Below are 56,658 nucleotides of genomic sequence, written 5' to 3' on the forward strand. Positions count from 1 at the left end.
TTTTCTAAAACAGATTAAAAGCCGCAGCCAACCGTTATCTGGATACTAGCGCCATCAACACGATGTACCACCAAAACGGCGGGTGAACGGATATGAATACCAAACCAATTATCGATGCGGTGATAGCCCGCCTCCAACAGCAATTACCGGCGCGTCGGATCGCGTCCTGTCCAGAAAATATTCTGATCGGACCAGATTTCCTGACACAAGGAGATGTGTTGGTGGGATATCGCGGCTCCGAGTTTTCTGTACCAGAAGACGTGGATTCTCTGGTTCAGACGCAACTACCCCAACTGATGGTTGCTGTGCTGCTACCAGATCTGGATGGCGAAAACGGTGTGCTGGCCACACTCGATACCATTCGTCAGGCATTGGGAGGATACCGATTGCCTGACTGTCATCGCGGTATCCGGTTAATTCGTGACCGTTACGTTGGTTACATCAAAGGACGCTGGCATTACGCCATTGATTGCACCACAGAGACCCTTTTTATCGAAGACCGCGAGCAGACGGATGGTCCGCTGCTTACCACGGTTAATTATGAGGAGAAAGACGCATGAAATACCGCTATACCGGCCCCGCCAGCGGCGTCACGCTGGCAGATGGTCAGGAAATTCTGCTTTGGCCCGCTCAGGTGACTGAACTGCCGGCAGATCATGAGTACGTGAAAACGCTGATTGCGCTGGGCTATTTGCTGCCAGTCGCTGGTCAGGTTCTGGCTGATAGCGCAACGGAGGTGACCCTTGGCCGCTAATTATTTACACGGTGTAGAAACGATTGAAGTTGAAACCGGTGCTCGTCCGGTGAAAACCGTCAAATCTGCGGTAATTGGGTTGATTGGTACGGCACCACAGGGTGCGGTAAATGACGTCACGCTGTGCCTGTCCGAAAAAGACGCGGCGCAGTTTGGCAGCCAGTTCGGCGGGTATACCATCCCGCAGGCGCTGGATGCGATTTACGATCATGGCGCAGGTACGGTTCTGGTTATCAACGTGCTAGATTCGGCGAAACATAAGTCCGCAGTGAGCGCAGAAAAAGTCGCCTTTGACAAAACGACCGGTACGGCGCAACTGGCGAACCGCGTGGTTACCAAACTGGTGCTGACGGCGGCAGAAGGCGGTCAGCCGTTTGTCGAAGGTCAGGACTATACGCTGGATGCACAAACTGGCGTACTGAAAAATCTGGGTAAAAACATCGATGTTACCGCTGTGGTCAGCGCGTCTTACGACTTTGCTGATGTCACGAAAGTGACTGCCGCTGACATCATCGGCAGCATCAACGCCGCAGGCAAACGCACCGGTATGAAGCTGCTGAACGATACCTATAACCTGTATGGCTTCTTTGCCAAAATTCTGATTTCGCCGGTGTTCTGTACGCAAAACAGCGTAACGACCGAGCTGATCGCGCTGGCGGACAAACTGGGTGCGATTGCCTACATCGATGCACCAATCGGTACCACCTTTGCGCAGGCGCTGAGCGGCCGTGGTCCGGAAGGCACGATCAACTTCAACACCAGCTCTGAGCGCGCTCGCCTGTGTTACCCGCACGTAAAAGTGTACGACGCGGAAACCAACAGTGAACGTCTGGAGCCGCTGTCGGCGCGTGCCGCCGGTCTGCGTGCCAAAGTCGATCTGGAGAAAGGTTTCTGGTGGTCGTCTTCCAATCAGGAAATTAAAGGGATCACCGGCGTAGAACGCCAACTGTCCGCGATGATTGACGATCCGCAGAGTGAAGTGAACCTGCTGAATGAACAGGGCATCAGTACCATCTTCAACAGCTACGGTTCCGGCCTGCGTTTGTGGGGCAATCGCACCGCTGCCTGGCCAACCGTGACGCACATGAAGAATTTCGAAAACGTGCGTCGTACCGGCGATGTGATTAACGAATCCATCCGTTACTTCAGCCAGCAGTATATCGACATGCCGATCAATCAGGCGCTGATCGATGCGCTGGTGGAATCGGTCAATGCCTACGGTCGCAAGCTGATCGGTGACGGCGCACTGCTGGGCTTCAAATGCTGGTTCGATGCTGCACGCAATGAGCAAACCGAGCTGGCGGCAGGGCACCTGTTGCTTAACTACAAATTCACTCCGCCGCCACCGCTTGAGCGTCTGACCTTTGAGACGGAGATCACCTCGGAATACCTGGTAACGCTGGAGGGCACTAACTGATGGCCGGGAAAATTGAAGTAAACCGTATTACCAATGCCAACATCTATATCAACGGTACCAACCTGCTGGGGCGTGCGCAGGAAATCAAACTGCCGGATATCTCCATGATCATGCAGGAGCACAAGGCGCTGGGCATGGTCGGCAAGATCGAACTGCCTGCGGGTTTCGACAAGCTGGAAGGCGAGATCAAGTGGAACTCCTTCTACCGTGAAGCGATGCTGGCGGCGGCGAACCCTTACCAGTCGCTGGCGCTGCAGTGTCGCTCCAGCGTGGAACGTTATGGCTCTCAAGGCCGTATCGAAGAAGTGCCGCTGGTGACGCACATGACCATCATGTTCAAAAAGAATCCGCTGGGCACGTTCAAGCAGCACGAAAACCCGGATTTTAGCAGCGCGTTCAGCTGTACCTACATCAAGCAGGTGATGAACGGTGAAGACCTGCTGGAGCTGGATTACCTGTCCAACATCTTCATGGTGGGCGGTGTGGATCAACTGAACAGCTACCGCGCCAATATCGGCGGTTAATTTGGTATTCATTGACTAAGTGAGGGAAGAAAGGGGCTTCGGCCCCTTTCTTATACCTGCCGCTTTCGTTTTCTAATTCACTTTAAAATCGTTATTCCTCGCCGCACGCGATACTGCTCCCGACATTTACTAAGGAGCTGTTATGCACACTGAAACCTATTCTCTGCAATTCCCTTACACCACTTCTGCCGGCCAACGCGTGGAGTCCATTTCGCTCAAGCGTCTGAAAGTCAAAGACATCAAAGCGGTGAAAAAAATCAGCGATGACCCAAGCAACTGGGACGACGCGCTGCTGTCACGCATGACTGGTCTGGTGCCGGAAGACATCGATGAGATGGACGCACAGGACTACATGGCGCTGCAAAAACGATTTCAGCAGCTACTTGGGTTGGATAACGCAGCCGGCTCTGCTGTGGAAAGCGCAGGCCCTGCTGGCGAGGTGGTTTCGCTTTCAGCCGAGTGAGATTGATGCGCTGGAACTGGACGACTTTGAACACTGGCTGGATGAAGCCAGCGAACAGATAAAACGTGAGAACGGTGAGGAAGACTGATTACTGACAGGATTAATTAGGCCACCATCCACCCAACTCGGCCAGCGACAGGACGCTGGCCGTTTTCCTCCCTCACCACCTGTCTTCTTCCCCCGCTTATCACTCGTCCTTTTCCTCGTTTTATCCCCTGTTTGTGATGGGGAAACCAAACTGGAGCGGCGCAAGCCGCCGTCTCCGATCCGCCCCTCAAGGGGTTTTTCTGAATGAGAGTGAACCGTGGATATGCTTTTAAACGGTGTCATGCTGGGCAGGGCGTTTGGCGCCAGGCTGGATGACACAAAAAAATCGCTGCAGCCACTTAGCGATAAACTCAAACAAGCCGAGGAGTGGCAGCGTCTGTTTAATCAGTCGCTAGAGCGCTTTGGCAATGTCAGTTTGCGCAGCACACAGGTGACATCCCGACTGAGCCAGTCACTAAGTAAATTGGTAACCAATCAGGAACGGCTGGAGAGTATCCAGTCACGTCAAGAAACACTACATAGCCGTCGGGGTGAACTCGCCGATGACTTTAAGACTAAGCGTGAGCAGTTTGGTTTTGTCATGAAGCCGATTGTGGCGTCGGTCACACACTATGCCTCGTTTGAGGCGCAGTTGCGTGACATCAGCGTTGCTCATGGGATATCGGGTGAGCAAGAAAAGTTGATGGGGCAGAAACTGCGTCAATCTTCTCAACAGGTGAACCAAAAGCCAGATGCATTGCTCGGTAGTGCCGGGCAACTGCTTGCTTACGGCATGTCACCGGATCAGGCAACGGATGTTGCGGCAGTTTTAGGGAAAACGTCAACGGCCTCTGGCGCGGCGCTGTCCGATCTTACGGCACTTTCGGCCACATTAGATGACGTGTTTAACCTGAAAGGTGCTAAGGCGCTGGAGGAATCCTTCTCCCGCATGCTGGCGGGCACGAAACAGGGTTTCTCCATGGCGTCGATGACGCAATACGCGACTGCGCTAGCTCCAGGGTTTACGGCGATGGGGGCGACGGGCAATCAGGCGTTGAGTCAGTTGGTTTCCAGCCTGAGTGCGACAAAAGGCGCGGATACAGAAGCGAATACGGCTGCCCGGCTGGAGAGTTTCATGAATTCGGTGGGGCGAACTGACATTGCCGACAGCTACTACAACGCGGGCGTAGATTATAACGCGTCACTAAAAAGCTACATGAAAGGTGGGTATTCACAGTACGACGCTGCGGTTCAGATTAGTAACCGATTCATCGACAGCAAAGGCAGTCAATTCCAGCAACTATGGGATAAGGCCAGTAAAGCGGGCAACGTAGACGCACAGCAAAGTTTAATGCAGCGCTACGGATTGCAGGAGGTGTTCCGTACGCCAGAAGCAGTCAATCATGCGATGTCGATGAAGCAGAACTGGCAGAGCTATCAAGCGAACCAACAGCGAATGAACAGCCCAGCAGCCACGCAAACGCTGGATCTCGACTTCGCCCGGCAGAATGACACATTGACTGGGCGCTGGAATCAAATGACAACGTCAATGATGAACATTGTACTCAATGTGGGGGAAGCCCTGGCACCAGTATTGGTTTCCTTGAGCGACATACTGATTCCTATTCTGGATCAACTGGTGACCTGGACGGCGGCGAACCCTGAGCTGGTTCGTAGGATCGTGATGGCCGTCGCCGGTTTCTTCGCATTCAGAATGGCATTGAGCGGTGCGAAGCTGGGGATTACCACACTGCTATCGCCTTTACTGAGCGTTTGGGAAGGTATTTTGCAGGTTCAGCGTGGCTGGCAACTGTTCAATGCGGGATTAAGAATGACCGGAGTGTTGCAAGGCATTGGGGGGATTTTGAGCCGGCTGGTTGGTGGAGTTGGAGCATTCGGACGTATGCTGCTGATGAATCCGATTGGCTTGGCAGTAACGGCAATTGTGGGGGCTGTTTACCTGATTTACCGATATTGGGAACCGATTAGCGCATTCTTTAAAAACCTCTGGTCGCAAGTCAGTCAGGCTTTTAATGCGGGATGGGAGGCGCTCAGCAATGCGGTATCTGGAGGCGTAGTAGGGATTACCGCTTTACTGCTCGACTGGTCGCCATTTGGCGTGCTGTATTCCATCTTCGCCGATGCTGTCAGCGAATTGGGCATTCAACTTCCCGGTAGTTTAAGTGAACTCGGTGGCGTGATTATTGATGCATTGGTTAAGGGGCTGATCAGTTATTTCCCCGAGCTAAAAAACGTCCTGAAAACGATCGACGAATTTATTCCCGATAGCGTTAAAAACTTTCTGGGTATCGGCTCGAAAACCGTCTCTATCGAAGCTAGCGGCCAACCTGTGGCTGCCAATGTTATGGGGCCACCCGTTCTGCAACCCACGTCGGTATTAGCATTGTCGTTAGAACAAACACCGCCTATTGAACCACCTAAGGCTGAGAGCACTGCGTCAACCCCGCAACAGCGTGTCGCACTGACATCAACTGTCGGTGGAGCAAAAGGTAAGTTAGTCAGCGCAGCCCCTTCCGAGCGTGTTCAGGTTGCTTTCTCACCCACCATTTATCTCAACGGCCAGAAGGCAGCGCCAACGCCTGAAATGACGAAGACGCTGACGCTTAGCATGAATGAACTGGAAAATATGTTGAACAAGCTGCTCACTCAGCGTGAGCGCAGGGGGTACGCCTGATGTTTGCAGTATTAGGAAATATTGAATTTGAAGTGACTGCCTACTGGGACGGCTTTAATACGTCATTCGGCGCAGATTATGCCGAGCATGGCCGCATTGAAGGTAAACCCGGTCTGCAGTTCATTGGTGCGAAACTGGACGAGATTACGATTAGTCTGGTGTTTCACAAGCAGTACTGCACGCCAGATGTGGAGCTGAAACGGTTGACGGAGGCGATGCGGGCGCATCAGGCGATGGCGTTAGTCTTCGGCAATGGAGATTATCGCGGCTGGTTTGTGATTACGGCACTGACCTCGACCAGCGAACATACCGACGCGAAGGGCAACGTATTGGCCATGAATGCTTCGCTAACGCTGCGAGAATACATTGGCGATCCGAAAAATCCGCTCAAGCCGCCTGCGATAGAGACGCCTGTCCCTAATGTTAGCGCCATCACTAAAGCAGTCGATAAAGTGAGCAATTTTGCAGCTTCACTACGCACGGCTGTCACGTATGCCAAGAAGGCTCAATCAGCCGTTAAGGCGGTGAAAACCACCGTTCAGATTGTAAAACGGATGAAGAAGAATCCCGAAACCGCGCTGTTGCAAATTCCCGGATTGCTAACGCAAGTCGGGAATGTATTGACGCCGTTAAGTGAGGTGGAACCGGCGTTTAAAAAAGCGGCAGAGGCTATTTCTGATGCAGCGGTTCAGGCAGAGAAGATGATGCCTGAAATTACAGCGGTTAATAAAGCGGCGAATGAAATGCTGAAACAGGTCAAGCAAGTTGCCACCTTGTTGCAGGGCGTCGACAGCAAAAACGTTATCGAGAGGCTGGAAGCCATCAGTAAACATGTAGATGCCGCGAGCGACACATTTAAAGGCGCTGAACCTGCGCTGAGCAAACTGACGGCGGAAATCGTGAAGAGGGTTGAAGCATATGCACCTTGAACATATCACTACACAAGGCGAACGCTGGGATACCTTGTCCTACCTGTATTACGGCGATCCGCTCGGCTATCCGCGGATTATTGCGGCTAACCCGCATGTCCCCATCGTGCCGCTGTTGCCATCGGGTTTGGTGGTGCTGATTCCGATTATTGAACAGGCTGAGGCCAGTAAAATGGAGGACACACCACCATGGCTGCGTTAACGGAAGAATTAACCCTGCTCTCTCCTGCAGTGTCGGAAGTACTGCAACCGGCGTTTACACTGTGGTATCAGCAAAAAGACATCACCAATGATATCGCGCCGTATGTCACCAGTGTGACGTATACCGACAGTATCAAGAATGAATCGGATTCGATTGAGGTCAGGCTCGATGATACCGATGGCCGCTGGATAGATAAATGGTATCCCGGTACGGGCGATACATTATCGCTCAAGCTCGGCTATCTCGGTGAAATGCTGTTTGACTGCGGCACTTTCTCGATTGATGAAATTGAGGTGAGCTCACCGCCGAGCGAAGTGATGATTCGCGGCGTTGCGACATCGGTCAATCGTGCATTGAGGACCAAATCAAACCGCGGTTTTGAAGATACAACGTTAGCCGCGATTGCGACACGCATCGCGAAAAAGCATCAGTTGATGCTGGTAGGGAAGATTCAAATCATCAAGATCGATCGTGTTACGCAATATGCGGAAACCGATGTCGCTTTTCTAAAGCGGCTCGCCAGTGAATATGGCTATGTCGTGAAAGTGGTCAGCGACCAGCTGATTTTTTCCCATCTGGCGGCGCTGCGCAATCAGGCGTCTGTTCGGCAAATTAAGCCAACGGACGTCGCGCGTTTTTCACTGAGCGATACGATCAGCCACGTCTATAAAAATGCTAAGACGAAATATCAGAAAGGGAGTGAAAAGAAACTGATGGTCTATGAAGCCAACGGTGGCGCGAACAACGAAATGAAGTCTGCCGGTGCTGAGACCAGTGCGGATACGTTGAAAGTTAACGTTCGCGCGGCGGATGCTTCTGGAGCGAGGATGAAAACGGATGCCGCGTTGGATGCGCACAACGAAAAGCAACAAAAGGGGTCGATGACGCTGATGGGCAGCCCGCAGTTGGCGGCGGGAAATAAAGTGGAACTGGTGTCGTTCGGCCAACTTTCTGGCCATTGGTTGATCGAATCGGCTCGCCATGTTCTGGAACGTAGCAGTGGCTACATCACGGAGATTGGGTTGATTCGCGGGCCGACTACGGCGGGCAAGCGGAAATCGGATGGCGGAAAAACGCTGGTGACTTACCACCCGGATGGCAGCCAGACAACGCAGAAGGTTAAGAGCAAAAAGGATATAGGCTTATGAGTTTATCTCGTCGAATTGGCACGATAAGCGCGGTGGATGAGGCTCGCGTGATGGTGCGCGTTCGTCTACCAGAGTGCGACAATTTGCGTACGGCCTGGCTGCCGGTATTACAGCGCAATACGCAAAATAATAAGGATTATTGGTTGCCGGATATTGGCGAACAGGTCGAGGTTCTGCTGGATGGAAACGGCGAGGATGGCCTGGTGCTAGGGGCGATTTATTCTGCCACTGATGTGCCAACGCTGGCAGATAAGGACAAAAGGGCGATAACGTTCGCTGACGGCGCGCATATTGAATACGATCGCCGGACGCATACGTTAACGATCAACGGCAGCGTGCAACATATTGCGATTAGCAGCGGTACTGACGTGGTAGTTAACGCTCAGCGCGTCACTATTAATGCACCAGAAACGACGGTGACGGGCAAGCTACTGGTGCATGGGCAACTCACCTACGAGAGCGGGATGTCCGGTTCCGGCGGTGCCAGCCTCAGTGGCGATGTCAGTATCTCCGGCAACGTCAGCGCCAGCGGCAGCGTCATGGATGCTGGCGGCAACTCCAATCACCACTCGCACTAGCACGTTCTCTAAACCGCTTTACTATTCCTTCCTCCCACCGGGGGCGACAATAGCCCCCTATGAAAACTCAATCTGTTTTTTGGCAACCGGCGCTGCAACGTTCTGGCGACATCGTCGAAGGAACGGCAGATATCATGCAGGCGATTCACATCATCCTGCGGACACCCTGCGGCAGCGACCCACATCGGCCTGACTTTGGTAGCAATCTACATCTGTATCTCGATTATCCGATCGATCGTGCGATCCCGCATGTCGTCAGGGAATCGGTAGACGCGATCAAACGATGGGAACCTCGCTGCCAGCTACTGGCGGTTAAACCTTCTGTGAATGGGGCTCACCTGACGCTGCACGTTAGCTGGAAAACCGCTAACGGCGCGACACAGACCACGGAGTTGTTATGGCGCTGACAGAACCCAATTTTATTGAACGCGATGCGGCAAATATTACCGCCGAAATGATCGCGAAATATGAAGCTGATTCGGGGAAAACACTCTATCCGGCACAGGCCGAACGCCTGCTGATTAACCTCTTTGCCTACCGGGAAACTTTATTGCGTAGTGCGGTCCAGGAAGCCGCCAAGCAGAACCTGGTTGCGTTTGCTCGTGCACCGATGCTGGATTATCTGGCAGAACTGGTCGGCGTCTACCGTTTGGCGGCGCAACCAGCGCGCGCAGAGCTTCGTTTTACTCCTGAAATACCGTTAGTCAGCGATCTGCTGATTCCTTCGGGCACTCGCGTTAGCGCGTCAGACAGCGTGATTTTCACCACCGACAGCGACGCGCTGCTGAGAATGAACGGTAGTGGTGTTACCGTGTTGGCGACCTGTACCGAAAGTGGCGATGTGGGTAATGACTGGCTGCCCGCCCAGATCAGTACGCTGCTGGATGAGATTGGCGACAGTGATTTAAGCGTCGTCAATATCACCAAGAGCAGCGGCGGTTCCGCCGAGGAAGATGACGATCGTCTGCGTGAACGTGTTCAACTGGCGCCGGAATCGTTCAGTACGGCGGGATCGAAACTGGCGTATCGCTTCCATGCGATGCGGGCACACCAAAACATTGTCGATGTGGCGGTTATGTCGCCAGAACCAGGCGAAGTCGTGCTGTATCCGTTGCTCAGCACTGGCCTGCCGGACAGCAGCATACTTTCGCTGGTGGAAAGTTTTTGCTCTGACGAACAGGTGCGTCCACTGACGGATTTTGTTTCCGCCAAATCGCCTAAACAGATGGATTACGCCATTAACGCCAAATTGACGCTGTTTAACGGCGAACAGGCTGGCGTCGTTCAGGCTGCGGCGGAGAAAGCGGTGCAGGCCTGGGTTGAAACCCGTACCGCTACGCTGGGGCGCGACATTGTTCCAAGCCAGATTATTGCCACGCTTTCTATTCCCGGCGTGTATCAGGTGGAACTGACTTCGCCGTCATTGATAGTGCTTGATGACAGTGAATGGGCGAACTGTACGGGCATCAATGTCAGCGTCGTCGGGGTGTCGAATGGCTGATTCACTACAACTGCTACCACCGCCGTTGGCGGCTGACGCCAGCTTTCGTTCGCTGGCGGAATTGGCCGACCGTTTTGATGGCATCGATCTGAATGCTTTGCTGGTTTATCTGATCGATATCACTGACGGCAGCGTGTTGCCCTGGCTGGCAGAACAGTTCTCGTTGTTTGGCGACGGCTGGGAACTGGCGGAATCGGATGACTCTAAACGTGCGCTGATCAAGGCTGCTATCGATCTGCATCGCAGTAAAGGTACGCCCTGGAGCATTAAAGAGATCATCCGTCGCTTCGGCTTCGGCGAGAGCACGTTGATCGAGAACATCGGCCGCCTGAGCTACGACGGTGAAACCACTTATAACAACCTTTATGTACACGGTGATAAAGCGGCGTGGGCCGTCTATCGCGTGCTGCTAAAACAACCGATTACCAACGATCAGGCCAGAATGCTGCGTAATGCTATTGGGATGTTTGCCCCTGCGCGGTGCCATCTGGCCAGTATCGAATATTGGGAAGTGCCTATCCGCTATAACCGGACGGCAATATACGACAGTAACTACAATCATGGGAGCGCTTGAACATGGCGAATTTGTCAGAGAACCCACAATGGGTTGACGGCATTTACCAAATCGAAACGTCAGATCCGGTCGTAGGTGGACCGGATGGTGTTTCAAACCGACAGGCTAAAGAACTGGCCAGTCGTACCAGCTATTTGAAAAAAGAGCAGGAAAAAACAGGTAGCGATCTGGCGATACACGTCGCTGCTGCCGATCCGCATACACAATATGCGCCAAAGGCGAACCCAACCTTCACCGGCATGCCTAAAGCGCCAACACCTGCAACCGACAGCAATAGCCAGCAGGTTGCTACGACGGCATTTGTTAAGTCCGTTGTTGCAACACTCATTAATGGTGCGCCTGCGGCATTGGACACATTGCAGGAATTGGCGAAATCATTGGGTAATGATCCCAATTTCTCGGCAACGGTGTTGAATGCTATCGCTGATGTAAAAGCAGAGGCTACGAATAAGCTGAATGCTCACAATATAGCGGCTGATCCACATACGCAATATGCACCAAAAGCGAGCCCAGTACTGACGGGTAAGCCGACGGCCCCAACGGCTGCGCAAGCATCTAATGATACGCAGATAGCGACAACGGCATTTGTTAAAGCGGCTGTTGCCGCATTGGTGAATGGTTCACCTGCGGCGCTGGATACGTTGCAGGAATTGGCCAATGCGTTGGGGAATGATCCACAATTCTCAACGACGGTATTGAATGCATTAGCTGGAAAGCTGGCAAAAAATCAGAGCGGTGCAGATATTGCAGATAAGAATCTGTTTGTTAAAAACGTTGGAGCGGCACGAGCTTTTAATGGTGCGATAAACATTGGTGGAGATAGTGGCGCGTGGAAAACATCTGACTTTATTGCGTGGTTGAAAAGCCAAGGTGCGTTTAATCATCCATCTTGGGTATGCAAAGGTACTTGGAGTTACGCAAATAATAAGATTATTACCGATACGGGCGTCGGTAATATTCAGTTGGCTGGCGCGGTCATTGAAGTGTTTGGTCTGGAAAGTGCGATGACCATTCGCATTACCACGCCTTCTACAGTGACTGCTGCCGGAGCGCTACCCAATGCGCAGTTTACCTATATTAATCATGGTGATGGTTATTTTCCAGGCTGGCGAAGGGATTATAACACGCGGAATCTGCCTACAGCGGTGGATGTGGGTGCACTACCTGCCAGTGGTACCGCTCAGGCTGCGATAAAATTAGCAACACCTCGTACTATCAACGGCGTGCCGTTTGACGGGACTGCGAATATTGCGCTAACTCCTGCAAACCTCGGTTTGGGTGAGGCGGCAAAACGAGGTGTGGGAACAGCAGCAACGAACGTACCGGATATTTCAACAGCGGATAGCCGCTATATGATCAAAGAAGCTGGTGTGAATTACGTTCGACAAGGCGTAACAGGGGTTATTTCTAAAGGTGAAGATCTTGCATGGAACAAGCCGACTGGGGCTTATTTAAAATCTAATGAAGGGGACTCATCTCTTATTTGGCACATTGGTTTAAATACCGGTTCTGCATCGGCAGCTCAATTTCATTTCAACTATGCAAATGGAGGATTGAGGTATCGAAGTTCTCGTGATTCTCAAGGCTTTGAAAAACCGTGGGCACGTATTTATAGCGATCAAGATAAGCCCAGTGCTGCTGATGTTGGGGCATTATCTGCTAACGGCACAGCTGTAGCTGCAACTAAGCTTGCGGTAGCGAGAAAAATTAATGGCGTGGTTTTTGACGGCACTGCTGATATTAACATTGCTTCCAGATGGAATAAGGTGGCAAGTGGGTCGGTAAGTTACCCTCTTGTTAATTCACAAACAAAATCTTTTGTTGGGACAATTGATACTGGTGTTGCAACGACATCATGGGTGCACGATTCAAAAAAATATGCTGTGGTACTTTCATCGAAAGGTGTTGAAGTTAGAACGAATAATCCAGCCAACTGTAGTTGGGGGGCAAGTGGAGAGCTTCGGTCTATAACCAGATTTAATGGTCATTCAACAATACTTATTGATGTCTTTACTTACGGACAAAATCTACAGTCAGGTGCTATTTCTACATGGGAATTATGGGAGATCATTTCATGAGCAATGAAGAAGAAAATATTGAGAATATTTTTATTTACTCTGAAAGTGAAAAATTATTTTACATAGGTGGAAATCCTGTTTTTTATCCTGAGGATGTAATAACCGTATCGGAGAAGGAGATGTTAGATATTGTTGAGAGAAACCATAATAAAGAAGAAAAATAGAAAATAAACTTCCACAAGAAATAAGACCAAACTTATATTTTCATTATTTTATTAATGGCATGTCAGGAAAAATTTTTCTTGGCGAACTAATGTCAACTCGACTGAGCTGCAAGCGGTGTTTTTTCCACGTTTTCAGCTCATTTTTTCTTTTTCAGTTGCCAAAGTTAGGGCGTAGCGTGCGTGATTTGATTGAACTGGTATCCGCATTGCAGGCGAAAGGAATTCATTTCCGCAGCCTGACAGACAGCATTGACACCTCGACGCCCGCTGGTCGCTTTTTCTTTCATGTAATGAGCGCGTTGGCGGAAATGGAGCGTGAGCTAATTGTTGAGCGCAAACGACTGATGACGCCAGATGTGCTTTGTCGTGCCGAAGCGATGTTGGCGACAGGGGCTACGCGCTTTCAGGTGGCAAATGTCGTCGGCGTATCGGAAAAAACCATCTATAAGTATTTCCCCGTGGGGGAGAAAGACAGTGTTCCTGTCATTGATTAAAAAGTGGGGTGATAGCAATTTCCTCTGCGCCAGAGTGACCAGAACCTCACCAAACATGTTATTTTCATTGATAAGTTCTTTACTGTGTCGCCGTAAATGAGAGGCCAGCATGGATTACACCAAAATTATCAAAGAAGTTGGGCGCGGGAAAAATCATGCGCGTGATATCGATCAGGCAACGGCTTATGAACTGTATAGCGCAATGCTGCGCGGTGACGTGCCAGATTTGGAGCTCGGTGGGCTGCTGGTTGCATTTCGCATCAAAGGAGAGTCCGAGGCCGAAATGCTGGGCTTTTACCAGGCGATGGACGAGCATGTGCTACGCTTGAATCCGCCTGCGGGCTTTCCTATGCCTATCGTTGTCCCTAGCTATAACGGTGCGCGGAGGCAGGCTAGCCTGACGCCGCTGCTGGTGCTACTGCTGGCAAAACTGGGTTTTCCAGTGGTCGTGCATGGCGTGAGTGACGATCCGACTCGTGTTACCAGCGCGGAGATTTTACGTCATCTTGGCATGACGATTGCGGAGAACGCCGGGCAGGCTCAACAGGAGCTTGATAAGGGGAGTCCGGTATTTATTCCCGTCTCTGTGCTGTGTCCAGCTATCGATCGCCAGCTACAGTTACGCTGGCGTATGGGGGTGCGTAACAGTAGCCATACGCTAGCCAAGGTGGCGACGCCGTTTGGGGAAAGCGAGGCGCTGCGCGTTGCTAGCGTTTCCCACCCTGAATATGTTTCCCGCGTGGGGACATTTTTTAACGATATCAACGGGCGCGCACTTCTGATGCACGGCACGGAAGGGGAGGTTTATGCCAATCCGCAGCGTTGCCCGGAAATCCATTTTATTCATCAGCAACATACTAAAGTGTTGCAACTGCGTCAGGAGATCAGCGTCGCGCCCGATGCTCTGCCTATTGCGAAGGATGCTGCAACCACGGCGCGCTGGACAGTGCAATGCCTAACGGGCGAAATTGCCATCCCACAGGCGATTCGTCTGCAACTGGCGTGCTGTTTGGTTGCTGCTGGCGAAGCAGCGACCATGGAACAAGCGGTCGCAACGATTAAGAAACGCCTTGGCTGATCGGTTTGCCGGAGCGGAATCGGGCGCGAATTACCGCGCCACTTCACGCAGCCTGGCGGCTGTCATTTGGAGAGAGAAGGAATAGCATGCAACAGGTAGCGGACTATTTTAACGCCTTGAATCGCGACTATCTTGCGGTTCATCAGGCGAAAGAAGAGCTGTTTTGGCAACTGTATATGGGAACGGGCAACGATGAGGTGTCTGAGCATTTCTCCGCCGCAGAAAGTGCGTATAAGCGCTTTATTTCACAGCCGCAGCGTCTGGCTGAATTGAGAGTTCATCTTGCCACGTTGGAAAATAGCCCGCGCGATGAACAACAGCAGGCGTTGTTACACGGTTTACAAGGTTGGTATCGGTTTTTCGACTGTAACGTGATTGAAGATCCGCAGACTCAGGCGTTGATGGACGAGATTATTGCCGCTGAAAGTGTGTTATACGCCAAGCGCAAATCCTATGAGATGACGCATCTGGATGCCAAGGGTGAGCGCGTGCCAGCCTCGCTTGGGGAACTGCTGACCAATCAGGCGACCAATGATACGGAAGCCTATCGTCACAGTTCTCAGCAGGCGCTGCGTTCCCTCGAACAGTGGCTGTTGCAGAACGGTTTCCCTGAGCTGGTTTCACTGCGTAACCGCTTCGCCCGTCAGATGGGCTACCGGAACTATTTTGACTATAAGGTCAATAAGACAGAGCGGATGACGCCGGAGCAACTGTTTGCCATCCTCGATCCTTTTGAAGAGCAGACTCGCGAAGCGAATGCCCGTAGCCTAAAGAATCTGGCGGGTGAAAAGGGTGAGGATGCGCTGCAACCGTGGAATATTCGCTATGCCAGCTCAGGGGATGTAACGCGCCAACTCGATCCTTATTTCCCTTTCTCTGCGTCACTGGAACGTTGGATCAACAGCTTTAAACGCTTGAACATCGGGTTTAATGGGGCGGAAATGCAGCTTGATTTGCTGGTGCGTAAAGGCAAATACGAGAATGGCTTTATGCACGGTCCGGTGCCGCCATTTGTGCAGGACGGAAAATGGACTCCTGCACGGATTAATTTCACTAGTTTGGCAAAGCCAGATCAAATCGGTAGCGGCGCCAGCGGTATTAATACGTTGTTCCATGAAGGCGGACATGCCGCGCATTTTGCCAATATTAAGCAAAATGCCCCCTGTTTTTCACAGGAGTTTCCACCAACGTCGATGGCCTACGCTGAAACACAGTCCATGTTCTGCGACAGCCTGTTGGGTGATGCCGACTGGCTAAAACGCTATGCAAAGAATGCGCAGGGAGAGACGATTCCTGACGAGTTGATCCGTGCGGATATCAGCACACAGCAACCGATGCGCGCCTTCAATGAGCGACACATTCTGTTGGTGCCGTATTTTGAGTGGCAGCTCTATTCGTGGGATGACGAGGCGCGTACGCCGGAAGCGATGACCAAACTGGCACGCGACACCGAACTGCGTATTCTGGGTATCAACTGTAGCCCGCGGCCGACGTTAGCGATCCCGCATTTGTTGTCTATGGAGTCAGCGTGCTCTTACCAAGGCTATCTGCTGGCGCTGATGGCGGTAGAACAGACGCGGAACTACTTCCTGCAACGCGACGGCTATTTGACGGACAACTCCGCTATCGGGCCGGATTTGGCGCAGCACTATTGGTTGCCGGGTAATAGCGTGAGCCATGATGATACGCTGCGTAGCCTGACGGGTGAGGGGTTTAATCCCGCTTATCTGGCGCAGGCCTGCAATCTGACGGTCGATGAAGCCTGGCAACAGGCGCAGGGGACGATGGCGCAGGCCGCTCGTCGTCCTCAGCCAGCCGCAGATTTCGATCTGTCTGCCTGTATTCGAGTCGTCGATGGTAGCCGTGTGCTGGCGGATAACGTACAGGGCGACGAGAAGATGTGTCAGGATTTTGCTGCGTTTATTGAACGGGAATATCCGCGTTTACAGGGATAAGGCTGAAAAGAAGCAAGGGGGCGAAAGCCCCCTTGTTGATCAAGATACGTGTTGCAGGAATTCACGCAGTCGGTCGCTGGGCGGATTCGTAATCAATGTTTCCGGGTCGCCATCTTCTGCGATACGGCCTTTATCAATAAAGATCAGGCGTGAAGCCACCTTATGAGCAAAGCCCACTTCATGGGTGACGATCACCATCGTCATGCCTTCCTCGGCCAGATCTTTCATTACGGTCAGCACTTCATGACGCAACTCTGGATCGAGTGCAGACGTCGGCTCATCAAACAGCATCAGTTTCGGTTTGACGGCCAGCGCACGGGCGATTGCCACACGCTGCTGTTGTCCACCGGAAAGCTCGGAAGGGTAGTGATGCGCGCGTTCTGATAGACCTACTTTCGCCAGTAATTCCAGCGCCAGTTTCTCAGCCTCAGCTTTACTTGCGCCACGCACTCGGATCGGACCGAACGCGACATTTTCCAACGCGGTAAGATGCGGGAACAGATAAAACTGCTGGAACACCATCCCGGCTTCCTGACGGATCAAACGCTCATCAACGCGAGGATCGTTCACTTTAAGGCCGTCAACAATCAATTCACCGCTGGTAATCTCTTCCAGCTTATTGATACAGCGCAGCAGCGTGGATTTACCCGAACCCGAGGGCCCGATGATAACCACAACTTCACCCTGATTGATGGTGAGATCGATATCGTGTAAGACCTGTGTCTTGCCAAAGTGTTTGGATACGTTTTTAAATTCAATCATATAATCTTAAGTCTTCTTTCCAGACGACGCAGAATAAAGCTGAGGACCAGCGTGATACACAGGTAAATAATGGCAACCGCAGTCCAGATTTCCAGCGCCCGGAAGTTGCCCGCGATGATTTCCTGGCCTGAACGCGTGAGTTCAGCCACGCCAATAACAATAAACAGTGACGTGTCTTTAATGCTGATAATCCACTGATTACCGAGCGGCGGCAGCATACGGCGTAGCGCGAGTGGGGCAATGACATGCCGTAACGTTGCGCGGCGAGACAGCCCAAGCGCTAAACCCGCTTCACGGAAGCCGTTATGAATTGATAATACCGAACCGCGGGTAATTTCTGCGATATACGCACCGGAGTTAATCATGATGGTCACTACGGCGGCGGCGAAAGGGTCAATTCGCACGGACGTGAAGATCATCGGTAAGGCGAAGTAAATAAACATCACCTGTACAACAATCGGGGTACCGCGGATTATTTCAATAAAAACGAGCGAAATGCGGCTGGAAAACCAGCCGCCGTAGGCGCGGGCAAAACCCGCGACCACGCCAATCACCAGGCCGCCAAGCAGACCCAGAACAGAAATCAACAGCGTCATTTTTGCCCCTTCCATCAGGAGGGGCAGAGAAGGCCAAATGGCACTCCAGTCAAACTGCATGGAATATCTCCAGATTAAATCGGCAATTACTTAGGTTCTACGCCAAACCACTTCTTGTAGATCTCAGCATAAGTGCCGTTTTCACGCAGTGTTTTCAGGGCGCCGTTCACTTTTTCACGCAGCTCGTTGCTGCCTTTCGGGAACGCGATGCCGTATTGTTGGGCTTTAATCGAATCACCTACCGCTTTAAACTGGCCGTTGCCTGCGGTTTTGATGAAGTAGAGAATGTTTGGCGTATCGTGCAGCACAGCGTCAGCACGGTTGGTGCCCAATTCCATATAAGCGTTGTCGATGTTAGGGAACTGACGCAGATCTTTGGTTTTGATATTGGCTTTTGCGTAATCAACGGAACCTGTGCCGCTCTTCACCGCAACCACTTTACCGGCCAAGTCCTGCTCACCTTTGATATCGTTGTTGTCCGCTTTAACCATCACCAGCAGGCCGCTGTTGTAATAACCGTCAGAGAAATCGATTGCTTTTTGACGCTCTTCGGTAATGGTAATGCCTGCGAGCGCCAGATCGATGTTACGCGTTTGCAGAGCAGGAATAATACCGCCGAAGTCCATTGGCTTCAGGGTGTACTTCAGGTTGAGCTGTTTAGCGATAGCATCCCAGAGGTCAATGTCAAAACCGACGTATTTGTCGCCTTGTTTGAATTCAAAGGGGACGAAAGCGGTGTCTGTTGCGACAATCAATTCTTTCTCAGCGGCATAGCTGGATACGCTCATCATCAGCGTCAATGCAGCCAAAGAGGCCTTAAGTAGTGATTTCATCAAATCCTTCCTATTTAGCAGTTGTGGGAGCTTTTTGTTTTACAGGCGTTTTAAGCATAGTACGAAAGTGGCACCCGTTAGAACATTAGGTCAATTATCATGCGTTGTGCTTAACCTGTTGTTTTTATTTTATTACCTTGCAGGCGGTGAAATTTTCATCTCCGATTCGCTTGGGCAAGGCGCTGTTATGATTAACTGATTTATACGAGGGAAACAACCGTTGATTGGCGTTCTGGTCAATTAATGGAGGCAAAAGCTAATTTTTTGAGCGTCTTAACGGATAAAATGCGTAGTTTGTGCGGATTACATGACAAAAGAGGGAGCTAGAATAGATTGAGCTGGCAGTAAAAAGGCTGCCTTAGCAGCCTTGAGAACGTTTGCGGGACGATAGCGCAAATTATTCAATATTTGATTCAATAAACCACAGAAACTGATCCAGATCGCGTGATGCAGCGGTCAGAATGTCCGCAGAGGCCTCATCTTCCGTTTTACCAATAGCACGACGAACATTGTTCGCGACAATGGCATAACGCTCGGCCAGCGCTTTTAGATGATCCTGAACGCTATGGATATTAGTCGGGTAGCTCTTCAGCGAAGTTTGTTTACCGACAATTTGCACAGTACCCAATGCGACACCGCCTATCTGCACGACGCGTTCGGCGATGGTATCCTGATGGTCAATAATTGAGGTGCGGAAGCCGTCCAGCATTTCATGAACGGCGATAAAGTTTGCACCGCGCATGTTCCAGTGTGCCTGTTTGGTAATCAACGACAGGTCGATAAAATCAACAACCAGTTGGTTTAACAGTGCGATCGTCGAGGTTTTCACGCTATCGTCCAAATCATTGCGAGTGTAAAGCAGTTCGGACGGTGCTGATTTCACGAGTTTGGCGGTAGACATAATAGTTATCCTCTCTTTAATTATTCATAGTCTTACTGTTTAACGTGATTAATTATAACAGCGATAAAAATTAATATTGAAAAGAATTGCCTATCAAATGAATAGCCATAGCATAGCGATACTATGGTTATTTGTAGTCAGGATTTATCTGATACCAATAATGTGTAAATGGCGAGGGATGGAAATATTTTATATTGTCCTTGCAACACAATTGCATATATTGATAAATATCATTACTTCTGAAGTGAAAATAGTTATTATTCTATTTTTTTTCTTAAGGCATATAATGTGTTATTAAAGGCGTCATGAAAAATGAGAATCAATCTTATTGGTACTAGCGGAAGTGGAAAATCTACGCTCGCTCGTCGTTTGTCTGAGCAGTTGGATGTACCCTACGTTGAAATGGATGCGTTGTTTTGGTTGAGCAACTGGCAAGGAAGAACAGATGCCGACTTTTTTCAACGGCTTGAAAGCGCACTGGCGCCAGACAGCTGGGTACTGGATGGCAACTATAACCGAACGCGAGATATTAAATGGCGCAATGTTGATGCCGTGATTTGGGTCGATTACGGTTTTACCCGCACGCTTTTTCAAGCGGTGCGGCGTGCTTATCTTCGGGCATGGCGCAAAGAGGAGCTCTGGGGCGGAACGGGCAATAAAGAGTCCTTTATTCGCAGTTTCTTTAGCCGGGATTCGATTATCCTCTGGACAATAAAAACCTATTCAAGAAACCGAAAACGCTATCTGGCGGATTTAGCTGACCCTCGCTATCGCCATATCCGTTTTATTGTTCTGCGTTCACCTCAGGAATGTGAGACGTTTCTGCAACATTTTCCCAAGGAAATAAGTACGCATTCTGTTTAAGCTTTCTCTGCTTTTCGTACCTCTGCTGATTTTATTGTCAACGTTGCGCCTAGTGATGCGATGATAATAAATATCAGCGCCATCCACTGTATCAATGAGAGATGTTCGCCGAGGAAGAGTATCCCAGATAAGGCGGCAATCGCGGGCTCCATACTCATTAGAGTGCTGAACGTTCTGGCGGGTAGGCGCGTTAACGCCACCATTTCCAGAGAATAGGGCAGCGCAGTGGACAGAATAGCGACGGCAATGCCGAGTGGGAGTATCGTGAGCGAAAACAGTGTGCTTTCCGCATAATAGGCACCGATAGGGCAAAAGATAAGTGCAGCAATACAGGAGCCAATAGCGACAGTGCCCGGCCCGTGATTTGCCCCTGCTTTTTGCCCAAATAGGATATAGAACGCCCAGCAGGCGCCTGCACCGATGGCGTAGGCGGCACCTGTTAAATCAACATTTCCGATATTGTGACCCAGCGGTAATAAAAACCACAGCCCTGCAACGGCAAGACAGACCCATAGAAAATCAATCGGCCGGCGTGATGCTAACATAGCAACGGCAAGTGGGCCGGTGAACTCCAGCGCGACAGCAATGCCAAGCGGCACCGTTTGCAACGAGAGATAAAATAGAAAATTCATACCGCCCAGCGTAATGCCATAAATCAACAGCGGCAGACGGTTACTACTGAAGCGCATACGCCATGGTTTAAAAATGATGCACAGAATGATCGTCCCAATTCCCAGACGTAACGCCGTGACGCCAGTGGCACCGATGAGCGGAAACAGATTTTTGGCCAGAGCGGCTCCGCTTTGGATCGATAACATCGAGATAATGATGAGCAATACAGGGATGAATGATGATGAACGATGGGGAAATAAGGTCATTCTTTTGGCCTTAAAAGCAGGTATAACATTCTGTTGCTATCATATCCAATTGTAAACAATTTGTCTGGTATGAATTGACTTTTATTGACCTTTATTTACGCATCATTTAACTGGTTTTTTTTCATTCAATACAATTAGCATACAAACTGAGCGGGAAATTAAGAATTGTCTGTTTTACTAGCCTGTGGTGAATTTATTTTTAATCTAACTGTCACAATGAAAAGTTCAATATAATTAGTGTGATAGCTTCTGTTTGACAATATTTGTTACATCTAAAGCCTAATTGATAAATATTTATAGGGCGGCAAGCACCGCACTTCTTTGTTATATTTACTGCGTTAGTTAGTCTTTCATAAAATGAATTTGAGGCTGTAAATATGAAAAAAATCGCGTGTCTTTCCGCTCTGGCTTGTGTATTAGCCGTTGGCGCAGGTTCTGCATTTGCTGGTCAAAGTACCGTAACTGCTGGTTATGCTCAAGGTGATGCTCAGGGCGTACAAAATAAAGTTAAAGGCTTTAACCTGAAATATCGTTATGAGCAAGATAATAACCCACTGGGCGTTATTAGCTCATTCACCTACCTGGAAAAAAATGGTAGCGATGGCAGTGACTACAACAAAGGCCAATACATGGGCTTCACTGCTGGTCCTGCTTATCGTCTGAATGACTGGGCAAGCCTGTACGGTGTTGTTGGTTTGAGCCACGGCAAAGTAACGAATAACGCTACTAACGGCCTGGGCAATAGCAGCAATGACGATTACGGCTTCACCTACGGTGCTGGTGTTCAGTTCAACCCAATCCAAGACGTTGCTCTGGATGTTGGCTACGAACAAAGCCGTATCCGCAATGTTGACGTTGGTGCTTGGGCTGTTGGCGTAGGTTACCGCTTCTAATCTAACCCTGTAGGGTTTTTACCCTCAGTGTTGGTGTTAGCTGTGTCAAAAGAATCCGCTCTTTTTAGGGCGGATTTTTTTATGATTTTTGTTTAAACCCGTGCGAGTTTTGTCAGTAGCTTTCCTACCGATCACTATTCACTTGCCCATATTGATCGCATGTAGTGCTCATCTGTTAGATGATTTTATCTTGACGTTAAGATTCTTTGTGTGAAGATAATGATCATCAGTCAGCAGTGATTTATTCAATCTATTGAGGTTATACATGGTAGTGACATCGACAGCCCGCGCGCGGGCTTTTCTTTTCTTCACAATTATCCTGTTGGGATTGAATTTACGCCCTGTTCTGGCAGGGATTGGCCCGTTGCTGAATCAGATTCAGGCTGCAACGGGTCTGGATGACAGCATGGCCGGGATGTTAACTACGCTCCCGGTGTTCGCTATGGGCTGGTGCGCGTTGTATGGCGGGCAATTACAGGCGCGTCTCGGCGAGTATAGAGGGATTACGCTGGGTATCGTGGTCATTGCCCTGGCGTGTAGCGCTCGCTGGTGGCTCAATAGTGGTATCGCTCTGTTGGTTAGTGCTGCGTGTGCTGGAATCGGGATTGCCTTAATTCAGGCGCTGGTGCCGTCGTTTATCAAGCTCCATTTCGGTCGTCATAGCAGCCTTCTTATGGGTTTTTATACCACGGCGATTATGACCGGTGCGGCATTTGCGGCGTCATCGGTTTCTCCACTGGCAAATGCGTGGGGTTGGCAAAGTGCGTTGGCCTGCTGGGGTGTTGTTGCGCTGGTTGCGACGGTGGCCTGGAAATGTATTCCTAAAGCGTATACCACGAAGCAGGATGCCGTGAGCGTTTTAGCCACGCACCGAAGCGGAATGGACTGGCTGCTGATGGTATTCTTCGGTATTGGGACGGGAGCGTATACTTTGGTGCTGGCGTGGCTGCCGCCGTATTACATGCAACTAGGAGTCAATGCGACGCAAAGTGGCCTGATGTTAGGCGGATTAACGATGACGGAAGTGATTTCCGGTCTGCTGGTATCAACGTTTATTAATCGTTTTCCCGATCGACGTAAGCTACTGCTCCCTATTTTGGCTGTAATGCTGGTGGGGATGGTCGGGTTGATTGTCGCCCCGCTGACGCTCACGTACCCCATCATTATCATGTTGGGGATTGGGATTGGTGCGCTTTTCCCACTGTCACTCATCGTGGCATTGGATCAGGTGACGGAACCGCATAAAACCGGTTCACTGATGGGGTTTGTGCAGGGCGGTGGCTATATCCTCGCCAGTTTAATGCCGCTGCTCGCCGGGTTTATACGTCAGCATACGGCGGGTCTGGAACAAGCCTGGATGATTATGACGGTTGGTGTGGTCATACTGATTATCATGGCGACCCGCTTTGCTCCGCTTAAAAACTCAGGTCGCTAAGTACGTTACTTTGTTGTACGCGAGCGGATTTCCCCGCTCGCTGTCATGAGTCTGCCGGGGAGCGATAGCGCCATAGCCAGCGGCCACTCATTAGCCGGCGATAATAGAAGAACCCACGTACAATCCAGTCAAAGAACATCCCCATCCACACGCCGATCACGCCAAAGCCGAGCATTACGCCGAGTATATATCCCGCGATGACTCGACATCCCCACATGCCTGCCATTGCTACCCACATGGTGTAGCTGGCATCTTTTGCGCCTTTTAGCCCGGCAGGTAATACCCACGATGCCGCCCAGATTGGCATAAACAGCGCGTTGAGCCACAGGAGGTGTTTTGCCACTTCGATCACTTCCGGCTCATTGGTATAAAACGACGCCAAGAAGCTGGCGCTGGGGACCGACAGTACGGCAAGAACACATAGCCCAATATTGGATAACCAGAAAATATGTTTTAGCTGGCGGGTAGACTGCATGATCTGGCCTTTTCCCAGCCGCGTACCAACGATGATCGTGGCAGCGGCGCCGAGCGAATTACCGGGCAGGTTAATCAACGTCGAGATGGAGAAAGCAATAAAGTTTCCGGCAATGACTTCGGTTCCCATGCCTGCTACAAAGCGCTGTGTGATCAATTTGCCGATGTTAAACATCACGGATTCGATGCTGGCTGGAATCCCGATACTGAGCACTTCATAGAGAATCGACACGGTAAAAGGTGCAAAATAAGACCTGAAGGGAATGCGCAACGCACCGTTAAAGCCGTGCATCAGCGTCAGAATCACGAGTATCGCCCCGATATAGCGTGAAATGGTAATCCCGATGCCTGCACCGATAAAACCGAGGCCATCCCAGGAGAATGCGCCGTAAATCAGCAGACTACTGATGGCAATATTAAGAATATTCATCCCAATATTAATGACCATCGGCAACTTGGTATTGCCCGCGCCACGGAGCGCGCCGCAGCCGACTAGCGCGACAGCGACGGCGGGATATCCCCACACTGTCCAGCGAAGGAACGTGAGGGCCAGTGCTTTAACCTGTTCATCGGCTTGCCCAGCAATCAAGTCGATAATCGTGGAACCGGCGAATTCAACCAGCGCGACCAACAGAAATGATGAAAGAACCAGCAATGACATCGATTGGCGAGCGGCTGAGCGTGCTTGCTTTCTATTGCGCTGTCCCAGGCTGAAAGCGACAACAACGGCGGTCCCCAACGCGACGGCGGTAAAGAAGGCGATGATGACCATATTGAAGCTGTCAGCCAGACCGACGGCCGCCATGGCTTCTTTCCCCAGCCAACTGACCAGGAACGTACTGAAAACCCCCATCAACACGACGCAGAGACCTTCAATAAAAATGGGGAAGGCGAGCGGTGAAATTTCTCTCCAGAAGAGAACGCGGTTGGAGTAACGCTTTTTATACCAGTCTGTATCTTTTAATTTTTTCATGAAACGGTCTTGGAGATATCTCAAGTTTCCCAGTCAGCAAGGTAAACAAAGCCATAGAATGGCTCGCAAATAGCACCATTTTTGTACGGCGCATTTCTCTATTTTGTGCGATCGCGGCAGCATGGCTGTTTTTAAAATAGCGTTTCTATTTACAGAGTATCAGCCGCCAAATCGATGTCCAGCCTGGATTGCTTTCCCAGCATGGAAAGTTGTTGCACGTGCCCATTATTTAATTTAGAGTTTACTTAATTAGTTTTATCTAAACTAAAGGTGAGACGCAGATCATCAGCGATATCGCCTTCCTTGTCGGCTTAACGCCACGTTGAACGGTTGCATTATGACGGGTTTCAGCAGCTCAAAAGAGGATCACGATCATGCCAACGCCACTTGCTATCTCACCCATCCAGGCCCGCAAATTGTTAGATGAAGGGGCGATACTCATTGATATTCGCCAGCCGGAAGAGTACGCCCGCGAGCACATCGCACAGGCGAGGTTACATCCGCTGAATTCCTCTACCGGGGATGTTCTTCCTGATAATGACAGAGAAGGAAGGGTTGTTATTTTCCATTGTTTGTCTGGAATGCGTTCAGAACAGAATGCTGAGATTCTTATGCAGTCCGTGTTCCCGGCGACGGCTTTTTTACTCAATGGTGGAATGACTGCATGGAAAAAGGCGGGTTTTCCAACAGAAATCAATGATAAACAGCCGATTGAACTCATGAGGCAGGTTCAAATCGCCGCTGGCGTACTGATTCTGAGTGGTGTATTACTGGGTTACAGCGTAAACAGTGCTTTCTTTCTGCTCTCTGGATTTGTGGGGGCGGGGTTGCTGTTTGCAGGAGTTACTGGCTTTTGCGGTATGGCAAAGTTGTTAATGAAAATGCCGTGGAACCGAGCAGCCAAACGCTGATTTGCCGGGATAGTAAGCGGAGTGTTAACTAACGACGTTAAAGAATAGGGGCAGTAATATGGATATGAAGAACATTCCGTTTGGTACAACTGATTGGTCACAAATAGAACCGACTGAGCATAAGGGAGAGTCGGGGATCGCATATTGGCGGACACAGCATTTTGATAATATCCGCGTCCGTATTGTCGAATACACGCCCGGCTATCTGGCCGATCACTGGTGCTCAAAAGGACATGTCCTGCTTTGCCTTGAAGGCGAACTTCATACGGAATTAGATGATGGTCGTGTTTTTGTTCTCAAACCTGGAATGAGCTATCAGGTCGCAGATAACGCGGAAGCGCATCGTTCCTACACCGAAACTGGCGCTAAGCTGTTCGTTGTGGATTGATGTCATGGGCTACGTGGTGCTGCGCAGAGAGATTGTGCTGTTGTTTCATCATTCAATCGAACTAGCATGATGCACAACGTGGCGAAATAATTCAGTGGACTGACTCGTGGAGTGCTTTGATTGCTGGCGGAATTTGTGAAAGAACGGCATATCACGGCGTACTGAAGTCAGTTAGCGATGCCGAAATCTTGCTTATGAATAATGGAGCAGGATTTCGGCACAGGAACAGTCTTAATTATTTCACATTTTGAGCTGTTTCACCGTGGCATCTACATCTATCTCATCTTCCGAGAAGATTAACGTCGTTCCCTGGAAAGTGGTGATCGCCAGTTTTTTTAGCGAGCGCATTTCACCAGGTTTAGCGCTTGATTTCGGTCTGATGCTATTCATCAGTACTCCCACAGACAGCACCACATTGTCTTTATCAATACGGGTATCGGCAGGCACTTCTTCGCTGTAAACCACGAAAGACTTAAGCGACGTGAGCTTTAAACGCTCGCCCGCGATATAGATGTATTTACTTTCCGGCACAACTTTCACAGCATACGCTGATAGGCCCTTGTTATTCGTGGTGGGCTCGAAGGTCACCGCCGCATCTTTTTTAATCAGATCAGGGTTGGCGACTTTAATCACATGAAAATAACGGTTATCACCGTTTTCATCTTTGATAAATCCAAAACCTTTATCTTTAAACCAGGTTGTGATCGTTCCGTTCATCGCCATTGCCGCCTACTTAATCGTTTATCTACTCAATTTTTACAGCGCGCAGTGTAAAACACATTTCCTGCGCAGACTACGCCTTTGATTTAAGTCTGGACGATAAATTTCTGATAGGCGAGGGGATGGTGACGATATAAGCGATGGAGAGTAAAACGCTGCATTCAACAGTGGCGGAAACGCTAACCGTGCTGGTGACTAGCTAGGATAACCCTGCGCTTTTCATTGGCTGACGAAACATAACATCTGAATGAAAAGCCCTGAGGGACTTTCCATTCCTAAGTATTTGTAAGACGTTGATTACCACATTAAATCATCGGGCACTTTAAAATCGGCATAGGGATCTTCTTCGTCTTGTTCTTCCTGACTAAGCGCACTATTCAATACAATGCTGTCTGCATCTCGTTGCATAATTTTATCGGCTACAATCGCGGGGATAATAGCGTATTCACTTTCACCACTGCTATCGAGAACCAAACGTGCGATGGCGAGACGACCGCTAATCAACTGAGCTTGAGTCAGCTTATCCACATCTATTTTTTTAATTAAATTATTATCTGTGAAATTAAAGCCAATATCGCCTTTTGACATGATGATTCTATTCATTTCAATAAGCTGCTTAACCTGAGCTTTATACTCTTTAGATAACGTCGCTTGTTTTTGTTGTTCGCTTAGCTGTTTATCACGCTCAAGTTGTGCTTTTTTATTTTCTTCTACAGCCTCTCTTGCCTCACGAGCCTGAACTCGTGATTTTTTAGCTGTTCTTTGGACTTTGGCCATTTTTTTGCTGGTGACTAATCCAGCTTTTAGCATCTGCTCTTGTAAGGTGAGTTTTGTCATCTTCGTTTCTAAACCAGTTGAATAATGAGTGGGATTATACCTGTAATTTTTGAGGCTGTACCAGATGGCAGGAACTGATGAGCGTATTGCTTGAGTTTGGTGGGGGCTATCAGCGGTTGGCGTGAACTGACTTCAGGATGGGATACAACATTCAGCGTTGGGCACTATCCGTCCGTGAGCAGTGCCTGGATTTTGGGGGCTACAGGTAAGATACGATCAGAACATCGCTACGTTGTACTCTTTTAAAAACTACTCATTGCCCCATTGATTCAGAAACATCGCTATCTCATCAATACGTCGCCCGTCGATGCCAGCTTCACTGGCCATCTCTCTCTGAGCATCCTCGCTGATTTCTTCGTTATTCATTAAGCGGGTGATCAGCAACTGGAAATAGCGTGCCAGAGATTCACGTTCTGACTCGCTCACTGGCTCCGCAGATTCTGTCGAATATTCATCCGCGATGTCATAATATTTAAGTGGTATTTCATTGTTCATCAGTAGTCCTCGGGGTTAACGCCTATGCCATTTGCGGTCAGCATTGTCTGGTCTTGATAATATCATTCTTATTCCATGAGAGTAATTCCAGTGGCGCGAATTGCCTACTGTCGCCAGCCAAAGAAAAGAATGCCCAGTAGTTACTGTTCTACCGTATTGGTGTTGCCAACGGGCTGCTTCATGTGTAGTGGTTTAATGAATTTGGCCACCTGATAAGAGGTGATATTCTTCATCTCATAACAACACAGGTGACACAATGAGAAGACGTTTCAGCCCCGAATTTAAGCGTGAATCTGCTCAGTTGGTTCTCGACCAAAATTACACTGTTATTGACGCCGCCAATGCCATGAATGTTGGCCTGTCGACTATGACGCGCTGGGTCAGACAGTTACGAGAAGAACGGCAAGGTAAATCACCAAAAGCGTCACCCATTACACCTGAACAGATTGAGATACGTGAGTTAAAGAAAAAACTACAACGTATTGAAATGGAAAACGAAATATTAAAAAAGGCTACCGCGCTCTTGATGTCAGACTCCCTGAACAATTCTCGTTAATCGGGAAACTCAAGACGCGTTATCCCGTGGCAACACTTTGTCATGTGTTCGGGGTTCATCGCAGCAGTTACAAATACTGGAAAGCACGACCAATCGAACCGGATGCCCACCGGATACATTGTCGCAGTCTGGTTCAGGAACTGCACTGCGCCAGCCATGGCTCCGCAGGAGCAAGAAGTATCGCAACCATGGCTACACTTAAGGGCTTCCGAATGGGACGCTGGCTGGCTCGTCAGTTGATGAAAGAGTTGGGACTTGTCAGTTGCCAGCAACCCGCGCACAGGTATAAGCGAGGAGGTCAGGAGCATGTTGCCGTCCCAAATTATCTTGATCGTCAGTTCGCAGTGACAGAACCCAATCAGGTATGGTGCGGCGATGTGACCTATATCTGGACAGGCAAGCGTTGGGCTTACCTTGCTGTTGTTCTCGATCTGTTTGCCAGAAAGCCGGTGGGTTGGGCAATGTCATTCTCACCCGACAGTAAGCTCACGTCTAAGGCACTCGATATGGCTTGGGAAACCCGAGACAAACCTGCGGGTGTCATGTTCCATAGTGATCAGGGTAGTCATTATACAAGCAGGCAGTTCCGGCAGTTGCTGTGGCGCTATCGGATCAAACAGAGCATGAGCCGACGCGGGAACTGCTGGGATAACAGTCCGATGGAACGGTTCTTTAGAAGCCTGAAAAATGAGTGGATACCCGTAATGGGCTATATGAACTTCAGCGAAGCCGCTCACGCTATCACGGACTACATCGTGGGATATTACAGCTCACTCAGGCCGCATGACTATAACGGTGGGTTGCCCCCAAACGAATCGGAAAACCGATACTGGAAAAACTCTAACACGGTGGCCAGTTTTTGTTGACCACTACATCTCAAGCCTGCCAGCGGCATGAGTGGGCTCTAACGCTCCAATAAATCGTTGAGCCGTGATGTTAGCAATAGGCATAGAGCCAATGTGTGGGAACACATACTTGCTCATGGATCGCCAGATATCGTTCAACGTATGTGTTGCCAAACCTGCTGATTCTTTAGTTTTAAACCATTCGGCAGCAACTTTTTCAAATGTGTTTTCTGTAGCATTTTTTTTCCGTGATTGCTCTGCTTGCTTATGCTCCTGCGGATCAACGTCTTTGCTAAGAAGCAGTCGTGCATCTTCGCGGAGCTTACGCGCTTCGGCAAGAGATACCGAAGGGTAAGAGCCAAGGCTAATCATTGCACGTTTGCGAGTGAAGGGTTTGTAGTAGCGAAAACGCCAGAGTTTTGAACCGCTCGGAGTGACCTGTAATTCTAAACCGTCTCCATCGTAGAGGGTGATGGCACGGTCAGTTGCCTTGGCGCTTTTGACCTCAGTATTGTTCAGGGGCTTTGTCTGACGTGCCATATCGCTCTCCAATCAAATCCGCAAAGCTGTTTAGGCATAGAGTTTAGGCTACATGTTGCGTCGTATGCCTATATCTATGCCTAAAAAGTGTGGATTATCAAATGCTTATCAACCTACTGGACTTCAGTAGACAAAACGTTGGGGGAAATTTGGTCGGCACGAGAGGATTTGAACCTCCGACCCCCGACACCCCATGACGGTGCGCTACCAGGCTGCGCTACGTGCCGATGCTATGGGCATTTATACTACATTTTCCTGACTTTATTGCAATAGTCAGATGGAACGACTGCTTTAGATTTAAGCAGTTAGTTAGCAATAAAGCGCCTTTCGTTCGTTAGTACCTGCAAGAGCAGAGCAAGCTGCGGTTTTTCATCATTCAGCCGATTTCCCGCCATGTCGTAAGCCCGGTAGTTGCCGTTGCTTTCCAACACGATGATCTGTTCCGGCGTCGTGATCAGTAGCGTGCCGCCGTTGCCGTTAATCAACCACGGATAGCGTCGTTGGGCAGAAAATAGGTCTTCGCCTTGTGAATAATCATCCGTGTTGTTTTTAACATGGAGTAGACGCTGCATGAGCGTAGTCATGACGTCTTTGTTGTCCGTCATTTTCGTAATGGTCTGCGCAGGCGTATTCGGCCAGTGAACAATAAGCGGCGTTTGCCATTGTGTACGTGCGAAACGGGTTGCGTTGCTGGTATTGGCATTCTGGTTTTGTGCGGTTGTCACGATGATGACGGTGTTATCCAGAATGTTCTTTTCCTGCAAAGTGCGAATGATTTGACCAATCTGACGGTCAACATCCTGAATATTTATCCGGTTGCTTGGATCTACATCTTTGCTGGAAGCGTGTTGTGGGACGCTGCTCAACTCAACATAAGAGAACCACGGTGCTGGATTATTATCGAGATTGAGCCATTCTTGCCATTGCGTGATGATGGCGTCGCCACTTTGTTGCTGTGGCGCGGGCAAGGAGAAATCAGAAAGCAGCGCTTGGCGATAGAGCGGGCTGTTGAAGCCGTTCGATGAAAATAGCCCAAACTGATAGCCCTGCTGGCTTAATGCAGCGATTAACGCGGAAGGTTTCCGAGCACTCAGGACGCCATCCATATAGGTCGTTGAAAGGCCGTAAAATAGATTAAACAAGGCGGCATCTGGTTGAGAACCTGAATCATAATGATCGCTGAAGCGCACATTTTCTGAGGCGAAACGCGACAGGTTCGGCATACGGCTTTGTATCGCGTCAGGCTGCGTATCGTCGATCATCACCATCAGCAGGTTATAGCCACTGCCGCTATCGCGGAAGGTGATGCTATTGAGTGGATACTCGACCGTTATCGCCTCAGGATTACCCTGCTGTGACAGTCGACGCTGGTATTCCTGCGCATCCAACAGGCCATGTTTTTCCAGAAACCGTCGTGCCGTCATCGGATAAGATAGCGGTAGATTGGCGCGCTGCATGGTAATCGGGCGATAGAAATTTGCGTCGGCCCAGATATACATCAGGTGCGACGCGAAGAACGCCGAGATGAAAACGCCCGCCAGCGGCTTGCCAAAATGACGGCGATTCAGACTGCGTAATTTTTGCCAACACCAGGTGCCAAATAGCATCTCTGCCATGAAGATCAATGGAATGCCGATAAACATCCACTGCCAGTCGCGTGCAATTTCCCCCTGTCCTGGGTTGACGACGAGTTCCCAAACGGTGCTGTTAAGATGCAGATGAAAACGGGTAAAAACCTCAACATCGACTAACAGTATTGTTAGCCCAGCCGTTGCCAGCGCCGCAGACAGGAACCGCAGCAGGCGCTGCGACATCACAATAAACGTGAGCGGGAAGATGATCAGCAGATAGGCGGCAAAGACGATAAAACTAAAATGACCGAGCCAGCTAACCAGCGCATAAATTCGGCCGAACAGGGAGATCGGCCAATCGGCAACAAACAGGTAGCGGCTACCCAGCCCCAAGGTGAGCAAAATGTTGAATAAGGCGAACCAGTGTCCCCAACTGATCATCTGGGAGACTTTTTCGCGGTAGCGCTGACGGTTGGTTACCATACGTTGGTCAAAACTTAGTGAGCTTTATCGGCTTTTTTAATCGAAGCCTGTAGGGCTTCAGCGAAAGAACGCGCCAGAACCTGACGTTGCGCTGGCGCGATGCTGGTGTTAATCAGGTTCGTCACCATGTTACCGAGCACCATCAAAGCAAGATCGGTCGGGGCGTGGTGCTTTTCCAGAACATTGACCATCTCAGAGAGCAGTTGTTCAACGTGTTCGTCACTATAACGGGATGATTGTGGCATAAAATGGCGTATCTCAAGCAGGTAAAGTCGCTTATCTTACCGTATAGGCTTATGCTTTTCCGCACTTTTATCATTAATGCATTTTTATCACTGACGTGATTCCACCAATAACAACGAGTGTAGACGCTTAGCGCGTACAGATGTGACGGCAGCTTTATGTATTGCGGCCTGCTCGTATCAATGTTTGAATACGCGCCTTGCTAAAAGGAGAGTTTATCATGAGTCTGGATATCGCCCAGATTGCCCTGCATCAACTAATTAAACGCGACGAACAAACGCTGGAAATGGTGTTGCGTGATTCCCTGCTGTCGACTAACGCGGCAGTCGAAGAAATGATGGCGGAACTGCATCGTGTTTACAGCGCCAAGAGTAAGGCCTACGGGCTGTTTAATGAGCAGAGCGAGCTGGCGGATGCGCTTCGCGCTTGTCGCAAAGGGGATGAGGACTTTTTGAGCTTCTCACGCGCTGCGACAGGGCGGTTGCGTGACGAACTGGCGAAGTATCCGTTTGCTGAAGGCGGTATCGTGCTGTTCTGTCAGTATCGTTATCTGGCGGTCGAATATTTATTGATATCGGTGCTTAATAGCTGCAACAGCATGCGGGTTAATGAACAGTTGGATATCAGTACCACGCATTATCTGGATATCAATCATGCTGATATCGTTGCGCGTATCGATTTGACAGAATGGGAAACCAATCCAGAATCGACACGCTATTTGACGTTCCTCAAAGGTCGCGTTGGGCGCAAAGTATCTGACTTCTTCATGGATTTTCTGGCCGCGTCAGAAGGGCTGGACACCAAAGCACAAAACCGTGGCTTGCTGAAAGCAGTGGATGAGTATTGTGAAGAAGCCCAGTTAGATAAAAACGAGCGCCAGAATTATCGACAGCAGGTGTATAGCTACTGCAATGAACAGTTACAGTCCGGCGAGGAGATCGAGCTGGCGTCGCTGTCGCAGGAATTGCCACCGCTGGGTGAGAAAACCTTTCAGCAGTTTTCAGCCGATCAGGGGTATGAGTTGGAAGAGAGCTTCCCTGCCGATCGTGGAACGCTGCGCCAATTGACTAAATTTGCGGGCAGCGGCGGCGGTATTAGCCTGAATTTTGATGCGTTACTACTCGGCGAGCGGATTTTCTGGGACCCCGCGACGGATACGTTGACGATTAAAGGCACACCGCCGAATCTGCGCGATCAATTACAGCGCCGAACGAGTGGCGGTAAGTCGTAGAAATAGCGTCAAAAGACGGCGCTGCCCCTTTCTTATCGTCATAAGAAAGGGGCAGCAACGGATAACAATAACAGTTAGAAATATTTCAGCCAGCGGATGTCTCTGCGACGGGCTTTCAAGCGTGCAAACGCCCGAACGGGTGAAAACAGCACGGCCATCAACAGCAGAGTACACGCCCACAGTTGCCAGACGGCGGAAAAGCCGAACCACGCCCCCTGATTTTTCCCCCAGATTGCTAACGCGGTTAAATACATACCTTTTAAAACATACAGATGCAGTAGGTAGAAAAACATCGGCGCCGCGCCGAAGCTTGCTAACATAACAAGCCAACGCTTTTGCTGCTGACGTTCAAACACCGCAAGCAGGCACAATCCAATAGCGAGCGTCAGGCAGAGGAACAGCAGCGACGGTGGATATTTCGTGATGTTGAAATAGCTCATCAGTGTCTGCGCGATGGTTTCACCCTGTTGCCAAGGTTTATCGCCGTACAGATTGATGCTGCGCAGCACGAAGAACAGCGTTAGTGTGATGCCTGCCAGAACGAGCAGGGCTTTTTGGCGCTGAAGCGGAAAGACATCTTTCCGGTATAGCGCGCCAGCCGCGTAGCCAAGCGAAATGACGCCAATCCAGGGGAGTATTGGATATGAGGTTCGCATACGCAATGTTTCGCCGATTTCTATCCAACCGCGATCGTGCAGAATCGCCCAGGGAATTGACCACATGGAGCCTGCGGAAGCATGCAAAGGGTCAAGTAGGTTATGTCCGCCCACGATAACGATGCCGAGCATGAAAACCAGCCCGGCAGGTAACCAAATCAGCGCGCTGAGGGCAAGCATGCTCATGCCAATGGCCCAGATAACCTGTAAGTAGATAACCTGTGGCGGGAATTGAAACGTCCATGCGAAATTGATTAGCGTGATCTCAAGAACAATCAGAATTAAGCCGCGCTGGAACAGAAAGAGGGCCGTTTGCCGACGATCTTGTCCTTTCTGATGATAAAGCGCCGCTGAAAGGCCAGTTAAAAAGACAAACACGGGGGCGCATAGGTGAGCCAGCGTGCGGTTGATAAATAGCATGGGATCGGTGCTGGTGACATCAATAGGGTCGGCGAGCTGGAGGTGCAGATAAAAGGTTTCCCGCACATGGTCTAGTAGCATGAGTACCATCACCAGACCGCGCAGGGCATCGATAGCGATAAGCCGCTGAGATATCTCTCGAGACATGTTCACATTCCTTTGTGAATGAATAAATTTTTATAAAAAAAACGCCGCATAAGCGGCGTTCTTCTTTTTCCGGCGTCCCGGAAAACGACTTCAGCGCAAACTAAACGCGAACGAAGTCGATATGAGTCAGTTTAGGCTTGTAAACGTGACGTTGTACAGCCTGAACTTTAACTTGCACTTCTTTGCCATCGATAGACAGGATCAGTGTTTCACCGTAGAAGCCATCTTTAACTTCTTGGTTTTTCACTGAGTCGTGATCCAGTTCGATAGATACTGGTGCTTCTGAACCACCGTAAACGATGGCTGGGAATTTACCAGCGGAACGCAGGCGGCGGCTCGCACCCTTACCCTGACCTTGACGTGCTTCTGCTTTGATAGTAATCATTTTCTTCTCTACTTATATAAAGTAATCCTGCTACAGGCGACCCAGCAGCAGGTTGGGGTATTCAGCTTCTGCGAACAAAAGCGGGCTAAATTCTAGCGGAATATGGCTTCGTGGGCAAATGAATCCCAACATTACTCGTCATACTTCAAGTTTCATGTGCGTTGGCAGCATTACTCGGCACACTGGCGTGTACCTCGCCCCGTTGGGGCCGCTGCAAGCAGCGTTCAAACTTGCCTCTGGCAGGTTTGTCAGTCACCCGAATCACTTACCTGAGTAAGCTCATTGGGATTAAATGAGAGACATCCTGTCTCTCACTGGAGGCCAGCCGTTGGCTGGTCAAATTCGTTCCCGACGAATTTGTCCCTCACTTGCCGCCTGCCTGAAACTCGAATTATTTAGAGTATACATTAGCCGCGGAGTTCGTTGGCGCGGCGAAAGCGCCCCTGATAATCAAAGATCTTTTCGCGTATTTGCCAGAATTTTCCGTTTTTACGCGCGACGACAAAGTCGGGCGCACGTAATAATTTCTGTTGTGCAACGACGTCAGCGGCATTTTGCCAGCTAAACGGCGTTCCCGGTGCGCGTTGGTGAACGCGTAAGAACTGTTGCAGGAAAACGTGGCGTTGCGCGGTAGAATGCAGACGAAAACGTTCGCTCACTTCCGCACCGTCCTCATCGTGGTAGAGGATTTTCAGCCATTCTCCTTTTGCGTCTTGTCCCTGTTCAAAACTCATGCCACTACAGCGCAAAACCAGCGCATCTTTCAGCTTCAGCGCCGCTTTCAGCATGTCGTCGGGATCGACTAACACCTCGTCACACTGGTGACAGCGCCGCGCCGCGATATCATTCTCCGCTCCGCAGTGCGGACAAACTTTAAACCGAAACCGAAAATCACACTGTTGGCGTTGGCCACTTTCTGCTATTTCCCAACCCTGACAGCGGCGGCCATAGTGTTCGATGATATCGCCATCGGGAGTGGTTTTTCCCCAGAACAGATTGGCAAAACCACATTCAGGGCAGAAAACTTGCACTGGCTGGCTGCCAGCATGCGGTTTGCTGTTGCCGACTTCTGGCGTATAGAGATCGTGCGGGTTACCCGCGTAATCCAGTATCAGGCAGTCCGTTTTTCCCGGATATAAACGTAAACCACGCCCGACGATTTGCTGATACAGGCTGACGGATTCTGTTGGCCGAAGGATAGCAATAAGGTCGACATGCGGGGCGTCAAACCCGGTCGTTAGCACCGCCACGTTGACCAGATAGCGCAGCGACTGCTGTTTAAAGGCATCAATCAGCGCATCTCGCTCGGCCGCTGGGGTATCGGCGCTAACCAGTGCAGCCTGTCCGGCCGGTAGCAAGGTCGTAATTTCTTTGGCATGTTCGACGGTGGACGCAAAAATCATCACGCCGCGCCGCGTTTGCGCATAATCGATGACCTGGCTGATGATGTGTGGCGTAATGCGCTGCTGACGTTTGAGTTCGAGGTTCAGGTCGGCTTCGCTGAATATCCCGCTGCTGCGGGCGACGAGCTTACTGAAATCATATTGCACCACTGGCATATCCAGTCGATCAGGCGGCACCAGAAAGCCATGCTTGATCATATAACGCAGCGGCAGCTCATAGATGCAGTCGCGGAACAAACTGCGTTCGTCGCCACGGATCATGCCGTGATAGTGATACTGATATATCCAGCCTTTGCCAAGCCGATAGGGCGTCGCCGTTAAGCCGAGCAATCGCAGCTGTGGGTTAGTCTTTTGCAGATGCTGGATGATTTGTTGATATTGGCTGTTATCGTCGTCGCTGATGCGGTGGCATTCATCAATGATCAACAGTGAGAACGCATTATCAAACTGGTTGAGATTACGGGCAACGGACTGCACGCTGCCAAAGACCACTTTTCCCTGACTCTCTCGCTGTTGCAGCCCTGCCGCGAAGATATCCGCTTCCAAATCCCAGGCGCAGTATTTAGCGTGATTTTGCGCCACCAGTTCTTTAACGTGTGCGAGCACCAAAACACGGCCGCGTGCAAGCCGTGCCAGTTCGGCGATGACCAGGCTCTTCCCTGCGCCAGTAGGCAAAACGATAACAGCCGGTTGGGTATGGCGGCGAAAATAGTCGAGCGTGGCGGAAACAGCCTCACGCTGGTAAGGCCGTAGTGTAAATGACATCGCTAGTGCTGGCAGATTTTACTGGCGCTGGTAGTGAACCCAGCATCCTGCGGGATAAACTTTCCGCGTTCAGACAGAAATTGCACCAACATTGACGCCGTCATGTTTTCGGCGGAACAGGTATGAAAACGCGCTGCGCTGCCGAAACGGGTTTCTATGGTGCTAATTAACTGTTCGGTGGTAAATGATTCACCAGACGCGAGCATCATTTGCAAAACTTCATGACCATGAATAGATGACATAGTGTTGTCCTTAAAATGTAAGAAATTGTCCCTATTATGCCTGTTGATAATACCTAGTGCGAGGGATGCGCAGCCTGAATACGGGCTAAAAAGAGCGGTCCACCGACGGTGAATTGCAGGACGAGCGGGAAAAGCCTCGTTATACTATCCTCTCACAATTCAGGGCCTCACGATTTGAGTCAGGCAGTTATTTGAGATAGGTAGTCAGTGTTAATGCGATTGGACAAATTTTTATCCCAACAGTTGGAAATTAGCCGTTCACTGGTGGCGCGTGAGCTCCACGCACAGCGCGTTACCGTCGATGGTGAAGTGGTAAAAAGCGGCGCATTCAAGTTATCCCCGGAGCATAACGTTGAATTTGATGGAAACCCACTGAAACAGCAGAATGGCCCACGTTATTTCATGTTGAATAAGCCTCAAGGCTACGTTTGTTCAACGGACGATCCCGATCATCCGACCATTCTGTATTTTATGGATGTGCCCGTGGCGTACAAACTGCATGCGGCAGGGCGGCTGGATATCGATACCACGGGGTTGGTGCTGTTAACTGACGATGGTCAATGGTCGCATCGTATTACTTCGCCTAAACATGAGTGTGAAAAAACCTATCTGGTGACGCTGGAGCAGCCGCTGGCCGAGGATACTGCCGCACAATTTACGACGGGCGTGCAGTTGCATAGCGAAAAGAATCTCACTAAGCCCGCTACGCTAGAGAAGATAACGGATCACGTCGTGCGGTTGACGATTAGTGAAGGCCGGTATCATCAGGTGAAAAGGATGTTTGCTGCGGTGGGGAATCGCGTTGTGGAACTGCATCGCGAGCGTATTGGCGGCATTTCTCTGGATAGTGAACTGGAACCGGGAGAATACCGCGAATTAAGTGCTGAAGAGGTAGCCAGCGTAAAATAAGCGTATTCAGAACGACCTTCTTTCTTATCTGGAGTTATTAGTGCAATTACGCCGACCTTCTCATCTCGGGCTGATTTTTATTCTTGGCCTGATTTCGATGCTAACGCCGTTAGCTATCGATATGTATTTACCGGCGTTGCCGACCATTGCTAACGAGTTTGGCGTGGGGGATGGGCATGTCCAAATGACGCTCAGCACCTATGTGCTGGGCTTTGCTATTGGTCAGATGTTTTACGGGCCGATGGCGGATAGCCTGGGACGTAAGCCTGTGATTCTCGGTGGCACGCTGGTTTTTGCGTTCGCTGGTGTAGCCTGTGCGCTGGCGCAAACGGTGGAGCAACTGATCTACATGCGTTTCCTGCATGGGGTTTCCGCCGCGGCGTCTGCGGTCGTTATTAATGCGCTGATGCGCGATATGTTCTCGCGGGATGATTTCTCCCGCATGATGTCATTCGTTGTGTTGGTGATGACCGTTGCCCCCTTAATCGCTCCGATTGCCGGTGGGTGGCTGTTGCTGTGGTTTAGCTGGCATTCCATTTTTTGGGCGATCTCTGGCGCGGCTTTTCTCGCATCAGCGCTGATCTTCTTTTTTATCAAAGAAACGTTACCGCCTGCGAAACAGCAGAAATTTCATCTCCGCACCACCATCGGGAATTTTACCATCCTGTTTCGCCACAAGCGGGTATTTAGCTATATGGTGGCGAGTGGGCTGTCGTTTTGCGGCATGTTCTCTTTCCTGAGTGCCGGACCGTTTGTGTATATCAATCTGTATGGCGTTTCTCCTCAGAATTTTGGCTATTACTTTGCCCTGAACGTCGTTTTTCTGTTTGTAGTGACGCTGTTTAACAGCCGTAATGTTCGACGGTTGGGGGCTATGGCGATGTTCCGCACGGGGCTGGTCATTCAGTTTGCGATGGGGATATGGCTGGTGATTGTCTGCCTGTTCGACCTTGGCTTCTTACCGCTAGTGTTTGGTGTCGCGCTGTTTGTTGGCTGCATTGCGATGGTGGCGTCGAACGCGATGGCGGTCATTCTTGATGACTTCCCTCATATGGCAGGGACGGCATCATCGTTGGCTGGCACACTACGCTTTGGTCTTGGCGCGATCGTGGGGGTTATCCTCTCACTGGCTTCATTTAACAGCGCCTGGCCGATGGTGTTATCGATGGCACTTTGTTCTATCGGTGCATTTCTGCTGTATCTGTACGCACACCGTTCCGCTTCGTCCTGATTTTTCCCTTCTCTTCAGGTGCAGGTAAGGTATTCCTGCACCTGAATGTGTTCTTCTATTCTTGGTTTTCCTTCTGACGACGATAGTCTGGCATTCCCTTTTGTTTTGGTAATGTAAAATACTTGACCCAAAAGTGAACAAATAGGCCAAAAAGGGTTGAGATATTAAGTGGAAAAGGTTACATATAGCCGGAAAAGAAGAGCAATTCGTGATCGGTTTGGCATTAATAGCGCTTGCAATCAGGCTTGTGAGCCACTAGCACGATATTTAAAACGTGTATTTGTTGTTTTTTTGTTCATCAAAAGTGGCGGAAAATGGTGTGAACACGCTACTATGATAAATATGTTACTATTTTGTGAATTATTACCTGAGGGAAACAGTAGTGGACGGTTTTCAACTTTCGGTAGTTCATCGTTTGCCGCAAAGTTATCGCTGGTTATCGGGTTTTACAGGTATCAATGTTGAACCGATTCCGCTGAGCGGCAGAGAAGAAGACAATAATCTGATTGGCCTCAAACTCTTGAGCCATGATGGCGATATCGCATGGGAAATTATGCGTCAGTTGAATCACTCCCTGTCTGAAATACAGGTGGAATGCGCCGTTCTGGAATGGGAAGGCGAACCCTGTTTGTTTTTACATCGTACCGATGAAAGTACTGCAATGTGCCGCTTGAAGAATGTCGGTGTTGCTATCGCGGAATCGGTATCGGCACAGTATCCTTTTTGAACCGCAGCGTCAGTAGTGGCGCTGCGGTTTTCTCTCGCTGGTTTCCGCTGTTTTTCTGCCACTCAGGATGAAAACTGTAGCAGCTCCCGCGTGTACTGTTCGGCAGGATGTGTGAACACCTGTTTACATTCGCCCTGTTCGACGACGTTGCCTTGGCGTAACACAATAACCTGATGGCATAGTGAGCGAATAACCTGCAAATCATGACTGATAAACAGGTAGGCAATTTTGTGCTTTTCCTGTAATGATTTCAGCAGTGCCAGAATTTGTGCCTGCACCGTCCTGTCTAGCGACGACGTCGGTTCATCGAGGATCAGCAGTTCCGGTTGCAGTATCAGTGCTCGAGCGATGGCGATGCGCTGACGTTGACCGCCGGAAAATTCCGAGGGATAGCGGTAGCGGGTGGTAGGATCTAGCCCCACTTCCTGCATCACCGTGACTACGCGTTGTTCGCGTGCTTCTTTGCTCAATGTGTGATGGACGGTTAATCCCTCAGCAATGATTTGCTCCACATTCAGCCGCGGGTTCAGCGCGGAATTGGGGTCCTGAAAAACGACCTGAATCCGGTGACGAAAAGGCAGCATTTGCTTACGGGTGAGTCCCTGCAAGGGCTGGCCGTCAAACCAGATATCGCCGCGCGATTGAATCAGGCGCAGCAGCGCTAATCCGGTGGTGCTTTTTCCTGAACCGGATTCTCCCACCAGACCCAGACTTTCACCGCGTCGTAAGGCAAAGGTAATATTGTTAACGACTTGCTTTTCATCAACGGTACGGCGCAAAAGGCCACGTTTGATGGGAAACGAAACATGCAGTTTTTCCACCCGCAGAAGTGGTTCACCGTCATCTTCTATCGCAAGCGGCTCACCCGATGGTTCTGCGTCCAGTAATTGGCGCGTGTAAGGATGCTGAGGCGCGCTGAAAAGCTGCTGACAGCTGTTGTGCTCCACCGCCTGACCTGCTTTCATCACCGAGACATTATCAGCCAACTTACGGACGATATTCAGGTCGTGGGTGATGAAGAATAAACTCATCCCCAGTTCCTGCTTCAGCTCGTTCAGCAATTTCAATATTTGCGCCTGAACGGTAACGTCTAACGCCGTTGTGGGCTCATCGGCAATCAGTAAATCGGGCTGGGTCAGTAGCGCCATCGCTATCATGACGCGTTGGCGTTCCCCGCCGGAAAGCTGGTGCGGGAAATCATTCAACCGGCTTTTCGCCTGACGGATGCCCACGCGATCCAGGCAGGAGATGACCTCGCTGCGGGCTGCCTCGGTGCGCATTCCCCGGTGTAACGCAAGCACTTCGATCAGTTGCTTCTCAACACTTTGCAGGGGGTTAAGCGATACCATCGGTTCCTGAAAGATCATTGCGATCCGATTACCGCGTATTTGACGCAGGGTTTTTTCATCGGCATGTAGCAGTGATTGTCCTGCGAAACGGATATCCCCTTGCGGATAAACCACGGGGGGAGAGGGGAGCAAACGCAAAACCGACAGTGCCGTGACGCTTTTCCCCGAACCTGATTCACCGACCAGCGCCAGCGTCTCACCTGCGTTCACCGACAGTGAAAGCTGGTCGACAACGCGCTGCTCCTGCTCGCCTTTGCGGAAGGCAATGCTGAGATTATCTATCTGCAATAAAGGTGAACTGGACATATTAATGCGCCTTGCTGGGGTCAAAGGCGTCGCGTACCGCTTCGCCGATAAAAATGAGTAAGGAAAGCACGATGGAAAGCACCATAAATACGGTAATACCTAGCCACGGCGCCTGGAGGTTATTTTTTCCTTCCAGCAATAAGGTACCTAGTGATGGTGAACCCATCGGCAGACCAAAACCGAGAAAATCCAGTGACGTCAGTGTGGTAATCGATCCGCAGAGAATAAAGGGAAGGTAGGTCAGCGTCGCGACCATCGCATTTGGCAGCATGCAGCGGAACATAATGGCGCGGTCGCTGACGCCCATTGCCTGCGCGGCGCGAATATAGTCAAAGTTTCGCGTACGTAGAAACTCTGCTCTTACTACACCAACCAGACTCATCCAGCCGAATAGTACGGTAATGCCTAATAGCCACCAGAAGTCCGGTTGGATAACGCTGGACAGTAGGATGATGAGAAACAGCGTCGGCATGCCGGACCAGACTTCGATAAAGCGCTGGCCCCATAGGTCGAGGCGTCCGCCGTAATACCCCTGTGTTGCCCCGACAATAATGCCAATCACGCTGGACAGGATCGTCAGCGCCAGGCCGAACAGCAGTGAAATGCGGAAGCCATACAGTACCTGTGCGACCACGTCTTTACCCTGACTGTCTGTTCCCAGCCAGTTCTGCCACGAGGGGGCGGACGGGAAAGAGGCGGTAGTCGCGTAGTTTATGGTGTCGTAGCTGTAGCGAATCAGTGGCCAGATGGCCCAACCGTGGTTGCTGATACGCTCTGCGATATAAGGATCGCGGAAATCAGCGGTGGTATCTAACTGCCCACCGAATGTTCTCTCGCTGTGGTCAATGAGCACTGGCGTATAGAGCTGGCCGTCATATTTCGCCAGCAGCGGTTTATCATTGGCGATCAGTTCGGAAAACAAACTGAGAATAAACAGCACCATGAAAATCCACAGCGACCAGTAACCACGACGATTACTTTTAAAACGCGCCCAGCGCGCCTGATTAATCGGGCTTAAGCGGCTCATTGGCGTCCCTCAAAATCGATACGCGGGTCCACCAGCGTATAGGTTATGTCGCTGATGATATTCAGTAATAAGCCGATCAGCGTGAAGATATACAGCGTGCCGAACATGACGGGATAATCACGTTGCAGCGTTGCGTCATAGCCCAACAGACCCAACCCGTTGAGAGAGAACATCACCTCAATCAACAGTGAGCCGGTGAAAAACATGCTGATAAAGGTGGCAGGGAAGCCTGCAATCACCAGCAGCATGGCATTACGGAATACGTGGCGGTAGAGAATGCTCTTTTCATCCAGCCCTTTAGCGCGCGCGGTAACAACGTACTGCTTACGAATCTCATCCATAAAGGAGTTCTTGGTGAGCATCGTTAGCGTGGCGAAACCGCCAATCACGGAAGCCAGAACCGGTAGCGCGATATGCCACAAATAGTCAGTAATCTTGCTATACCACGGCAAGGTATCAAAATTGCTGGAGACCAATCCTCGAAGTGGGAACCAGTCCAGATAACTGCCGCCTGCGAACAGCACAATCAAAATGATTGCAAACAAAAATGCCGGAATCGCATAGCCAATAATGATGAGCGTGCTGCTCCAGGTATCGAACGGTGTCCCGTTCTTCACCGCCTTTTTGATGCCAAGTGGAATGGAAATCAGATAGACGATCAGCGTACTCCACAGTCCCAGCGTAATCGAAACCGGCATGCTCTCCTTGATGAGCTGCATCACCGAAGAGCCGCGGAACAGGCTGTCACCGAAGTCAAAACGAACATAGTCCCACAGCAGTTTAAAATAGCGTTCATGGATCGGTTTATCGAAGCCATAGCGTTTGGTGATTTCCTCGATGACTTCTGGGTCAAGCCCGCGAGAGCCTCTATAAACGTTCTCGATATTGGGGGCACCGCCGGTGCCAGCGCGTGCCATGCCGGCATCCATTCCACTATTGGCGGTATAGCCACTGCCATGCCCCATTTCGATCGCGGCGATGGCCTGATCGACCGGACCACCGGGGGCAATTTGTACAATGAAGAAGTTAATCGTAATAATCGCCCATAGGGTTGGGATGACCAGCAAGAGGCGGCGTAACAGATACGTTCCCATTTTGATTCCTTAACGTCGCTCTGCGGGCAGCGTGGCTGCCTGTTTGGTATCGAACCACCAGCCATCAAAACCCAGCGAATAGGCTGGGCGTACCGCAGGCATGGCAAATTTGTTCCAATAGGCGAAGCGGTCATGGTTGGAATACCACATCGGAATCATAAACTGATTCCAGGTTAATACCCTGTCCAGTGCACGGCCTAATGATAGCAGGGGGACTTTTTGCCCTTGATGCTTAACGATGTTTTCAATGAGCGAATCAATCGCGGGATCGCTAACGCCAGGTCTGTTGTAGGTTGAATTGATGTACTGTGAGCTCCAATACACTTGCAGATTGTCATTGGGGTAGAGGGACGCAGGGTACACCATAGCCGTCATGTCGAAATCTCGCTTGCGGATACGATTATTGAACTGCGTACTGTCGATGTTGCGCACGTTCATGGTAATGCCCAGTTTTTTCAGACTTTGCTGGAAAGGCAGGACATACTGCGAGTTACCTGCACTGGGTAGCAACAGTTCAAACGTAAATGGCCTTCCAGTTTGGCGATTGACCAGCTTTTGATCTTTCAATTCCCAACCGGCTTCTTCCAGTAGTTTGAGCGCCTTAAGCCAGTTTTGTCGGTCATAGCCGCTGCCATCGGAGGAGGGCGGTTGATAGCTGGGGCCGAAGACTTCTGCGGGCACTTTGTCTTTGAGTGGCGTCAGCCAGGCCAATTCCTCGGTGCCAGGTTCACCTTTAGCGGCATATTCGGTGTTTTGGAAATAACTGTCGGTCCGCTGATAGGTGTTGTAATACAGCGCCTTGTTCATCCAATTGAAATCAAATGCCAGCGCTAATGCCTGACGTACACGGCGATCCTGAAACAGCGGTCGCTGGATATTGAATGTCAGCCAGCGCGTATCCTGAGCGGATTGATTGGCCTGATCCTGTTTGATGATATAGCCACGCGCAAAATTGCCGCCTTGATATTGGGCTGCCCAGTTTTTTGGCGATCCTTCCTCACGCAGATCGAAGGCACCCGCTTTAAAGGCCTCCAGCGCGACGCTGTCATCCAAATAATAGTCGTAGCGAATTTTATCGAAATTGTACTGGCCTTTATTGACCGGTAGATCGGCACCCCAGTAGTCTTTTACGCGTGAATAGGTGACATATTGTCCGGTACGATAGGCGGTGATGCGGTAAGGACCACTAGCCGGAGGCGGATATGAGAGTGGTTCGTTGAATTTGTGATGCTTCCAGAACTTCTCCGGCATGATGGGGAGCGTCAGCAGACTGAACATGCGGTTTTTGTCGGGCACGGGGAAATCGAAGCGTACGGTCAGCGGTGCAACGGCCTTGGCGGTAACATCTTTAAAATAGATGCGAAATTGCGGCACGCCCTGCGTCATAAACATGTTGTAGGTGAACGCGACGTCAGCGGCGGTGATCGGTGAGCCGTCATGAAAGCGGGCTTTGGGGTTCATCTCGATTTCAATCCAGCGAAAATCCGCCGAATGGCGCGTCGTTAGGGCGACCAGCGGATAATAACTGCCGGGCTCGTCATCAGAAGACGTAAAGAGCGAATCGTAGAGTCGTTCCGTACGTGCTGCCGCCACGCCGCGTAGCGCGAAACGGTTGAAATTATCAAAGGTACCTAGCGCACTGAGAGTAATGCTGCCGCCTTTGGGGGCATCAGGATTGACATAATCAAAATGGCTGAAACTCTCGCCATATTTGGGTTCACCCAAAAGTGCGAAGCGGGTGCTGTTTTCAATCGTTTCGGCATGCAGCCCAAAATGGGCTGTGCAAAGCAATACGGCAGCGATAACGCGTTTTAACATCTGACGGCAATCTCCTGCGAGTGGACGTTATCTGATTGGGCATCTGATGTAGATATGCCATATCGTAATGTCGATGATGCCAATTTTATCGGCATAAAGTTCTTGAAATAATTAACATTCCCATTGGGACGTTGCGTGTTTTCTTTTTATCATGAAATCAGGTAATAAACCTACCTTAATCACGACTCGTTAATGTTTCAGGTTGTTGAGTCAGTCATATTTTGTGCAGTATGCCGAAGGGGGCGGGGTGATATACTAGGGGGTGGGGATAAAAAAACGCCGCTTAGATGCTAAGCGGCGTTAGTGTCGTCTCGTTTCGTTGGCTAATAACAGCACAATACCACAGCAAGGGACAGGTATTGTTTAGCTGGTTTTTCCTTTACTCAGAACACGGCGTCCTTCTTGATAACGCTTATTCCAGTAGTCTTCCGTCATTTTGGAGATGATGACGCCACTGCTGGTGGAGGCGTGGACGAACTGATCGTTGCCGAGATAAATGCCAACGTGGCGTCCGGTTGAACCCGCACGGAACAGAACAAGATCGCCAACACGCAGTTTGTTGCGCTGAATTTGCTGGCCCATTTCTTGTTGTTCATAAGTTGAACGCGGTAGATCCATACCAAACTGTTCGCGGAAAGTGCGCTGAACGAAAGCTGAGCAGTCAATGCCACGGCGACTATCACCACCTAAACGGTAACGGACACCTTTCCAACTGGCATATTGGTTAAGTAATTTGGACTTGATGTCCACGTTACGAACCAGTGCTTCAAATTCATCCTGAGAGGCTTGCAGTAAAAGACCATCTTTATCATTAACTGCATGCATATCAGTTTGAGCTTTATGGTTGTATGCACTATTACTTCCACATGCGGAGAGCATCATTGCTACCGCGACGGCAGGCACTGCCCGCCAGATATATCTCAGAATCGGTTGAGACTTGACCATTATTGTTATGTTCCCTTGCTGTCCTTAACGATAAAAATCGCTATGTAGTATCCCCATTTCTCAGGGGTATAAATGCCAAACGAAAACGAGACTCAGACTAAATCAGAGTTTCTTCTTAGCCAAACACTCATCAGCGAAAGTGTGCCAGAATGCACATTATTTCTCTTGCTGCGGGTAGTTCAGTGTGCGCTAAAAAGCAAACTTGAACGAGACTACCGCAACAGCAGGAGGATTGCGAGAAGTTTTAACTAATTTATTTATAAGATTTAATGATGTATTCAGCTAAAAAATGTCGATGTAAAAAATCTGAAATCATCTGAATTTATACTGTCGATTTTTTAGGTAATAGCCGGTTTAACAGGGCAATAGCCGCATCGCTTGCTGGCGTTAATAACCACCAACTTAGTCCAACCAGAACAACCGAGAGCGAACCAACAGCAATATCGGTAAACCAATGTGCACCGATCATGATGCGAGGTAATGAAAAAACCACCATGATGGTCAGGCCGATAGCGAAAGCGGTGCGGGTAAAATAGCGCAGCATAAAGGCAGCAAAGATCATCAACATCATACCGTGGTCGCCGGGGAAACTGTCCGATGAAGCGTCTTTGGTCGGAATGCCCGTTAAGTCTGAAACGCGGTTGATGTCGCTAAAATAGAGCGTCGGGCTGGCATGTTGAACAGGGAGCAGATGTCCTGCCTGATTCAGTACCACGGCGGTTAACAGCATGATGAAGCCGATGATCAACAAACGGCGACGTTCAGCGGGCGTGGCTTTCACATAAAACGATAAATACAGCAATCCCATCGCAATGAGTGCACAGCCATCAAAGGCGCGATTATTGGTAATAGCAACCAAATGTAAAAATGTCGGGCTATCAACCAAAAGACGGTTGAAATAGAAAAATATATGGCTGTCGAGCGTGAGCCAAAAACCATGGTTTTCTGGTAAATACCAGGATAAAAACAGACTGATGCCCAACACGTTGAGCACTAAAATAGAAGAAAAACGGGCAAATGACATAAGGCAAAGCATCCAAACAAAGACGAAAAAACTCCAGTTTAGTCCACGTTAGCTAAACGAGCCTTTAACAGTGAGGCTTGTAACGTATTCCATTCTGCTGGTGTTTCATTGATGATTTCGATTCGGCTATCAATCGGTGCCGTCGATCGGGTTTCTATATGAAGGTCGTGTCCCTGACGGTTGACGACGAGCGTCCCTTCTTTTATACGCATTACCCCTTTAACCCGGCTCACGGGGGAAAGACGAACCCAGTCCAGCAGGGCGGCGGTGTCAAAAGCGGTTTCAGATTCGAATATCCAACCGCAGGCGTGATAACCCTGTCCCTGATTGAGAGAACGCCGCCAGGATTGACCCTCTGGTAGCTTCAGCGCGGCCAAACCATTTGTGGGCTTATGCGCATGGTGGTGGGTGCCATCAGGCAGTTCGCGCAAGTTGTGTCGCGCTTGATCGAGCTGCTGCCGGTCAACGTTTCCCTGGCTCACTTCGATAACGTGTCGACCATCGCCACTTGCCTGTTGCCACTGCTGTAATGCTGCCAGATCGTCGGCGGTATAAGTGTCACGCTTGTTAGCGATAATCATGTCAGCGGCAGCGAGCTGATCGCGAAAATTTTCATTTTCCGTGTAGCGCGTGTCGCGTAATTGACGCGCATCCAGCAGACACAGCGTAGCCTGCAACGTCAGCCAGGGCTGATAGATATCACTCGTCAGCAAGGAGAGAATTTGTTTCGGATGACCAAGCCCGGTGGGTTCGATAAGCAGCCGATGAGGTTTTTTCTGTTGCAGCAGCATATTCAGGCCAACTTGCATCGGCAAACCATTTACGCAGCACATACAGCCACCGGGAATCTCTTTCAGAACCGCACCGCTATCTGCCAGTAGTGCACCGTCAATACCGACTTCGCCGAATTCATTGACCAGTACTGCCCAGACTTCGTCTTCAGGCTTTTGCGACAGAAGATGACGAATCGTGGTCGTTTTTCCACTACCGAGAAACCCGGTAATCAAATTGACTTTCGTTAGCATGGCAGGCTCCTATGCGGGGGAGAGTTGACGTGTGCCGGATAGATCATCCGGCGACAAGTATTGTGCGGGAAGCACAAGGTAGAATGTTAGTCAGCGCGACCCATATAGCGACGTTCTGGAATGTGAATACGGATTTTTTCACCCGCGCTCAGGTATTCTGGAACAGGGATGACCAAGCCGGTACTCATGGTGGCGGGTTTGTTGCGTGAGCTGGCGGAGGCGCCTTTAATGCCTGGTGCCGTCTCGATGATTTCCAGATCTACCGTTTGTGGCAGTTCCAGTGCAATGATTTGACCATCCCAGCTCAATACCTGAATCCCCGGCATACCGCCTTCAGGGATAAACAGCAGTTCTTCTTCTATTTGATCTTTCTTGAAGAGGTAAGGGGTGTAGTCTTCATCATCCATAAAGACGTATTCGTCACCGTCGATATAAGAGAAGGTCACCGTGCGGCGTGTCAGCGTGATGGTGTCGATAATATCATCGCCTTTAAAACGTTCTTCCACTTTCAAACCCGTGCGGACGTCAGAAAAACGCATTTTATACAATGTACTGGCACCGCGGGCGCTGGGACTCTGGACGTCGATGTCCTTCACCAGCAATAACTTGTCGTTATAGTTAACGACCATACCGCGTTTGATTTCGTTCGCTCTTGCCATAAAAATTACCTGCTATAAGGAGTGTGATTTTTGTGGCGACACGTTACTCGCGCCGAAGAGTTCAGGCAAGTATATACTCGTCATCCTTCAAATTTCATGTACGTTGGCTACGTTCACTCACCCGAATCACTTACTTGTGTAAGCTCATCGGGATGAAATGAGAGACATCCTGTCTCTCACCGAAGGCCAGCCGTTGGCTGGTCAAATTCGTTCCTGACGAATTTGTCCTTCACTTGCCGCCTGCCTGAAATTCGAATTATTTAGAGTATAAGGAAAAAAGGACTGATATTGGTTTTTTGCTATCAGGCTGCTATTGTGGCGAGCTCTATCCCTTGTCAGCCCACCGGAGAGCTTGCTGATGGACTGTCGCCCCCATTGCGGTGCCTGTTGTACCGCGCCATCGATTTCAACACCCATGCCGGGGCTGCCGCAGGGCAAGCCAGCCAACACGCCCTGTATTCATCTCGATGAGGCGATGCGTTGCGGATTGTTTCATTCACCGCTGCGACCCGCGGTTTGCGCAGGGCTAAAACCGCGGGTAGATATGTGTTTCAGCCATCGCGATGAGGCCATGATTTACCTGCTCAGGCTGGAAGCCGATACCGCACCCTAACTTGTGGTGGTCAGACATCCTTGATGCGCCACATACAATAGATAGAGCCGACGATCATCAGCAGTGCGAAGAAGAACACGGCATGATAGCTCCAGATTTCAGCAACGATCCCGGCCAGCGAACCGGAGATGATCCAGCCAACGCGCGTGGTATTGGTAAACAGCGTCGTCGCCGCACCGGCCTGTCCAGGCATTAAATCCTGAAAATAGAGCATACCGATTCCGGCCAAAATACCGATGAAAACGGCGTTCAGCACCTGCAATGCCAGCAGCGCGATTTCACCATTCAGAAACAGTAGGCCGCCGAAGAACAGTAAACCTGAGGCGACGGCAAGCCGCATCAGGAATCGCTTTCCGAAGCGTTTGGCAACGTAGCCTGCAATCAGCATCACCGGAATTTCCAGACCAGCGGCAACGCCCATCATGATACCCGCCAGCTTTTCCGGTAGATGCAGTTCATGCACCAGATACAGTGGCATATTAATGAGGTAAATCCCGTTGCAGGTCCACATCAAGGTGCATGCAACGAACAACAAGAGCGTGTCGCGGCGGTTGCGACGCGGTGATTCCAGCGTGGAGGTGGTTTTTTCCACCGCTTTGGGCATGGAGGGCAAAAAGAATTTGACCAGAATACCGCACAAGACAAAGACAACGGCGGCAGTCAGATACATCGTCGTGAAGCCGAATCCGAGTGCCAGCGCAAAGGCGATAGGCGGGCCAACAACCCAGGCGAGCGAAATTTGGGCGCGAAGGATTGAGCTAAACATCGCTGCTTCACGACCGGTTTTATCCGCGTGCTCGCGCGCCAGCGCAAAAAGTTGCGGGTTTGCCGTCGATCCAAAACTGCTCAATAAGACGCCGATAAAGAGCAGAATAAAGTAGTTACGGTTCCACGCAAACAGCATGCAGGCCAGAGCCCCCAGTAGGCAGCAGACGAAGATCAGCGATTTGCGATCGCCTTGACGATCCGAGCGCGTTGCCAGTATTTGGCTGACGATAATGCCGATAACCGCACTACCGGTATAAAACATGCCAACAAGGAAAGGACGTGCCTGTACTTCACTGGAAAGAAAAAGGCTGAGCGTGGGAAGTTGCAGAGCTCCGGCCGTTCCAGTCAGAAAGGCGATAACCAAAAATGCTGACGATGTCAGGTCAAGCGGACGTCGTGTAGTGTTTGCAGGAGTGAACATAAATTGATAGCGCTTGGAAAATAGGCAGAGACTGTCGAGCGCGACAGTCTACTCGCGTTTATAATGAAACCGAAATCTTGTTTCATTATTTTTCTTCAGCACGGCTTCAGCCATTTAATGATTTTTATTGGCAGGCAGCGCGCCATCCACGTTAAAATGTGCGTTATGTCAAAATTTTGTTACGTCAGCAGCGTAGAAAGCTTGCATAAATGTCGTAATAGAATGAGACTTTTGAAACGTTTCAGCGGAATTTTTTTTGAAACGCCCTAATAATCGACACATTTTTTTCTCATAAAAGCTGAAACGATTCAACTTTCAGCAAGAGAGGAGAGCCATGTTCCAGTTGTCACAGCAAGATATTCATTTGGGTGCAGCGGCCAGTAACAAGCAGGAAGCTATCCAGCTTGTTGCTTCAGCACTGACTGATGCCGGGTGCGTTAACGCAGGGTATGTCGACGGCATGCTACAGCGTGAACAGCAAACATCGACCTATTTGGGAAGCGGCATTGCTATCCCGCACGGCACCACTGATACCCGCGATCTGGTATTGAAGACCGGGGTTCAAGTATTCCAGTTTCCTCAGGGTATTGCCTGGGGTGAAGATCAAACCGCCTATGTGGTGTTGGGTATTGCGGCTCGCTCTGATGAACATCTGGCGTTGCTGCGCCAATTGACTCACGTCCTGAGCGACGACCGCGTAGCGGCACGTCTGGCAAGCACCACATCAGCAGAAGAACTGCGTAGCCTGCTGATGGGTGAGCAGCAGTTGGCGGAGTTCCGCTTTGACACCTCGCTGATTGCGCTGGATGTGGCGACCGATAATCTGTTGACGCTTCAGGCGCTGAACGCCGGTCGCCTTCAGCAGGTTGGTGCCGCAGACGCCAGTTTTGTCAGCACTACCGTCAGCAATAAACCGCTGAATCTGGGACAAGGTGTGTGGTTCAGCGATAGCGCTGTCGGTAACCTCAGCAGCGCGGCTGCGGTGGCACGTCCGGCTGCGCCTTTCAGCGTTGACGGTGAAAACGTGGCTTTGTTGGTCACGGTTGCGGCGGCTGACGATCAGGCTTTTGCGCCTATCGATTACCTGAGCAACTTGCTGATTGCGCAAAAAGCGGAACGTCTGCTGACGGCTGATGCCCCGACGCTGCTGGCACTTTTGACCAGCGACGTACCGGAAGAAAGCGAAGTGCTGACGGCCGAATTTACCATTCGTAACGAACACGGTCTGCACGCTCGTCCGGGCACCATGCTGGTGAACGTGATCAAACAGTTCACCAGTGAGATTACGGTGACCAATCTGGATGGCACAGGCAAACCGGCAAATGGCCGTAGCCTGATGAAGGTGGTCGCGCTGGGCGTGAAAAAAGGTCACAAACTGCGTTTCACCGCCAGCGGTAACGATGCGGAGCAAGCACTGGCCGCTATCGGCGACGCGATTACGTCCGGTTTGGGCGAGGGGGCAGCATGAGCAGGAGAGTAGCCACAATCACCCTGAATCCAGCTTACGATCTGGTTGGCTATTGCCCAGAAGTTGAGAAAGGCGAAGTCAATTTGGTTCAGACAGCGGGTCTGCACGCCGCAGGTAAAGGTATCAACGTTGCCAAGGTGCTGAAAGATCTCGGGATTGATGTCACGGTAGGTGGCTTTCTGGGTAAAGACAATCAGGATGGTTTTCAGCAATTGTTCAGTGAGCTGGGCATTGCCAACCGTTTCCAGGTTGTGCCAGGACGTACGCGTATTAATGTCAAATTAACCGAAAAAGATGGCGACGTAACCGACTTCAACTTTTCCGGTTTTGAAGTGACACAGCAAGACTGGCAGCGTTTCGTCAATGATTCGCTGAGCTGGCTGGGACAGTTCGACATGGTCGCGGTGAGCGGCAGTTTACCTGCTGGCGTCGATCCTGATGCATTTACCGACTGGATGTCTCGCCTGCGCACGCAGTGTCCTTGCATTATTTTCGACAGCAGCCGTGAAGCGCTGGTGGCGGGACTGAAGGCCTCTCCTTGGTTGGTGAAACCAAACCGCCGGGAGCTGGAAATATGGGCTGGGCGTAAATTACCTACGCTGGCTGATGTGGTGGATGCCGCTCACGCGCTGCGTGAACAGGGTATCGCGCACGTTGTGATCTCACTGGGCGCGGAAGGTGCACTGTGGGTGAATGCATCTGGCGCGTGGCGGGCCTTACCACCAGCCTGTGATGTGGTAAGTACGGTAGGGGCGGGCGACTCCATGGTTGGGGGGTTGATTTATGGCTTATTAATGCGTGAGTCCAGTGAGCACACTCTGCGTTTGGCTACGGCGGTTTCGGCTCTGGCCGTCAGCCAAAGTAATGTAGGTATTACCGATCGTCCTCAGTTGGCCGCGATGATGGCGCGTGTCGACCTGAAACCCTTTAACTGATACAGCAGGAGACAAACAATGAAAACGCTGCTGATTTTGGATAAATCACTGGGCCTGGCGAGAAGCCAACTGGTGAAGAACCTACTCGGCGCTGCCGCTGCGAAAGCAGGGGTGACGTTTACAGAACACGCTAACGACGCACAACTGGCGATCGTTCTGGGTGCATCCGCTGCGGCGGACAGTGCTCTGAATGGCAAGCAGGTTTATGTCGGTGATATCGAACTGGCTGTTTCGCAGCCGGAGGCCTTTTTAGCGAAAGCACAGGCTGAAGCCACGGTCTATCAGGCCGCTGCGTCAGCTCCTGTTCAGCAGCCAGCAACTGCCAAGCGTATTGTGGCGATAACGGCGTGCCCGACGGGCGTTGCGCACACGTTTATGGCGGCAGAAGCGATTGAAAGCGAAGCCAAAAAACGCGGCTGGTGGGTTAAAGTGGAAACGCGTGGCTCTGTTGGCGCAGGTAACGCGATTACCCCAGAAGAAGTGGAGCAGGCCGATCTGGTGATTGTTGCCGCTGATATTGAAGTCGATCTGGCGAAGTTTGCTGGTAAGAAGATGTATCGCACCTCGACGGGGCTGGCACTGAAAAAGACGGCGCAAGAGTTAGACAAGGCGCAGGCTGAAGCCAAAGTGTATCAGCCATCCGGGCAAGCAAGCGCGGCAAGCGCGAGCGAGTCTGGTCAGAAAGGCGGGGCAGGCCCGTATCGTCACCTGTTGACCGGCGTGTCTTACATGCTGCCGATGGTGGTAGCGGGTGGTTTGTGTATCGCACTGTCGTTTGTCTTTGGTATTGAAGCGTTTAAACAGGAAGGTACGCTGGCAGCGGCGCTGATGAAGATCGGCGGCGGTTCTGCCTTTGCGCTGATGGTACCGGTGCTGGCGGGTTATATCGCTTTCTCCATTGCGGATCGTCCGGGGTTAACGCCGGGTCTGGTTGGCGGGATGTTGGCTGTCAGTACAGGTGCGGGCTTCCTTGGCGGGATTATTGCCGGTTTCCTGGCGGGTTATATTGCCAGAGCGATCAACAATAAACTGATTCTGCCGCAAAGTTTGACGGCGCTAAAACCGATCCTGATCATTCCGCTGTTTGCTACGTTGATCACCGGCCTTATCATGATTTACGTTGTTGGTACGCCAGTGGCGAAAATCCTGACTGGCCTGACAGGCTGGCTGCAATCCATGGGCACGGCGAATGCGGTGATTCTGGGTGCAATTCTGGGCGCGATGATGTGTACGGATATGGGCGGCCCGGTTAACAAAGTTGCTTATGTGTTCGGTACCACCTTGCTCAGTAGCCAGATTTACGCGCCGATGGCCGCCGTCATGGCTGCGGGTATGGTGCCACCGCTGGCGATGGGTCTGGCAACCGTACTGGCAAGTAAGAAATTTAACCCGACCGAGCGTGAAGGGGGCAAAGCGGCCTTTGTACTGGGCCTGTGCTTTATCTCCGAAGGGGCAATTCCTTACGCGGCGCGTGATCCGATGCGCGTTCTTCCTTGCTGCATCATCGGTGGGGCACTGACTGGTGCATTGTCAATGGCGGTTGGGGCTAAGTTAATGGCACCACACGGCGGTTTGTTCGTGCTGTTGATTCCTGGCGCGATTACCCCGGTTATCGGCTACCTGTTAGCGATCATTGCGGGTACTGTCGTCGCAGGCGTGCTGTACGCACTGCTGAAACGCTCTGATGAACAACTGGCGAAAGTTGCGTAAGTTTGAGCATCGTCGTGAATCAAAAGTAATGGCATAACACAAGGATGTGGATGAGATAGCGCCAGTTGGTATTCACCAACTGGCGCTTTTTTTAGCATTGGGCTTCAGACTTGAGCCAGGCGATTTCGTCGGCCCAGATATCGGGGTTGATCGTTTCCAGAATCATCGGGATACCATCAAAACGGGGATCTTTCATGATGTAGCTGAAGGCGGTTTTGCCGATATTGCCTTCTCCCAGGCTATGGTGTCGGTCAACCCGGCTGCCGAACGCGCTTTTCGCATCGTTCAAATGCATTCCGCGCAGATAGCGGAACCCAACAATACGGTCAAACTCAGCAAAGGTCGCTGCACAATCTGCCTCTGTCCGCAGATCGTAGCCGCCAGCGAAAGCGTGGCAGGTATCGATACAGACGCCGACACGGCTTTTATCTTCCACTCCAGCGATGATGGCCGCCAGATGTTCAAAGCGAAAACCCAAATTGCTGCCTTGCCCGGCCGTATTTTCAATCACCGCGGTAACGCCGTCCGTTTCCGCCAGCGCGATATTAATGGACTCGGCAATACGTGCCAGACAGTCCGCTTCCTCAATCTGTTTCAGATG

58 protein-coding genes, 1 tRNA gene and 1 pseudogene (1 of these 60 only partly in view) are annotated in these 56,658 nt (G+C 50.6%); 33 read left to right on the plus strand and 27 right to left on the minus strand.

Features of this window, described 5'->3' with window-relative positions:
- Nucleotides 1–92 precede the first annotated feature (92 nt).
- From E2566_RS08515 to E2566_RS08605, 19 genes and pseudogenes are all read left to right on the plus strand, one after another.
- Nucleotides 93–560 (plus strand): Gp37 family protein, encoded by a 468-nt coding sequence (locus tag E2566_RS08515; protein WP_107167956.1) that lies wholly within the window; start codon nt 93–95, stop codon nt 558–560.
- Nucleotides 557–754: a hypothetical protein gene (locus E2566_RS08520; RefSeq protein ID WP_107167957.1), complete on the plus strand. Its 198-nt coding sequence runs from the start codon at nt 557–559 to the stop codon at nt 752–754. Before E2566_RS08515 ends, E2566_RS08520 begins: the two co-directional genes overlap by 4 nt.
- Entirely contained in the window at nt 744–2,171 is a 1,428-nt protein-coding gene (locus E2566_RS08525; RefSeq protein WP_107167958.1) for a phage tail sheath subtilisin-like domain-containing protein, read from the plus strand. Before E2566_RS08520 ends, E2566_RS08525 begins: the two co-directional genes overlap by 11 nt.
- Nucleotides 2,171–2,695, plus strand: coding sequence for a phage major tail tube protein (locus tag E2566_RS08530; RefSeq protein WP_010281046.1), 525 nt, complete (start codon nt 2,171–2,173; stop codon nt 2,693–2,695). Before E2566_RS08525 ends, E2566_RS08530 begins: the two co-directional genes overlap by 1 nt.
- A gap of 142 nt (nt 2,696–2,837) precedes the next feature.
- A complete protein-coding gene (locus E2566_RS08535; RefSeq protein ID WP_107167959.1) occupies nt 2,838–3,158 on the plus strand; it encodes a phage tail assembly protein in 321 nt (106 codons plus the stop codon).
- Entirely contained in the window at nt 3,103–3,246 is a 144-nt protein-coding gene (locus tag E2566_RS21960) for a GpE family phage tail protein (RefSeq protein WP_086002476.1), read from the plus strand. Before E2566_RS08535 ends, E2566_RS21960 begins: the two co-directional genes overlap by 56 nt.
- A 222-nt stretch (nt 3,247–3,468) precedes the next feature.
- Complete coding sequence (locus E2566_RS08545; RefSeq protein ID WP_107167986.1) at nt 3,469–5,880, plus strand: phage tail tape measure protein; 2,412 nt, start codon at nt 3,469–3,471, stop codon at nt 5,878–5,880.
- Entirely contained in the window at nt 5,880–6,809 is a 930-nt protein-coding gene (locus tag E2566_RS08550) for a phage tail protein (protein ID WP_107167960.1), read from the plus strand. Before E2566_RS08545 ends, E2566_RS08550 begins: the two co-directional genes overlap by 1 nt.
- Nucleotides 6,799–7,011, plus strand: coding sequence for a tail protein X (locus E2566_RS08555; protein WP_107167961.1), 213 nt, complete (start codon nt 6,799–6,801; stop codon nt 7,009–7,011). Before E2566_RS08550 ends, E2566_RS08555 begins: the two co-directional genes overlap by 11 nt.
- Complete coding sequence (locus E2566_RS08560) at nt 6,999–8,159, plus strand: phage late control D family protein (protein ID WP_107167962.1); 1,161 nt, start codon at nt 6,999–7,001, stop codon at nt 8,157–8,159. Before E2566_RS08555 ends, E2566_RS08560 begins: the two co-directional genes overlap by 13 nt.
- Nucleotides 8,156–8,737 carry a phage baseplate assembly protein V gene (locus E2566_RS08565; RefSeq protein ID WP_107167963.1) on the plus strand — a complete coding sequence of 194 codons (582 nt, stop codon included), beginning with the start codon at nt 8,156–8,158 and terminating at the stop codon, nt 8,735–8,737. Before E2566_RS08560 ends, E2566_RS08565 begins: the two co-directional genes overlap by 4 nt.
- Nucleotides 8,738–8,796: 59 nt before the next feature.
- The gene (locus E2566_RS08570; RefSeq protein WP_010286901.1) at nt 8,797–9,144 is read left to right on the plus strand and encodes a GPW/gp25 family protein; all 348 of its coding nucleotides are present in this window, start codon (nt 8,797–8,799) and stop codon (nt 9,142–9,144) included.
- Nucleotides 9,135–10,238: a baseplate assembly protein gene (locus E2566_RS08575; protein ID WP_107167964.1), complete on the plus strand. Its 1,104-nt coding sequence runs from the start codon at nt 9,135–9,137 to the stop codon at nt 10,236–10,238. Before E2566_RS08570 ends, E2566_RS08575 begins: the two co-directional genes overlap by 10 nt.
- Nucleotides 10,231–10,812 (plus strand): phage tail protein I, encoded by a 582-nt coding sequence (locus E2566_RS08580; RefSeq protein ID WP_107167965.1) that lies wholly within the window; start codon nt 10,231–10,233, stop codon nt 10,810–10,812. The genes E2566_RS08575 and E2566_RS08580 overlap by 8 nt, the downstream gene beginning before the upstream one ends.
- Nucleotides 10,813–10,814: 2 nt before the next feature.
- Nucleotides 10,815–12,890: a hypothetical protein gene (locus tag E2566_RS21840; RefSeq protein WP_233671785.1), complete on the plus strand. Its 2,076-nt coding sequence runs from the start codon at nt 10,815–10,817 to the stop codon at nt 12,888–12,890.
- Nucleotides 12,887–13,054 carry a hypothetical protein gene (locus tag E2566_RS08590; protein ID WP_165800623.1) on the plus strand — a complete coding sequence of 56 codons (168 nt, stop codon included), beginning with the start codon at nt 12,887–12,889 and terminating at the stop codon, nt 13,052–13,054. Before E2566_RS21840 ends, E2566_RS08590 begins: the two co-directional genes overlap by 4 nt.
- Nucleotides 13,055–13,200: 146 nt before the next feature.
- Nucleotides 13,201–13,548: pseudogene (locus E2566_RS08595) on the plus strand (recombinase family protein); the annotation flags it as partial.
- 109 nt (nt 13,549–13,657) lie between these two features.
- On the plus strand, nt 13,658–14,626 hold the full coding sequence (gene ybiB, locus E2566_RS08600; protein WP_107167967.1) for a DNA-binding protein YbiB: 969 nt from the start codon (nt 13,658–13,660) through the stop codon (nt 14,624–14,626).
- 86 nt (nt 14,627–14,712) lie between these two features.
- Nucleotides 14,713–16,581, plus strand: a complete 1,869-nt coding sequence (locus tag E2566_RS08605; protein ID WP_107167968.1) for a M3 family metallopeptidase — start codon at nt 14,713–14,715, stop codon at nt 16,579–16,581.
- A 39-nt stretch (nt 16,582–16,620) separates the two neighbouring features.
- On the opposite strand, the gene glnQ is transcribed toward E2566_RS08605, so the two are convergent.
- The 4 genes from glnQ to dps all read right to left on the minus strand — a co-directional run bounded on the left by glnQ (nt 16,621) and on the right by dps (nt 19,673).
- Nucleotides 16,621–17,343, minus strand: coding sequence for a glutamine ABC transporter ATP-binding protein GlnQ (glnQ, locus tag E2566_RS08610; protein ID WP_107167969.1), 723 nt, complete (start codon nt 17,341–17,343; stop codon nt 16,621–16,623).
- Nucleotides 17,340–17,999, minus strand: coding sequence for a glutamine ABC transporter permease GlnP (gene glnP, locus E2566_RS08615; protein ID WP_107167970.1), 660 nt, complete (start codon nt 17,997–17,999; stop codon nt 17,340–17,342). The genes glnQ and glnP overlap by 4 nt, the downstream gene beginning before the upstream one ends.
- A gap of 26 nt (nt 18,000–18,025) precedes the next feature.
- Nucleotides 18,026–18,772 (minus strand): glutamine ABC transporter substrate-binding protein GlnH, encoded by a 747-nt coding sequence (gene glnH / locus E2566_RS08620; RefSeq protein WP_107167971.1) that lies wholly within the window; start codon nt 18,770–18,772, stop codon nt 18,026–18,028.
- Nucleotides 18,773–19,169: 397 nt separating this feature from the next.
- Nucleotides 19,170–19,673 carry a DNA starvation/stationary phase protection protein Dps gene (gene dps, locus E2566_RS08625; protein WP_107167972.1) on the minus strand — a complete coding sequence of 168 codons (504 nt, stop codon included), beginning with the start codon at nt 19,671–19,673 and terminating at the stop codon, nt 19,170–19,172.
- A 312-nt stretch (nt 19,674–19,985) separates the two neighbouring features.
- Between dps and E2566_RS08630 the strand changes: the two genes are divergently transcribed.
- A complete protein-coding gene (locus E2566_RS08630) occupies nt 19,986–20,537 on the plus strand; it encodes an AAA family ATPase (RefSeq protein ID WP_107167973.1) in 552 nt (183 codons plus the stop codon).
- Here E2566_RS08630 and rhtA read toward each other — a convergent pair.
- Complete coding sequence (rhtA, locus tag E2566_RS08635) at nt 20,534–21,415, minus strand: threonine/homoserine exporter RhtA (protein WP_107167974.1); 882 nt, start codon at nt 21,413–21,415, stop codon at nt 20,534–20,536. The genes E2566_RS08630 and rhtA overlap by 4 nt on opposite strands.
- A 377-nt stretch (nt 21,416–21,792) precedes the next feature.
- On the opposite strand from rhtA, the gene ompX reads away from it, so the two are divergent.
- Complete coding sequence (gene ompX, locus E2566_RS08640; protein WP_107167975.1) at nt 21,793–22,308, plus strand: outer membrane protein OmpX; 516 nt, start codon at nt 21,793–21,795, stop codon at nt 22,306–22,308.
- A gap of 265 nt (nt 22,309–22,573) precedes the next feature.
- Entirely contained in the window at nt 22,574–23,743 is a 1,170-nt protein-coding gene (locus E2566_RS08645) for an MFS transporter (protein WP_107167976.1), read from the plus strand.
- Nucleotides 23,744–23,786: 43 nt separating this feature from the next.
- Here E2566_RS08645 and E2566_RS08650 read toward each other — a convergent pair whose 3' ends face one another.
- The gene (locus E2566_RS08650) at nt 23,787–25,190 is read right to left on the minus strand and encodes an EmmdR/YeeO family multidrug/toxin efflux MATE transporter (protein ID WP_107167977.1); all 1,404 of its coding nucleotides are present in this window, start codon (nt 25,188–25,190) and stop codon (nt 23,787–23,789) included.
- 374 nt (nt 25,191–25,564) lie between these two features.
- Between E2566_RS08650 and E2566_RS08655 the strand changes: the two genes are divergently transcribed.
- Both E2566_RS08655 and E2566_RS08660 read left to right on the plus strand, forming a co-directional pair.
- Entirely contained in the window at nt 25,565–26,101 is a 537-nt protein-coding gene (locus tag E2566_RS08655; RefSeq protein ID WP_107167978.1) for a rhodanese family protein, read from the plus strand.
- Nucleotides 26,102–26,159: 58 nt separating this feature from the next.
- Complete coding sequence (locus E2566_RS08660; RefSeq protein WP_107167979.1) at nt 26,160–26,489, plus strand: DHCW motif cupin fold protein; 330 nt, start codon at nt 26,160–26,162, stop codon at nt 26,487–26,489.
- Nucleotides 26,490–26,729: 240 nt separating this feature from the next.
- On the opposite strand, the gene E2566_RS08665 is transcribed toward E2566_RS08660, so the two are convergent.
- From E2566_RS08665 to E2566_RS08675, 3 genes are all read right to left on the minus strand, one after another.
- Nucleotides 26,730–27,212: a cold-shock protein gene (locus tag E2566_RS08665; protein WP_107167980.1), complete on the minus strand. Its 483-nt coding sequence runs from the start codon at nt 27,210–27,212 to the stop codon at nt 26,730–26,732.
- Between the two features lie 294 nt (nt 27,213–27,506).
- A complete protein-coding gene (locus E2566_RS08670; protein WP_107167981.1) occupies nt 27,507–28,046 on the minus strand; it encodes a DUF2058 domain-containing protein in 540 nt (179 codons plus the stop codon).
- A gap of 249 nt (nt 28,047–28,295) precedes the next feature.
- Complete coding sequence (locus E2566_RS08675) at nt 28,296–28,541, minus strand: YmjA family protein (RefSeq protein WP_107167982.1); 246 nt, start codon at nt 28,539–28,541, stop codon at nt 28,296–28,298.
- Between the two features lie 256 nt (nt 28,542–28,797).
- Between E2566_RS08675 and E2566_RS08680 the strand changes: the two genes are divergently transcribed.
- Nucleotides 28,798–29,963 (plus strand): IS3 family transposase gene (locus E2566_RS08680; RefSeq protein WP_107171070.1). Its coding sequence is split into 2 segments (ribosomal slippage): nt 28,798–29,044 and nt 29,044–29,963, totalling 1,167 coding nucleotides; the frame shifts between segments, so codons are not numbered across the junction.
- Between the two features lie 3 nt (nt 29,964–29,966).
- Here E2566_RS08680 and E2566_RS08685 read toward each other — a convergent pair.
- The 4 genes from E2566_RS08685 to E2566_RS08700 all read right to left on the minus strand — a co-directional run bounded on the left by E2566_RS08685 (nt 29,967) and on the right by E2566_RS08700 (nt 32,781).
- Complete coding sequence (locus E2566_RS08685) at nt 29,967–30,482, minus strand: integrase arm-type DNA-binding domain-containing protein (protein WP_107170054.1); 516 nt, start codon at nt 30,480–30,482, stop codon at nt 29,967–29,969.
- 150 nt (nt 30,483–30,632) lie between these two features.
- Nucleotides 30,633–30,709: transfer RNA gene (locus tag E2566_RS08690), tRNA-Pro, on the minus strand.
- Nucleotides 30,710–30,787: 78 nt separating this feature from the next.
- Nucleotides 30,788–32,536 (minus strand): LPS biosynthesis-modulating metalloenzyme YejM, encoded by a 1,749-nt coding sequence (gene yejM, locus E2566_RS08695; RefSeq protein WP_107170055.1) that lies wholly within the window; start codon nt 32,534–32,536, stop codon nt 30,788–30,790.
- A gap of 14 nt (nt 32,537–32,550) precedes the next feature.
- Nucleotides 32,551–32,781: a YejL family protein gene (locus tag E2566_RS08700; protein ID WP_005967239.1), complete on the minus strand. Its 231-nt coding sequence runs from the start codon at nt 32,779–32,781 to the stop codon at nt 32,551–32,553.
- A gap of 218 nt (nt 32,782–32,999) precedes the next feature.
- Between E2566_RS08700 and yejK the strand changes: the two genes are divergently transcribed.
- Nucleotides 33,000–34,010: a nucleoid-associated protein YejK gene (gene yejK, locus E2566_RS08705; RefSeq protein WP_107170056.1), complete on the plus strand. Its 1,011-nt coding sequence runs from the start codon at nt 33,000–33,002 to the stop codon at nt 34,008–34,010.
- Between the two features lie 74 nt (nt 34,011–34,084).
- Here the strand turns inward: yejK and E2566_RS08710 are convergent, their stop codons facing one another.
- From E2566_RS08710 to E2566_RS08725, 4 genes are all read right to left on the minus strand, one after another.
- Complete coding sequence (locus E2566_RS08710) at nt 34,085–35,233, minus strand: acetyltransferase domain-containing protein (RefSeq protein ID WP_107170057.1); 1,149 nt, start codon at nt 35,231–35,233, stop codon at nt 34,085–34,087.
- A gap of 100 nt (nt 35,234–35,333) precedes the next feature.
- On the minus strand, nt 35,334–35,618 hold the full coding sequence (rplY, locus tag E2566_RS08715; RefSeq protein WP_005967246.1) for a 50S ribosomal protein L25: 285 nt from the start codon (nt 35,616–35,618) through the stop codon (nt 35,334–35,336).
- A gap of 407 nt (nt 35,619–36,025) precedes the next feature.
- Nucleotides 36,026–37,786 (minus strand): DNA repair helicase RadD, encoded by a 1,761-nt coding sequence (radD, locus tag E2566_RS08720; protein WP_107170058.1) that lies wholly within the window; start codon nt 37,784–37,786, stop codon nt 36,026–36,028.
- A 2-nt stretch (nt 37,787–37,788) separates the two neighbouring features.
- Nucleotides 37,789–38,028 carry a YecH family metal-binding protein gene (locus E2566_RS08725; protein WP_107170059.1) on the minus strand — a complete coding sequence of 80 codons (240 nt, stop codon included), beginning with the start codon at nt 38,026–38,028 and terminating at the stop codon, nt 37,789–37,791.
- Nucleotides 38,029–38,241: 213 nt separating this feature from the next.
- Between E2566_RS08725 and rsuA the strand changes: the two genes are divergently transcribed.
- From rsuA to E2566_RS08740, 3 genes are all read left to right on the plus strand, one after another.
- On the plus strand, nt 38,242–38,937 hold the full coding sequence (rsuA, locus tag E2566_RS08730; RefSeq protein ID WP_107170060.1) for a 16S rRNA pseudouridine(516) synthase RsuA: 696 nt from the start codon (nt 38,242–38,244) through the stop codon (nt 38,935–38,937).
- A 40-nt stretch (nt 38,938–38,977) separates the two neighbouring features.
- Nucleotides 38,978–40,168: a Bcr/CflA family multidrug efflux MFS transporter gene (locus E2566_RS08735; RefSeq protein ID WP_107170061.1), complete on the plus strand. Its 1,191-nt coding sequence runs from the start codon at nt 38,978–38,980 to the stop codon at nt 40,166–40,168.
- Between the two features lie 382 nt (nt 40,169–40,550).
- On the plus strand, nt 40,551–40,895 hold the full coding sequence (locus E2566_RS08740) for a YejG family protein (RefSeq protein ID WP_107170062.1): 345 nt from the start codon (nt 40,551–40,553) through the stop codon (nt 40,893–40,895).
- 62 nt (nt 40,896–40,957) lie between these two features.
- Here E2566_RS08740 and yejF read toward each other — a convergent pair whose 3' ends face one another.
- The 8 genes from yejF to yeiP all read right to left on the minus strand — a co-directional run bounded on the left by yejF (nt 40,958) and on the right by yeiP (nt 50,142).
- Nucleotides 40,958–42,550, minus strand: coding sequence for a microcin C ABC transporter ATP-binding protein YejF (gene yejF, locus E2566_RS08745; RefSeq protein ID WP_107170063.1), 1,593 nt, complete (start codon nt 42,548–42,550; stop codon nt 40,958–40,960).
- A 1-nt stretch (nt 42,551) separates the two neighbouring features.
- Complete coding sequence (locus E2566_RS08750) at nt 42,552–43,577, minus strand: ABC transporter permease (protein WP_107170064.1); 1,026 nt, start codon at nt 43,575–43,577, stop codon at nt 42,552–42,554.
- Nucleotides 43,574–44,671, minus strand: coding sequence for a microcin C ABC transporter permease YejB (locus tag E2566_RS08755; RefSeq protein WP_107170065.1), 1,098 nt, complete (start codon nt 44,669–44,671; stop codon nt 43,574–43,576). Before E2566_RS08755 ends, E2566_RS08750 begins: the two co-directional genes overlap by 4 nt.
- Before the next feature lie 9 nt (nt 44,672–44,680).
- Nucleotides 44,681–46,489, minus strand: coding sequence for an extracellular solute-binding protein (locus E2566_RS08760; RefSeq protein ID WP_107170066.1), 1,809 nt, complete (start codon nt 46,487–46,489; stop codon nt 44,681–44,683).
- A gap of 363 nt (nt 46,490–46,852) precedes the next feature.
- Nucleotides 46,853–47,434: a bifunctional murein DD-endopeptidase/murein LD-carboxypeptidase gene (gene mepS / locus E2566_RS08765; RefSeq protein WP_005967268.1), complete on the minus strand. Its 582-nt coding sequence runs from the start codon at nt 47,432–47,434 to the stop codon at nt 46,853–46,855.
- 322 nt (nt 47,435–47,756) lie between these two features.
- Nucleotides 47,757–48,458, minus strand: coding sequence for a phosphatase PAP2 family protein (locus E2566_RS08770; RefSeq protein WP_107170067.1), 702 nt, complete (start codon nt 48,456–48,458; stop codon nt 47,757–47,759).
- Nucleotides 48,459–48,496: 38 nt separating this feature from the next.
- On the minus strand, nt 48,497–49,483 hold the full coding sequence (locus E2566_RS08775; RefSeq protein WP_107170068.1) for a CobW family GTP-binding protein: 987 nt from the start codon (nt 49,481–49,483) through the stop codon (nt 48,497–48,499).
- 86 nt (nt 49,484–49,569) lie between these two features.
- Complete coding sequence (gene yeiP, locus E2566_RS08780; protein ID WP_039300896.1) at nt 49,570–50,142, minus strand: elongation factor P-like protein YeiP; 573 nt, start codon at nt 50,140–50,142, stop codon at nt 49,570–49,572.
- 358 nt (nt 50,143–50,500) lie between these two features.
- On the opposite strand from yeiP, the gene E2566_RS08785 reads away from it, so the two are divergent.
- On the plus strand, nt 50,501–50,755 hold the full coding sequence (locus tag E2566_RS08785; RefSeq protein ID WP_107169814.1) for a YkgJ family cysteine cluster protein: 255 nt from the start codon (nt 50,501–50,503) through the stop codon (nt 50,753–50,755).
- A gap of 10 nt (nt 50,756–50,765) precedes the next feature.
- Here E2566_RS08785 and setB read toward each other — a convergent pair whose 3' ends face one another.
- Nucleotides 50,766–51,944, minus strand: coding sequence for a sugar efflux transporter SetB (setB, locus tag E2566_RS08790; protein ID WP_107169813.1), 1,179 nt, complete (start codon nt 51,942–51,944; stop codon nt 50,766–50,768).
- 334 nt (nt 51,945–52,278) lie between these two features.
- Here setB and fruB point away from each other — a divergent pair, with 334 nt between their 5' ends.
- Genes fruB through fruA form a run of 3 tightly spaced genes read left to right on the plus strand, consistent with a single transcriptional unit; the run spans nt 52,279 to nt 56,057 of the window.
- The gene (gene fruB, locus E2566_RS08795) at nt 52,279–53,412 is read left to right on the plus strand and encodes a fused PTS fructose transporter subunit IIA/HPr protein (RefSeq protein ID WP_107169812.1); all 1,134 of its coding nucleotides are present in this window, start codon (nt 52,279–52,281) and stop codon (nt 53,410–53,412) included.
- A complete protein-coding gene (gene fruK, locus E2566_RS08800; RefSeq protein WP_014699594.1) occupies nt 53,409–54,347 on the plus strand; it encodes a 1-phosphofructokinase in 939 nt (312 codons plus the stop codon). The genes fruB and fruK overlap by 4 nt, the downstream gene beginning before the upstream one ends.
- Nucleotides 54,348–54,365: 18 nt before the next feature.
- Entirely contained in the window at nt 54,366–56,057 is a 1,692-nt protein-coding gene (gene fruA, locus E2566_RS08805) for a PTS fructose transporter subunit IIBC (protein WP_107169811.1), read from the plus strand.
- 91 nt (nt 56,058–56,148) lie between these two features.
- Here fruA and nfo read toward each other — a convergent pair whose 3' ends face one another.
- Nucleotides 56,149–56,658, minus strand: the 3' portion of a protein-coding gene (nfo, locus tag E2566_RS08810; protein ID WP_107169810.1) for a deoxyribonuclease IV. The gene runs 336 nt beyond the window's last position; 510 of the gene's 846 nt are visible here — the last part of the coding sequence; its start codon lies beyond the right edge, outside the window; the stop codon is at nt 56,149–56,151.

The organism is Pectobacterium punjabense (assembly GCF_012427845.1).
In the GTDB taxonomy this organism is placed as follows: domain Bacteria; phylum Pseudomonadota; class Gammaproteobacteria; order Enterobacterales; family Enterobacteriaceae; genus Pectobacterium; species Pectobacterium punjabense.

Coding starts and splice junctions, on each gene's coding strand:
- E2566_RS08515 (WP_107167956.1), top strand. CDS start 93: ATGAATACCAAACCAATTATCGATGCGGTGATAGCCCGCCTCCAACAG.
- E2566_RS08520 (WP_107167957.1), top strand. CDS start 557: ATGAAATACCGCTATACCGGCCCCGCCAGCGGCGTCACGCTGGCAGAT.
- E2566_RS08530 (WP_010281046.1), top strand. CDS start 2,171: ATGGCCGGGAAAATTGAAGTAAACCGTATTACCAATGCCAACATCTAT.
- E2566_RS08535 (WP_107167959.1), top strand. CDS start 2,838: ATGCACACTGAAACCTATTCTCTGCAATTCCCTTACACCACTTCTGCC.
- E2566_RS08545 (WP_107167986.1), top strand. CDS start 3,469: ATGCTTTTAAACGGTGTCATGCTGGGCAGGGCGTTTGGCGCCAGGCTG.
- E2566_RS08550 (WP_107167960.1), top strand. CDS start 5,880: ATGTTTGCAGTATTAGGAAATATTGAATTTGAAGTGACTGCCTACTGG.
- E2566_RS08555 (WP_107167961.1), top strand. CDS start 6,799: ATGCACCTTGAACATATCACTACACAAGGCGAACGCTGGGATACCTTG.
- E2566_RS08560 (WP_107167962.1), top strand. CDS start 6,999: ATGGCTGCGTTAACGGAAGAATTAACCCTGCTCTCTCCTGCAGTGTCG.
- E2566_RS08565 (WP_107167963.1), top strand. CDS start 8,156: ATGAGTTTATCTCGTCGAATTGGCACGATAAGCGCGGTGGATGAGGCT.
- E2566_RS08570 (WP_010286901.1), top strand. CDS start 8,797: ATGAAAACTCAATCTGTTTTTTGGCAACCGGCGCTGCAACGTTCTGGC.
- E2566_RS08575 (WP_107167964.1), top strand. CDS start 9,135: ATGGCGCTGACAGAACCCAATTTTATTGAACGCGATGCGGCAAATATT.
- E2566_RS08580 (WP_107167965.1), top strand. CDS start 10,231: ATGGCTGATTCACTACAACTGCTACCACCGCCGTTGGCGGCTGACGCC.
- E2566_RS21840 (WP_233671785.1), top strand. CDS start 10,815: ATGGCGAATTTGTCAGAGAACCCACAATGGGTTGACGGCATTTACCAA.
- E2566_RS08590 (WP_165800623.1), top strand. CDS start 12,887: ATGAGCAATGAAGAAGAAAATATTGAGAATATTTTTATTTACTCTGAA.
- ybiB (WP_107167967.1), top strand. CDS start 13,658: ATGGATTACACCAAAATTATCAAAGAAGTTGGGCGCGGGAAAAATCAT.
- E2566_RS08605 (WP_107167968.1), top strand. CDS start 14,713: ATGCAACAGGTAGCGGACTATTTTAACGCCTTGAATCGCGACTATCTT.
- glnQ (WP_107167969.1), bottom strand. CDS start 17,343: ATGATTGAATTTAAAAACGTATCCAAACACTTTGGCAAGACACAGGTC.
- glnP (WP_107167970.1), bottom strand. CDS start 17,999: ATGCAGTTTGACTGGAGTGCCATTTGGCCTTCTCTGCCCCTCCTGATG.
- glnH (WP_107167971.1), bottom strand. CDS start 18,772: ATGAAATCACTACTTAAGGCCTCTTTGGCTGCATTGACGCTGATGATG.
- dps (WP_107167972.1), bottom strand. CDS start 19,673: ATGTCTACCGCCAAACTCGTGAAATCAGCACCGTCCGAACTGCTTTAC.
- E2566_RS08630 (WP_107167973.1), top strand. CDS start 19,986: ATGAGAATCAATCTTATTGGTACTAGCGGAAGTGGAAAATCTACGCTC.
- rhtA (WP_107167974.1), bottom strand. CDS start 21,415: ATGACCTTATTTCCCCATCGTTCATCATCATTCATCCCTGTATTGCTC.
- ompX (WP_107167975.1), top strand. CDS start 21,793: ATGAAAAAAATCGCGTGTCTTTCCGCTCTGGCTTGTGTATTAGCCGTT.
- E2566_RS08645 (WP_107167976.1), top strand. CDS start 22,574: ATGGTAGTGACATCGACAGCCCGCGCGCGGGCTTTTCTTTTCTTCACA.
- E2566_RS08650 (WP_107167977.1), bottom strand. CDS start 25,190: ATGAAAAAATTAAAAGATACAGACTGGTATAAAAAGCGTTACTCCAAC.
- E2566_RS08655 (WP_107167978.1), top strand. CDS start 25,565: ATGCCAACGCCACTTGCTATCTCACCCATCCAGGCCCGCAAATTGTTA.
- E2566_RS08660 (WP_107167979.1), top strand. CDS start 26,160: ATGGATATGAAGAACATTCCGTTTGGTACAACTGATTGGTCACAAATA.
- E2566_RS08665 (WP_107167980.1), bottom strand. CDS start 27,212: ATGGCGATGAACGGAACGATCACAACCTGGTTTAAAGATAAAGGTTTT.
- E2566_RS08670 (WP_107167981.1), bottom strand. CDS start 28,046: ATGACAAAACTCACCTTACAAGAGCAGATGCTAAAAGCTGGATTAGTC.
- E2566_RS08675 (WP_107167982.1), bottom strand. CDS start 28,541: ATGAACAATGAAATACCACTTAAATATTATGACATCGCGGATGAATAT.
- E2566_RS08685 (WP_107170054.1), bottom strand. CDS start 30,482: ATGGCACGTCAGACAAAGCCCCTGAACAATACTGAGGTCAAAAGCGCC.
- yejM (WP_107170055.1), bottom strand. CDS start 32,536: ATGGTAACCAACCGTCAGCGCTACCGCGAAAAAGTCTCCCAGATGATC.
- E2566_RS08700 (WP_005967239.1), bottom strand. CDS start 32,781: ATGCCACAATCATCCCGTTATAGTGACGAACACGTTGAACAACTGCTC.
- yejK (WP_107170056.1), top strand. CDS start 33,000: ATGAGTCTGGATATCGCCCAGATTGCCCTGCATCAACTAATTAAACGC.
- E2566_RS08710 (WP_107170057.1), bottom strand. CDS start 35,233: ATGTCTCGAGAGATATCTCAGCGGCTTATCGCTATCGATGCCCTGCGC.
- rplY (WP_005967246.1), bottom strand. CDS start 35,618: ATGATTACTATCAAAGCAGAAGCACGTCAAGGTCAGGGTAAGGGTGCG.
- radD (WP_107170058.1), bottom strand. CDS start 37,786: ATGTCATTTACACTACGGCCTTACCAGCGTGAGGCTGTTTCCGCCACG.
- E2566_RS08725 (WP_107170059.1), bottom strand. CDS start 38,028: ATGTCATCTATTCATGGTCATGAAGTTTTGCAAATGATGCTCGCGTCT.
- rsuA (WP_107170060.1), top strand. CDS start 38,242: ATGCGATTGGACAAATTTTTATCCCAACAGTTGGAAATTAGCCGTTCA.
- yejF (WP_107170063.1), bottom strand. CDS start 42,550: ATGTCCAGTTCACCTTTATTGCAGATAGATAATCTCAGCATTGCCTTC.
- E2566_RS08750 (WP_107170064.1), bottom strand. CDS start 43,577: ATGAGCCGCTTAAGCCCGATTAATCAGGCGCGCTGGGCGCGTTTTAAA.
- E2566_RS08755 (WP_107170065.1), bottom strand. CDS start 44,671: ATGGGAACGTATCTGTTACGCCGCCTCTTGCTGGTCATCCCAACCCTA.
- E2566_RS08760 (WP_107170066.1), bottom strand. CDS start 46,489: ATGTTAAAACGCGTTATCGCTGCCGTATTGCTTTGCACAGCCCATTTT.
- mepS (WP_005967268.1), bottom strand. CDS start 47,434: ATGGTCAAGTCTCAACCGATTCTGAGATATATCTGGCGGGCAGTGCCT.
- E2566_RS08770 (WP_107170067.1), bottom strand. CDS start 48,458: ATGTCATTTGCCCGTTTTTCTTCTATTTTAGTGCTCAACGTGTTGGGC.
- E2566_RS08775 (WP_107170068.1), bottom strand. CDS start 49,483: ATGCTAACGAAAGTCAATTTGATTACCGGGTTTCTCGGTAGTGGAAAA.
- yeiP (WP_039300896.1), bottom strand. CDS start 50,142: ATGGCAAGAGCGAACGAAATCAAACGCGGTATGGTCGTTAACTATAAC.
- E2566_RS08785 (WP_107169814.1), top strand. CDS start 50,501: ATGGACTGTCGCCCCCATTGCGGTGCCTGTTGTACCGCGCCATCGATT.
- setB (WP_107169813.1), bottom strand. CDS start 51,944: ATGTTCACTCCTGCAAACACTACACGACGTCCGCTTGACCTGACATCG.
- fruB (WP_107169812.1), top strand. CDS start 52,279: ATGTTCCAGTTGTCACAGCAAGATATTCATTTGGGTGCAGCGGCCAGT.
- fruK (WP_014699594.1), top strand. CDS start 53,409: ATGAGCAGGAGAGTAGCCACAATCACCCTGAATCCAGCTTACGATCTG.
- fruA (WP_107169811.1), top strand. CDS start 54,366: ATGAAAACGCTGCTGATTTTGGATAAATCACTGGGCCTGGCGAGAAGC.